Genomic DNA, 55,696 nt, shown 5'->3' with positions numbered 1-55,696 from the left:
ATCACCGGCGGGTCTTGGCGGTTCTGACCTATCTGAATTCCTAGCCTCCTGACAGGCTGGAACAGGGATGGGGGACGGGGAAGACCGGGGCGCGCGGGGATGGTTGAGGGTGCGAGAACGCCATGGGACGAGGCCACGTCCCATCATGTGATCACCTTCAGGTAGGTAACCCTTACCCACGTACCATGGCCGAGATGAGCCGCCTCGAAGGAGGACTGAGCAGTGACCACTGAGGTCGATGCCGACCAGGGAAGCCGGGACCACGGGGGCGCCAAGGATGTCAGGCGCCTGGACCGGGTGATCATCCGTTTCGCCGGGGACTCCGGTGACGGAATGCAGCTCACGGGTGACCGTTTCACGTCGGAGACGGCTTCCCTGGGGAATGACCTGTCCACGCTGCCGAACTTTCCTGCGGAAATCCGGGCTCCCGCCGGCACGCTTCCCGGTGTCTCCTCCTTCCAGCTCCACTTCGCGGATCACGACATCCTGACTCCGGGTGACGCCCCGAATGTCCTGGTGGCGATGAACCCGGCGGCGTTGAAGGCGAATCTTCCCGATCTGCCGCGCGGCGCGGAGCTGATCGTGAACACCGATGAGTTCGGTTCGCGGGCGCTGGCCAAGGTCGGTTACGAAAGCAATCCGCTGGAGGACGGCTCCCTGGAGGGGTACGCGCTGCACAAGGTGCCGCTGACGACGCTGACGGTGGAGGCGCTGAAGGGTTTCGACCTGACGCGCAAGGACGCGGGCCGGTCGAAGAACATGTTCGCGCTCGGTCTGCTGTCGTGGATGTACCACCGGCCGACGGAGGGCACCGAGGCGTTCCTGCGGTCGAAGTTCGCCAAGCGTCCGGAGATCGCCGAGGCGAACATCACGGCGTTCCGGGCGGGGTGGAACTTCGGTGAGACGACCGAGGAGTTCGCCGTCTCCTACGAGGTGGCGCCGGCGGCGTCGGCGTTCCCGGCCGGCACGTACCGGAACATCTCGGGGAACCTGGCGCTGGCCTACGGTCTGATCGCGGCGGCGCAGCGGGCCGATCTGCCGCTGTTCCTGGGCTCCTACCCGATCACCCCGGCCTCGGACATCCTGCACGAGCTGTCGCGGCACAAGAACTTCGGCGTGCGGACGTTCCAGGCCGAGGACGAGATCGCCGGTATCGGCGCGGCGCTGGGCGCGGCGTTCGGCGGGGCGCTGGGGGGGACCACCACCTCGGGGCCCGGTGTGGCGCTGAAGTCGGAGACGATCGGCCTGGCCGTGTCGCTGGAGCTGCCGCTGCTGATCGTGGACATCCAGCGCGGCGGCCCCTCGACCGGTCTGCCGACCAAGACCGAGCAGGCGGACCTGCTCCAGGCGATGTACGGCCGCAACGGCGAGGCGCCCGTGCCGATCATCGCCCCGGCCACGCCGGGCGACTGCTTCGCCGCCGCGGTGGACGCGGCCCGTATCGCGCTGACCTACCGCACCCCGGTGTTCCTGCTGTCCGACGGGTACCTGGCCAACGGCTCCGAGCCGTGGCGGGTGCCGGAGGCGGACCTGCTGCCGGACCTGCGGGTCCGGTTCGCCACGGGGCCCAACCACACGCTGGCGGACGGCACCGAGGTGTTCTGGCCGTACAAGCGGGACGAGACGACGCTGGCCCGGCCGTGGGCGGTGCCCGGCACCCCAGGGCTTGAGCACCGCATCGGCGGCATCGAGAAGCAGGACGGCACGGGCAACATCAGCTACGACCCGGCCAACCACGAGTTGATGGTCCGCACCCGCCAGGCCAAGACCGACGGCATCGAGGTGCCGGACGTCGTCGTGGACGACCCCGAGGGCCGGGCGCGGGTGCTGGTGCTGGGCTGGGGCTCGACGTTCGGGCCGATCACCGCCGCCGTCCGCCGCATCCGCCGGGCCGGCGGGCACATCGCCCAGACCCATCTGCGTCACCTCAACCCCTTCCCCGCGAACCTGGGGGAAGTGCTGCGGTCCTACGACCGGGTGGTGCTGCCGGAGATGAACCTCGGCCAGCTCGCCACCCTCCTGCGCGCCAGGTACCTGGTGGACGTCCGCTCCTTCACCCAGGTCAACGGCATGCCGTTCAAGGCCGAGCAGCTCGAAACCGCCTTCAAGGAGGCTGTCGACGATGTCCACTGACACGCCCGTCCCCCCCCGCCCCGCGCTCCCCCTCGTGCCCACCGCCGACACCCGCCAGAGCGCGAAGGACTTCAAGTCCGACCAGGAAGTCCGCTGGTGCCCCGGCTGCGGCGACTACGCCGTCCTGGCCGCCGTCCAGGGCTTCCTGCCCGAACTGGGCCTGGCCCGCGAGAACATCGTCTTCATCTCCGGCATCGGCTGCTCCTCCCGCTTCCCGTACTACATGAACACCTACGGGATGCACTCCATCCACGGCCGCGCCCCGGCCATCGCCACCGGCCTGGCCGCCGCCCGCCGCGACCTGTCGGTGTGGGTCGTCACCGGCGACGGCGACGCCCTGTCGATCGGCGGCAACCACCTCATCCACGCGCTGCGCCGCAACGTCAACCTCAAGATCCTGCTGTTCAACAACCGGATCTACGGCCTGACCAAGGGGCAGTACTCCCCGACCTCCGAGCCCGGCAAGATCACCAAGTCCACGCCCATGGGCTCCCTGGACACCCCGTTCAACCCGGTCTCGCTGGCCCTGGGCGCCGAGGCGTCGTTCGTGGCCCGCACCATCGACTCCGACCGCAAGCACCTGACCGGCGTGCTGCGCGCCGCCGCCGAGCACCACGGCTCGGCGCTGGTGGAGATCTACCAGAACTGCAACATCTTCAACGACGGCGCCTTCGAGTCCCTCAAGGACAAGGAACAGGCGCTGGAGGCCGTGATCCGCCTCGAACACGGCGCGCCGATCCGGTTCGGCGCCCCCGCCGCGGACGGGCTCGGCGGCAAGGGCGTGGTACGCGACCCGGCCACCGGCGAGCTGCGCGTGATCGAGGTGGCCACCGAGGGCACCGACGGCATCCTGGTCCACGACGCCCACGCCGACTCCCCGGTCACCGCGTTCGCGCTCTCCCGCCTCGCCGACCCCCACACCCTCCACCGCACCCCGGTCGGCGTGCTGCGCAGCGTCCAACGCCCGGTGTACGAGGACCTGATGGCCGACCAGGTGGAACGCGCCGTCGAACAGCACGGCAAGGGCGACCTCGCCGCGCTCCTGGCCGGCAACGACACCTGGACCGTCAAGGGCTGACCACCGGCCCGGCCACCGTCAGGACCGTCACCATGAAACGGGAATGACAACCCGCCCGCCCGGCGCTACCTTCGGGGAGGCGTCGGGCGACGGGAGACGGGCGTGAGGGCAGGCGGCGGCACGGCGAGCCGGGCGGGGCTGATCTACGGGTTCGCGGCGTTCGGGGCGTGGGGGCTGCTTCCGCTCTACTGGAACCTGCTGGCCGCCACACCGGCTCTGGAGGTGCTGGCCCACCGCGTGGTGTGGTCGCTGCCCACCGCGCTGCTGCTGCTGGTCGCGGTGCGGAACTGGGGATGGATCCGGCCGCTGCTGCGGCAGCCGAAGCGGCTGGGCATGCTGGCGCTCACCGCGACGCTCATCTCGGCGAACTGGTACATCTTCATCTGGGCCGTCGCCGAGGACCGGGTACTGGAAGCGTCCCTGGGCTACTTCGTCAATCCGCTGCTGACCATCGCGCTGGGCGTGGTGCTGCTCTCCGAGCGGCTGCGGCCCACGCAGTGGGTCGCCGTGGGCATCGGCGGCGCGGCGGTGATCGTGATGAGCGTCGCCTATGGCGAGGTGCCCTGGATCTCGCTGGTGCTCAGCGTCACCTTCGCCGCCTACGGGCTGGTCAAGAAGCGGACGGACCTGGGCGGCCTGGAGGGCTTCACCGCCGACTCCGCACTCCAGTTCCTGCCCGCGCTCGGATTCCTGGTGGTGAACGGGGCGCGCGGCGAGTCGACGTTCACCGGTGAGGGCGCCGGGCACACGCTGCTGCTGGTCGTCAGCGGGCTGGCCACCGCGCTGCCGCTGATCTTCTTCGGCGCCGCCGCCGTCCGGGTGCCGCTGTCCACGATCGGGCTGATGCAGTACATCGCGCCGATCACCATGTTCGTGCTGGGCGTGCTGGTCTTCCACGAGGAGATGCCGCCGGAGCGCTGGGCCGGGTTCCTGCTGGTGTGGGCGGCGCTGTGCCTGCTGACGTGGGACGCGCTCCGCCAGGCGCGGCGCAACCGCAGGACCGCCGCCGTCGCCCGCCACACTCCCGCCCCGGCCGGGCCGCGCCCGGCGGCGGTGACGGACTGAGGGCTGTTTCCCGTCCCGCGCCACCGGTTACCCGGGGGCGGACAGAACGGCTCTCTCCGACACCCGTGTGGAAGTGATGCACCATGACCATGGCCATCGACGACATGCTGCGCACCTACCCCGCCGACCTCGGCCAGGTGGACCGCGACCGGCTCAGGCGCTGCATCGAGGAGTGCGCGGCCTGTGCCCAGGCGTGCACCGCCTGCGCCGACTCCTGTCTGTCCGAGGACCGGGTAACCGACCTCGCGAAGTGCGTGCGCACCGATCTGGACTGCGCGGACATCTGCGAGGCGACGGCCCGCGTGCTGTCCCGGCACACCGGCTACGACGCCAATGTCACCCGCGCGCAGCTCATGGCGTGCGCGACGGTGTGCGCGGCGTGCGCCGAGGAGTGCGAGCGGCACGCCTCCACGCACGAGCACTGCCGCGTCTGCGCCGAGTCCTGCCGCCGCTGCGAGCGGGCGTGCCGGGAACTGCTGGACGCGCTCGGCTGACGGCCGGGCGGCTCAGCTCCCCTCCGGCTCCCCGGAGCGGCGGGCGCGCAGCGCCCTGACCTTGTGGCGGTTGCCGCAGTGCTCCATGGAGCACCAGCGGCGGCTGCCCGGGCGTGAGGTGTCCACATAGACCAGGTAGCAGTCGTCGCCCGCGCACTTCCGGATCCGGTCGCGGAAGCCGCCGGTCAGCAGCTCGACGGCGTCGTGCGCGACCGTGGCGAGCAGCCGCTCGCCGGTGACGGCACCCGCCCAGGTCCGCTCCCCGTCCGGACCGACCGCCGGGACCAGCGGGGGCCGCGCGGCGGCCCGGTTGACGACGGCGACATCGGCGGGGGCGCCGGGAGCGCCCTCGGCCCTGGCCAGGGCCAGCCGCCACAGGGCGTCCCGCAGCGCCTTGGCGGACGCCAGCTCGGCGTCGCTCACCTCGACCACGGGCGTCGGCGTGAGGCGGCAGCGCGCGGCCCAGACGGCCAGGTCGGCCGGGCCGTGCAGCACCTCGTACCGCGCGAACGCGCCGGGGCCGCCGGTCGGCAGCAGCTCCAGGCAGAGGGCGCCGGGATCGAAGCGGTACGGCGCTCCGGTGGCGGAGCGCAGAACGAGACCTGTTGCGGACGACGTCATGAAACCACTATAACTGGTTACATGACATTGGACTGGAAGCTGGTCATCGATACCCGGAACGCCCCCGCGCTCGCCGACTTCTGGGCCGCCGCCCTGGGATACGAGGTGGAGGACAACAGCCCCCTCATCGAACGCCTGCTGGCCGCCGGACAGGTCCGCGACGAGCAGATCGCCACGTGGGACGGCCGCAAGGGGTTCCGCGGCTTCGCGGCGATCCGCCATCCGGACGACCCCTACGACCCGGCGACCGGCATCGGCCAGGGCAGACGGCTGCTCTTCCAGGACGTGCCGGAGGCGAAATCGGTCAAGAACCGCCTGCACCTCGACCTCCGGGGCGAGCCCGGCGGGCTGGAGAAGCTGGTCGCCCGCCTTGAGTCGCTGGGCGCCACCCGTGTCGAGGAGCAGCAGCAGGGGCCGGTGGGCCACTGGTGGATCATGCGGGATCCCGAGGGCAACGAATTCTGCGCGGGCTGACCCCCACCTGTCTCTTATACACATCGCCGAGCCCACGAGACAGGCAGAAACCTCGTAAGCTCGGTCCGCCTTGAACCGGCCGCGTCGGATGTGTATAGGAGCCGGGCCCCCCCCCGGCCGCCCCGCCGCCCCCCGGCATCCCGACGTGTTCGTTCTTCGGGTGTACGTGGTGTGGGAGGTTCTCGCCGGGCCGCCGCTCCCACCCCTGATCGCGGCGGCCCGGCCAACGCCCTCCGGCGCCTGTGGGGCTACCTGGCGAGGGCGTCCGGGAGGAGGTCGGGGAGGATACCGGCGAACGGCTCCTCCGGGTCGACCTCCAGGACCTCCGCGTCACTCGGCGGGGGGAAGTCGAAGCCCCCGCCCGCCGGCTTCGCGTAGTCGATCTGCGAGAACGCCACGTCCAGCGACCTGTCGCCGTCGGCGTCCGCCGTCAGGGCCAGCGGCACCCCGGTCTCGGCGTCGATGGGGATCCGGACCGACTCGACGCCGCTCTCCGCCGCCGCGTCGCCCGTGGGCTCGTCCAGGAGCTGGTAGGCGCTGCGGCCCGCCACCCGGGCCGTGCCGTCCACCGAGATGTCCGCGTGCTCGCCCGCCGCCTCCAGGAACCGCTGGGCCGCCTCCTGCGGCGTGAGACCGCCCAGCCACTCCGCCGGGTCCTGCTCCTCCGCCGCCACGCCCTCCGGCACGTCGGCGCGCAGCACCGTGTTGCTGCTGGAGTCGTACGCCCACAGCTCGTCGCCGTTGTGAATCACGGCGAACTCCTCGGAGCCGTTGACCACGGCCAGCCGCTGGAGCTCCGGCCCGTCCACCGCGACCCGCAGCGTGCTCTCCCCGGCGGCCAGCTCCGCGAGCCGGCCCGCCGGGCCCTCTATGCCGCTGAGCACACCGCCCAGCATCCCGCCCAGGTCCGGTATGCCCAGGTCGGCGTCCACCTGCACGGTGCCCGAGAGCTGGGCCGTCTCCGACTCCGCCACCCGCGCCAGCAGCTCCTGCGCCGTGATGTCGGGCAGCTCGGGGCCGCCGCTGTCACTGGCGATCGCGGGCCAGAGCCCGGCCCCGACCGCCGCGATCCCGGCCACCACGGCGACCGGCACGGCCGCGCGCCGGACAGTACTGTTCAAAGCCATCAGATGCCCCTCCACTCGCCACTTGGCACTGGTAATTCCACCAGGCCAGGGCCGTTCCGGCATCCGCCAGGAGTTGGCCATCGGCGTACGACCAAGGGATGACCGCGCACCCGCGCGAGCGGCCCCGACCCGTAGGGGTCGCTGCCCACCGCGAGGTGATTCACACCAGGGAACGACAGGGCCGCAGTGGGTCGACGGACCTAGACCGTGCGGTCCGCCACCACGTCGCAGAGGTGGGCGAGGGCCTGCTTGGCCGGGGTGTCGGGCAGCGGGTCGAGGGCCTGCCGCGCCAGCCGCGCGAACGACCACGCGTCGCTCTTGGCGACGCCGAGCGCCGGATGCGCCCGCAGCCGGGCCAGCGCCTCCGCGTGACGCGCGTCATCGGTCAGGTCGCCGTCCAGCAGCGCGCACAGCTCCCGGTCCTCCGGCGAGCCGCCCTCCGCGGCCATCTCCCGCAGCCGCAGCACCGGCAGCGTCGCCACGCCCTCGCGCAGGTCGGTCCCCGGCGTCTTCCCCGACTCCTCGCCGTCGCTGGCGATGTCCAGCACGTCGTCGGCGAGCTGGAAAGCCGTCCCGATCCGCTCGCCGTACAGCGCCATCACGTTCATCACGGACTCGGGCGCGCCCGACATGAGCGCGCCCAGCCGCCCGGCCACGGAGATCAGCGACGCGGTCTTGCCCGCGATGACGTCCAGGTAGTGCGCTATCGGGTCCTCGCCCTCGCGCGGCCCCGCGGTCTCCTGGATCTGCCCGGTCACCAGGCGCTGGAACGCCTCCGCCTGGATGCGCACCGCCTCGTTCCCCAGATCGGCCGCTATCGCCGAGGCACGGGAGAAGAGGAAGTCGCCGGTGAGCACCGCCACCGAGTTGTTCCAGCGGGCGTTGGCGCTGGGCACGCCCCGCCGCATGTCGGCCTCGTCCATGATGTCGTCGTGGTACAGCGTGGCCAGGTGCGTCAGCTCCACCACCACGGCCGCCGGGACGACGCCCGGCGCGTGCGGATCGCCGACCCGCGCGGCCAGCAGCAGCAGCAGCGGCCGGAACCGCTTCCCCCCGGCGCGCACCAGATGCTGCGCCGTCTCCGTGATGAAGGGGACGTCGCTCTTGGTGGCCTCGTACAGCCTCGCCTCGACAGCCGCCAGACCCGCCTGAAGATCGGTGTTCAGAGCATCGTCCCGCACGCTCACCCCGAAAGGACCCACGACGATCACGAGCGCTCTCCCCTGTGTCCGGTGAGTTGTCTCCGGCAGCGTAACGGGTCGGCGGGGAAGCCTCCCAGGCGGCCACGCCTGGGGGAGATCGCGGCCACACGCGCCGATTCGCCCCGGTCTAGGGTGTGGCCATGCCTGCCCCCGCGCACACCGCCACGACGCGGCCCGGCCTGTTCGGTCCCGACAACCTTCCCTACGGCCTCTTCAGCACGGCCGACGAGCCCGGTGCGCGCCGGATCGGGGTCCGGTTCGGGGACGCGGTGCTCGACGCGGGCGCCGCCGCCCGCGCCTTCCGCTCCCCGCACGCCCGGCTGCTCACCGCCCCGGACCTGAACCCGCTGCTAGCCGCCGGACGCCCGGTCTGGCGGGCGGTCCGCGCCGCGCTGCGCGACTGGCTCGGCTCCCCCGGCCACCGCGCGACCGTCGCGCCGCTGCTGCTGCCCCTCGACACGGTCACGCTCCACCTCCCGTTCCGGGTCGCCGACTACGTCGACTTCTACGCCAGCGAGCACCACGCCACCAACGTCGGCCGCATCCTCCGCCCCGACGCGGCGGCCCTCACACCCAACTGGAAGCACCTGCCGATCGGTTACCACGGCCGCGCGGGCACCGTCGTGGTCTCCGGCACGCCGGTCGTCCGCCCGCGCGGCCAGGGCCGCCCCGGCACGGGCAGCGACCGGCCCGCCTTCGGCCCCACCCGGCGGCTGGACATCGAGGCGGAGGTCGGGTTCGTCGTCGGCACCCCCTCGGAGCCGGGCCGGCCCGTGCCGCAGACCGCCTTCCGCGACCATGTCTTCGGCGTCTGCCTCCTCAACGACTGGTCCGCCCGCGACATCCAGGCGTGGGAGTACGTGCCGCTCGGCCCGTTCCTCGGCAAGTCCTTCGCCACCTCCGTCTCCCCCTGGATCACCCCGCTCGACGCCCTCGACGCGGCCCGCGTAGCGCCACCCGAACGGGACCACCCGCTCCTGCCCTACCTGGACGACGAGGGCCTCGAACCGGGCGGCCTCGACCTGCGGCTCACGGTCCGGATCAACGGACACCCGGTCTCCGAGCCGCCGTTCGCCACCATGTACTGGACGGCCGCCCAGCAGCTCGCCCATCTCACCGTCAACGGCGCGCGGTTGCGCACCGGCGACCTGTTCGCCTCCGGCACGGTCAGCGGGCCCGAGCCGGGGCAGCGCGGCTCGCTGCTGGAGCTGACGTGGGGCGGCCGGGACCCGCTGACGCTGCCGGACGGCACGTCCCGCGCGTTCCTGGAGGACGGGGACGAGGTGACCATCTCCGCCTGGGCGCCCGGACCGTCGGCCGGATCGCGCATCGGTCTCGGTGAGGTAACGGGCCGGGTGGCGCCGGCCCACTGAACCGGCGGGCCCGACTCCGCGACGTGTCCGGACACTTACGGTGACCCTCCGCGCCCGGGTCACCACAGACATGCCAAGTCCGTTATGACAGCGGCATGTTGCGCGTCCGGAGGGCACATTTCATGTCATGTCCGGGACGCCGCCAAGCGCCGCACGGGCCATGGACCCGGCGAACCCCGCCATATGGGCGGATGCCGACGCGCGTATCAGCTCGGCGGCTTTTGCCATAGACATGTAACACTCTCATCTGCCCGGTCGGCGGCCGATGTAACCTGCCGTGACCACGTTCAAATCGAGGGGACATCCATGCGTAAGTCCATACGGCTCGCCCTGCCCGCCATCGCGGCGGCGTCGCTTCTGCTCACCGGCTGTGGTGACGACGACAGCGACGGCGGCTCGCCGCTCACGCCGGGCGGCGACGGCGGCCAGGAGCAGGAGCAGGGCGACACGGGGGGCGAGCAGACCCCGAGCGGGGACGGCGAGCAGTCCGGCGACACCGGGGGCGACAGCGGCGGTGACACGGGCGGCGGCTCCGCGCCGTCCGCCGACCAGCTCGAGGGCATGTGGCTGGAGGGCACCAACCCCGAGGACAGCTCCCTGCTGTTCTCCGCCGGCTCCGTCACCTACATCGAGGACGACCTCGAAGAGGGCGACGTCTGCTACGGCGAGCTGGGCGGCAGCGGCTTCACCGTCGAGTGCACCCAGATGGGCGCCAACCTCTTCCCGGACACCGAGGCCACGCTGAACCTGGACGGGGACACCCTCACCGTCGAGTGGGCCTCCGGCACCACCGAGACCTTCACCTCCTTCGGTGACCTCGGCGACATGGGCGACCTCGGTGGCCTTGAGGACCTGGAGGACCTGGAGCAGGAGCTGGAGGACCTCGGCTACTGAGCCGGGTCCCGGCCCGTTCGAGGAGGCACGACGGTGGCCCGGACCCCGCTCGGGGACCGGGCCGCGGTCATTCCCGCGGGCGGCGCCCCCGCCACAAAGGAGGAGGCGCTGTGCGGTCGGGGGGCACGGCTGTATCAGCTCGGCAGCGATTGGCATGGGGCTGTAACGCTCCGGTCAATTGGCGCGCCCGCCGCTATACCCTGCCGTGACCATGCTCAACGTACGGAAAACGAGGGGACATCCATGCGCAGGCCCATAGGTCTCGCCCTGCCCGCCATCGCGGCGGCGGCGACGTTTCTGCTCACCGGCTGCGGCGACGGCGACAGCTCCAACAACCCGTTCGCGCCGGGCGGCGACGCCGGCCAGGACGGCAACGTGCCCATCCCGGGCGCCGACGAAGGGCAGACGTCCGGCCAGGACGGCGGGGACGGCGGCGAGGACGGCGCGCTCCCCGGCGCGGTCGCCGGAGCGGACGGCGGCGACGACGGCGGGGCGGACGGCGGCGACGACAGCGGCCTGATCTCCGGCGCGGAGAGCGGCGGCATCTCCGGCGGCGACGGCGGCTCCCTGCCCACCGCCGGCGAGTACGACAACTACTGGTTCGAGAACGTCCCGACGGACGCCAGCAGCCTGTCCATCTCCAGCGGCACGGTCACCTACGTCGAGGACGCCGGATACGAGGGCGACGTCTGCTACGGCACGATCTCCGGCGACACCATCACCGTCGAGTGCAACCAGTACGGCGACCGGCTGTGGCCCGACACCCAGGCCACGCTGAGCCTGAGCGGCAGCACGCTCACAGTGGTCTGGGCCTCCGGCACCACCGAGACCTACGAGGCGTCCTACTGACGCGGCGGCGCGTCGCCCGGGCACGACGGTGGCCCGGACCCCGAGCGGGGTCCGGGCCACGGTCATGCCCGCGACGCGGCCGACGGCCGGACGCGACGGATCAGCGGACGAAGACGCCCGCGTCGTTCGCCAGATCCAGGAAGTACTGCGGCGCGACACCGAGCACCACCGTCACCGCCGCCGCCAGCCCGACCACCGACATCGTCAGCGGGCTGGGGATGACCACCGAGGGGCCGTCCGCCTTCGGCTCGCTGAAGAACATCAGCACGATCACCCGGATGTAGAAGAACGCGGCGATGGCCGAGGCCAGCACACCGACGATCACCAGACCCATGGCGCCCGCGTCGGCCGCCGCCCGGAACACCGCGAACTTCCCGGCGAACCCGGACGTCAGCGGGATCCCGGCGAACGCCAGCAGGAACAGCGCGAACACCGCCGCCAGCAGCGGCGAACGGCGCCCGAGCCCCGCCCACTTCGACAGGTGCGTGGCCTCGCCCCCGGCGTCCCTGACCAGCGTCACCACGGCGAACGCGCCCAGCGTCACGAACGAGTACGCCGCCAGGTAGAACAGCACCGACGACACCCCGTCCTCGCTCACCGCCAGCGCGCCGGACAGGATGAACCCGGCGTGCGCGATCGACGAGTACGCCAGCAGCCGCTTCACGTCGGTCTGCGTGATGGCGATGACCGCGCCCGCCACCATGGAGGCGATCGCCACGCCCCACAGCACCGGCTCCCAGTCCCACCGCATGCCCGGCAGCACCACGTACAGCAGCCGCAGCAGCGCGCCGAAGGCGGCGACCTTGGTGGCGGCGGCCATGAACCCGGTGACCGGCGTCGGCGCGCCCTGGTACACATCCGGGGTCCACATGTGGAACGGCACCGCGCCCACCTTGAACAGCAGCCCCATCGTCACCATCGCCCCGCCGATGAGGAGCAGCGCGTCGTTGCCCATCGTGGACGCGAGACCCGGCTCCATCACGGCCGGCCGGCCGGCGACGACATCCGCGATGCCCGCGTACGACAGGGTGCCCGCGTAGCCGTAGAGCATGGTGATGCCGAACAGCAGGAACGCCGAGGCGAACGCGCCCAGCAGGAAGTACTTCACGGCCGCCTCCTGCGACAGCAGCCGCCGGCGGCGGGCCAGCGCGCACAGCAGGTACAGCGGCAGCGACAGGACTTCCAGCGCGATGAACAGGACCAGCAGGTCGTTGGCCATCGGGAAGAGCAGCATCCCGCCGACCGCGAACAGCAGCAGCGGGAAGATCTCGGTCGTGGTGTGACCGGCCCGCACCGCCTCCCGCTCGGCCTGGCCGCCGGGGACCGCCGCCGGCTGGGCGGCGAACGAGTCCACCGGCCCGCCGTGCCCGGCCGGTTCGAGCCGGCGCTCGGCGAACAGGAACACCGAGACCAGGCCGACCAGCAGGATGATCCCCTGGAGGAACAGCGCCGGCCCGTCCACGGCCAGCGCGCCCATGCCCGCGATCTGCGCCTCGCTGCCGGCCCGGCCGTCGGCGGCGAGCCCCACGACGGCGGCGAACGCGCCCGCCAGCGCCAGGGCCGAGACGGCCACCTCGGCGGGATAACGGGCACGGCGCGGCGCGAACGCCTCGATCAGCACGCCGATGACGGCGGCGCCGAACACGATCAGGCTCGGCGAGAGCGCGACCCACTCGATGTCCGGAGCCTCAAGCTCCCCCGGGTTCATTCGGCGGCCTCCACTTCGGGAACGACGTGCGGTGCGGGATCGGTCTGGTCGACGTCGGACAGCGTGTGCTCGACCGCCGGGTTGACGATGTCGGTGAGCGGCTTGGGATAGACGCCGAGGAAGATCAGCAGGCCGATGAGCGGGGCGCCCCCCGCCAGCTCCCGCACCCGCAGGTCCGGCAGCTTCTCCAGGCCCGCCTTGACCGGCCCGGTCATGGTCCGCTGGTAGAGCACCAGCACGTACAGCGCCGCCAGCACTATCCCGGCGCAGGCGATGACGCCGACGGTCTCGTACCGGCTGAACGTGCCGACCAGGACCAGGAACTCACTGACGAACGGCCCGGTGCCCGGCAGCGACAGCGTGGCGAGCCCGCCGATGAGGAACGTCCCGGCCAGCACCGGCGCCGTCTTCTGGACCCCGCCGTAGTCGGCGATGAGCCGCGAGCCGCGCCGCGAGATCAGGAACCCGGCGACCAGCATCAGCGCGGCCGTGGCGATGCCGTGGTTGATCATGTACAGCGTGGCACCGCTCTGCCCCTGGCTGGTCATGGCGAAGACGCCCAGCACGATGAACCCGAAGTGGCTGACGGACGCGTACGCGATCAGCCGCTTCATGTCCCGCTGGCCCAGCGCCAGCAGCGCGCCGTAGATGATGCTGATCAGCGCGAGCACCAGCACCACCGGCGTGGCCCAGTCGCTGGCCTCGGGGAAGAGCCCGAGGCAGAAGCGGAGCATCGCGAAGGTGCCGACCTTGTCCACGACGGCGGTGATCAGGACGGCGACCGGCGCGGTCGCCTCGCCCATCGCGTTGGGCAGCCAGGTGTGCAGCGGCCACAGCGGCGCCTTGACGGCGAAGGCGAGGAAGAAGCCGAGGAACAGCCACCGTTCGGTGCCCGTCGCGAGATCCAGCTCGCCCGAGGCGCGCGCCTGGAGGATGGCCTGGAGGGAGAACGTCCCGGTGCCCAACTGGTCGGCCGTCGCCACGTACAGGCCGATCACCGCGGCCAGCATGATCAGGCCGCCGGCGAGGTTGTAGAGGAGGAACTTGACGGCCGCGTACGACCGCTGGCGCGACTGCCCCTCCTCGTCCAGCTCGCCCGCCCGGTCCCCGAAGCCCCCGACGAGGAAGTACATCGGGATGAGCATGGCCTCGAAGAAGATGTAGAAGAGGAAGATGTCGGTCGCGGCGAAGGACATGATGACCATCGCCTCGACCATCAGCATCAGCGCGAAGAAGCCCTGGGTGGGCCGCCACCGCCGGTTGGCGGCCTCGTGCTCCGCCTCGTCGGCGTCGTTCCAGCCGGCGCCGATGAGGAACGGGAGCAGCACCGCGGTCAGCGCGATCATCACCGCGCCGATACCGTCCACGCCCAGCTCGTAGCGGACCCCGAAGTCCTCGATCCAGGACCGGGACTCGGTGAGCTGGAAGCGGTCGGCGCCCGCGCCGGTGTCGAAGCGGAGCAGCACCGCGGCGGCGAACCCGACCGTCGCCAGCGAGAACAGCAGCGCGAGCCACTTGGCCGCGGTGCGCCGCGCGGCGGGCACCGCCGCAGTGGCGATCGCGCCGATGGCCGGGGTGAGGGCCGTGGCCGTCAGCAGGGGAAATGACATAGGAGACCTCTCAGACCGCCCTCATCAGCAGGGTCGCGGCGATCAGCAGGGCCGCTCCCCCGAACATGGAGACCGCGTACGACCGGGCGAATCCGTTCTGGACCCGCCGCAGCCGCCCGGACAGCCCGCCGAAGGAGGCGGCCGTGCCGTTGACCAGGCCGTCGACCAGCTTGTGGTCGAGGTAGACCAGGCCGCGGGTGAGGTAGTTCCCCGGGGTGACGAACGCGGCGTGGTTGAAGTCGTCCTGGAGCAGGTCGCGCCGCGCCGCGCGGGTGAGCAGCCGGCCCGTGGGCGCGACCGCCGGGACCGGCCGGCGGCCGTACTGGAACCAGGCGCCGGCCACGCCCACCACCATCACGGCGGTCGCGGCGAGGCCGACCGTGCCGTGGCCGACCGGCGAGTCGCCGTGCTCCAGGCCCGTGACCGGCTCCAGCCAGTGGACGAACGCCTCGCCCGAGTCGAACAGGAAGCCCGCGAAGACCGAGCCGAAGGCCAGCACGATCATCGGGATCGTCATGGTGAGCGGAGCCTCGTGCGGGTGCGGTTCGTGCCCGTGCGCGTCGGGCTGCCACCGCTTCTCGCCGAAGAACGTCATCAGCATGATCCGCGTCATGTAGTACGCGGTCAGCGCCGCGCCCAGCAGCATCACGCCGCCGAGGATCCAGCCCTCGGTGCCGCCCTTGGCGAACCCGGCGTAGATGATCTCGTCCTTGGAGAAGAAACCGGACAGGTACGGGAAGCCGATGATGGCCAGATAGGCGAGGCCGAACGTGACGAACGTGACCGGCATGTGCCGGCGCAGCCCGCCGTAGCGGCGCATGTCCACCTCGTCGTTCATGGCGTGCATGACCGATCCGGCGCCGAGGAAGAGTCCGGCCTTGAAGAAGCCGTGCGTGACCAGGTGCATGATCGCGAAGACGTAGCCGACCGGGCCGAGGCCGGCGGCCAGCATCATGTAGCCGATCTGCGACATCGTGGACCCGGCCAGGGCCTTCTTGATGTCGTCCTTGGCGCATCCGACGATCGCGCCGAACAGCAGCGTCACCGCGCCGACCACCACCACCACGGTCTGCGCGTCGGGCGCGGCGTCGAAGATCGCTCCGGAGCGGGTGATCAGGTACACGCCCGCGGTGACCATCGTGGCCGCGTGGATCAGGGCCGAGACCGGGGTCGGGCCCTCCATCGCGTCGCCGAGCCAGGACTGGAGCGGCACCTGCGCGGACTTGCCGCAGGCGGCCAGCAGCAGCATCAGCCCGATGCCGGTGAGGGTGGCCTCGCTCGCCCCGGTGGCGCCGTCGAGCACGGGCTCGAACGCGAACGTGCCGAACGTCGTGAACATCAGCAGGATCGCGATCGACAGGCCGATGTCACCGACCCGGTTGACGATGAATGCCTTCTTCGCCGCGGTCGCCGCGCTCGGCTTGTGCTGCCAGAAGCCGATCAGCAGGAACGAGGCCAGGCCCACGCCCTCCCAGCCGACGTACAGCAGCAGGTAGTTGTCGGCGAGGACCAGCAGCAGCATCGCGCCGAGGAAGAGGTTGAGGTAGGCGAAGAAGCGCCGCCGCCGCTCGTCGTGCGCCATGTAGCCGATCGAGTAGAGGTGGATCAGCGTGCCCACGCTCGTGATCAGCAGCACGAAGGTCATCGAGAGCTGGTCGAGCTGGAACGCGACGTCCGCCCGCAGGTCGGCGACCGGCACCCAGCTGAACAGGTGCTCGTGGAGCACCCGCTCCTCGCCCTCCCGGTCCAGCAGGTCGGAGAAGAGCACGGCGGCGAGGACGAACGACGTCGCGGCGAGCGCGGTGGCCAGCCAGTGGCCCACCCGGTCCAGGCGCCGCCCGCCGACCAGGAGCAGGGCGGCGCCCAGCAGTGGCGCGCCGACGAGCAGTCCGATCAATGACTCCACTGTTTCTGACCCCTTAGAGCTTCATCAGGCTGGCGTCGTCGACCGAGGCCGAGTGGCGGGAGCGGTAGACGGTGACGATGACGGCCAGCCCGACCACGACCTCGGCGGCGGCCACGACCATGACGAAGAAGGCCATGATCTGGCCGTCGAGGTTGCCGTGCATCCGGGAGAAGGTGACCAGCGCGAGGTTGGAGGCGTTGAGCATCAGCTCCACGCACATGAACACCACGATCGCGTTGCGCCGCAGCAGGACCCCGCTGGCGCCGAGCGTGAACAGCAGGGCGGCCAGGAAGAGGTAGTTCTCCGGGTTCACTGACGGGCCTCCTCGGCGTCCTCGGTGCCAGTCGTTCCGGTGCTGCCGGTGGTGCCGGTGGTGCCGGGACCGGCGTCGCGCGGGTCGGTCACGGCCCCGGACTCGTCCGGCCGGCCGGTGGTCTCCAGCGCGGTGACGCTCCGGGGCTTGGGCGCGGTCGCCATGTACGTCTGGCCGTGGTACCCGGCGGCGCGTGCCTCCAGCGCCGCCACGTCGGCGACGGACTGCCGGTGCACCTCGCGGATCTGGCCGCGCCCGCGGAGCGTCTCGATCATGGTCAGCTCGGCGGGGGTGCCGTCGGGCAGCAGGCCGGGCAGGTCGACCGCGTTGTGCCGGGCGTAGACGCCGGGCGCGGGCAGCGGCGGCACGTGGTCGCCGCGGACGCGCTCGGCGGCCTGCTCGCGCTGGGACTTGGTCCGCTCGATCCGCTCGCGGTGCGTCAGCAGGGTGGCGCCGACGGCGGCGATGGTCAGCAGCACACCGGTCACCTCGAACGCCACCACGTAACGGGTGAACAGCAGCGAGGCGAGGCCCTGCACGTTGCCGTCGGCGTTGGCCTGCGCGAGGCCGGTGAAGGACCCGACGGACGCCTGGCCGATGCCCGCGATCAGCAGGATGCCCAGGCCGAGGCCGCACCCGGCGGCCAGCCAGCGCTGCCCCTTGAGTGTCTCCTTGAGCGAGTCGGTGGCGCTGACGCCGACCAGCATCAGCACGAAGAGGAAGAGCATCATGACGGCGCCGGTGTAGACGACGATCTGCACCATGCCGAGGAAGTAGGCGCCGTTGGCGAGGTAGAACATCGCCAGGATCACCATCGTGCCGGCCAGGCAGAGCGCCGAGTGCACCGCGCGGCGCATCAGGACGGTGCCGAGACCGCCCGCCACGGCCAACGGGCCCAGCACCCAGAACTGCACGGCCTCGCCGGTCGAGGTGGAGGTCTCCGCCGCGAGGGCGGTGGCGAGCGCGCTCATACGTCCACCTCCGACGAACCGCGGTCGGACGCCGGGTCGTGCAGCCGGGTCGCGGCGGCCACGGCGTCGTCGTCGGCCAGTTGCTCCCCGGTGACGCGCTGCCGCACGGTGCCGGGGGCGGCGCCGCGCACCTCGCCCCGGTAGTACGCCTGCTCGTCGGTGCCGGGGTACATGGCGTGCGGCGGGGCGACCATGGTGTCGTCGAGGCCGGCCAGCAGCTCCTCCTTGGTGTAGATCAGGGAGGCGCGGGTCCGGTCGGCCAGCTCGTACTCGTTGGTCATGGTGAGCGCGCGGGTGGGGCACGCCTCCACGCACAGGCCGCACAGGATGCAGCGCAGGTAGTTGATCTGGTAGACGCGGCCGTAGCGCTCGCCCGGGGAGTAGCGCTCCTCCTCGGTGTTGTCCGCGCCCTCGACGTAGATGGCGTCCGCCGGACAGGCCCAGGCGCACAGCTCGCACCCGATGCACTTCTCCAGGCCGTCCGGGTGCCGGTTCAACTGGTGGCGGCCGTGGAAGCGGGGCGCGGTCGGCTTCTTCTCCTCCGGGTACTGCTCGGTGAGCCGCTTCTTGAACATGGCCTTGAAGGTCACGCCGAAGCCGCCCACGGGGTTGTGGATCTCAGGCATCGTCGCCCTCCCTTCCTGGTTCGGTGCTTGCCGAGGTGGATCCGGGGCTGTCGGCGGCGACGGCCGCCTTGTCCCTGCCGGCCCGCGAGGGACGGCGGGGCACGGGCGGCAGGGTCTGGCCCGGCAGCGGCGGCACGGGGTAGCCGCCGGCCATCGGGTCGAACGGCTCCTCCGGGCGCCCGGCCTCGGCCTCCTCGCGGCGCTGGTCGGCCCGGTCGCGGAAGAAGTCCACGACGAAGGAGAGCAGCAGGAGCAGCAGCACCCCGCCGGCCACCCACATCACGATGTCGCGGAACTCGTAGTTCTCGTTCTGCATCGCCCGCACGGTGGCGACCAGCATCAGCCAGACCAGCGCGATGGGGATGAGCACCTTCCAGCCCAGCACCATGAACTGGTCGTAGCGCACGCGGGGCAGCGCGCCGCGGATCCAGACGAAGAAGAAGATGACGCAGACGAGCTTCGCGGTGAACCACAGCAGCGGCCACCAGCCGGAGTGGGCGCCCTCCCAGAAGCTCAGCGGCGCGGGGGGCCGCCAGCCGCCGAGGAAGAGGGTGACCATCAGGGCGGAGACCGTGACGGTGTGGATGTACTCGGAGAGCATGAAGAAGGCGAACTTGATCGACGAGTACTCCGTGAGATACCCGCCGACGAGGTCGCCCTCGGACTCCGGCATGTCGAACGGCGGCCGGTGGGCCTCGCCGACCATCGCGATCATGTAGATGAGGAACGAGACCGGCAGCAGGATCACGAACCACCGGTCGTCCTGCGCGTCCACGATGGCCGAGGTGGACATCGAGCCGGAGTAGAGGAAGACGGCCGCGAAGGACAGGCCCATCGCGACCTCGTAGGAGATGATCTGGGCCGTGGCCCGCACGCCGCCGAGCAGCGGGTAGGTCGAGTTGGACGACCAGCCCGCCAGGACCGTGCCGTAGACCGCGATCGCGGCGGTGGCCAGGACGTACAGCAGCGCGACCGGGAGGTCGGTGAGCTGGAGCACGGTCCGGGTGCCGAAGACGCTGACCGGCGCGTCGGCGGGGCCGAAGGGGATCACGGCGATCGCCATGAACGCGGGCACGGCCGCGAGGATCGGCGCCAGGATGTACAGCGTCTTGTCGGCGCCCCTGACGGTGATGTCCTCCTTCAGCATGAGCTTCACCCCGTCGGCGAGGGACTGGAGCATGCCCCAGGGCCCGTGCCGGTTGGGGCCGATGCGCAACTGCATCCAGCCCAGCACCTTGCGTTCCATGACGATGCTGATGAGGACGCAGCCCATCAGGAACGCGAAGCAGAAGACGGCTTTGATCAGGACCAGCCAGAACGGGTCGTCGCCGAACATCGACAGGTCCGGCTCCTGCGCCAGCGGCATCACGCGGTCACCTCCTCGGTCGCGTCGGCGGCGACGCGGACGACGTGTCCGGGGGTGGTGCCCAGGTCCTGGAGGACGCCGCCGCCCGTCGAGTTGAGCGGCAGCCAGACCACGCGGTCCGGCATCTCCTCGGTCACCACCAGCGGCAGCGTGACCGACCCGGCGGGGCCGGTCACGGTCAGCGCGTCGCCGTTCCCCGCGCCGGCCGCGCGGGCGGGGGCCGGGGACAGGCGGGCGACGGCCGGGTGCCGGGTGCCGGCCAGGGCGTCGTCGCCGGTCTGGAGCACGCCCTGGTCCAGGAGCAGCCGGTGCCCGGCGAGCACCGCCTCGCCCGGACCGGGCGCGGGCAGGTCGGCGGGGGTCCCGGTCGGGCCGAGCGGCAGGGCGCCGCGCCAGTCGGCCAGCCCGTCCAGCTCCTGCCTGACGGGGTGCAGGGCCGGCAGGCCGAGGTGGACGTCCATGGCGTCGGCGAGCATGTGCAGCGCGCGGAGGTCGCTCTGGACGAGACGGCGCGTCATCTGGGCGGGCTGTATCGCCGGGGAGAACGGCCGGGCGCGGCCCTCCCAGTTGAGGAACGTGCCGCCCTTCTCGACCACGGCGGCCACCGGCAGCACCACGTGGGCCCGCGCGGTGACCTCGGTCGGCCGCAGTTCGAGGCTGACGAGGAAGCCGTCGGCGGCCACCGCGTCGAGCGCGGCGCGGGCGCCGTCCGGGTCGGGGAGGTCGGCCACCTCGACGCCGGCCACCACCAGGGCCCGGATGTCGCCCCCGGCGGCGGCCCGCAGGATCTGGCCGGTGTCGCGCCCCGGCCGGTCGGGCAGCGAGGCGACGCCCCAGGCGGCGGCCACCTCCCGGCGGGCGCGGGCGGAGGACTCCGGCCGGCCGCCGGGCAGCAGGCCGGGCAGCGCGCCGGCCTCGACGGCGCCGCGCTCACCGGCGCGGCGCGGGATCCACAGCAGTCGGGCGCCGGTCGCGGTGGCCGCGGCGACGGCCGCGGTGTACGCGCCGGGCACGGTGGCGAGCCGTTCGCCGACGATCAGGACCGCGCCGGGGGCGCGCAGCGCCTCGGCGGCCCGCCGCCCGCGCGGGTCCGGGCCGTCGCCGTCGGCGAGCGCGGTGAGCCAGGCGGTCTCGGTGCCGGGGGCGGCGGGCAGCAGCGTGCCGCCGGTCTTGGCCAGGCCGCGGGTGATGTGGGTGGCGATGGAGAAGATCCGCTGGCCGTGCTTGCGGTGGGCCTTGCGGAGCCGCAGGAAGACGCCGGGCGCCTCCTCCTCGGACTCGAACCCGGCCAGCACCACGGCCGGGGCCGCCTCCAGCGAGCGGTAGGTGACGCCGCCGCCCTCGAACGCGAGTCCGTGTCCGGCGACGCGGGAGGCGAGGAACGCGGCCTCCTCGGCGCTGTGCGGCCTGGCCCGGAAGTCGATGTCGTTGGTGCCCAGGGCGACCCGCGCGAACTTGGCGTACGCGTAGGAGTCCTCGACGGTGAGCCGGCCGCCGGTCAGCACGGCCGCGCCGCCCGCCCTGGCCCGGGTCAGGCCGGCGGCGGCGACGCGCAGCGCCTCCGGCCAGCTCGCGGGCGCCAGCTCACCGGTCGCGGCGTCCCGCACCAGCGGCGTGGTCAGCCGGTCGGGCTGCTGGGCGTAACGGAACGCGAAGCGGCCCTTGTCGCAGATCCACTCCTCGTTGACCTCGGGGTCCTCGGCCGCCAGCTTGCGCATCACCTTGCCGCGCCGGTGGTCGGTGCGGGTGGCGCAGCCGCCCGCGCAGTGCTCGCAGACGCTGGGCGAGGAGACCAGGTCGAAGGGGCGGGAGCGGAAGCGGTAGGCGGCGGAGGTCAGCGCGCCGACCGGACAGATCTGGATGGTGTTGCCGGAGAAGTACGACAGGAACGGGTCGCCCTCGCCGGTGCCGACCTGCTGGAGCGCGCCGCGGTCCAGCAGCTCGATCATCGGGTCGCCGGCGATCTGCTGGGAGAAGCGGGTGCAGCGCGCGCAGAGCACGCACCGCTCGCGGTCCAGCAGCACCTGCGTGGAGATCGGCACCGGCTTCTCGTACGTCCGCTTGACGCCGTCGAACCGGGTCTCCGGGTCGCCCGCGGTCATGGCCTGGTTCTGCAACGGGCACTCGCCGCCCTTGTCGCAGACCGGGCAGTCCAGCGGGTGGTTGATCAGCAGCAGCTCCATCACGCCGCGCTGCGACTTCTCGGCGACCGGCGAGGTGAGCTGCGTCTTGACGACCATGCCGTCGGTGCAGGTGATGGTGCAGGAGGCCATCGGCTTGCGCTGGCCCTCGACCTCGACGATGCACTGGCGGCAGGCGCCCGCCGGGTCCAGCAGCGGGTGGTCGCAGAAGCGGGGGATCTCGATGCCGAGACGCTCGGCGGCGCGGATCACCAGGGTGCCCTTGGGCACGGAGATCTCGATGCCGTCGATCGTCAGCGTGACGAGGTCTTCCTGCTTGGCGGCGGCCTCGGCGTCGGTGGTGACCGTCACGCGTTCACCTCCTGGTGTGCTTGCGGGCCCTGGTCCGCCCAGGCGGTGGACCGGGCCGGGTCGAAGGGACAGCCGCCCTCGGTGATGTGCCGCTCGTACTCGGCGCGGAAGTGCTTCAGCGAGGAGAAGATCGGCGCGGCGGCGCCGTCGCCGAGGGCGCAGAAGGACTTGCCGTTGATGTTGTCGGCGATGTCGGCGATCTTGTCGATGTCGCTGAGGAGTCCCTTGCCGGCCTCGATGTCGCGCAGCAACTGGACCAGCCAGTACGTGCCCTCGCGGCAGGGCGTGCACTTGCCGCAGGACTCGTGGGCGTAGAACTCGGTCCACCGGGTGACGGCCCGCACCACGCAGACCGTCTCGTCGAAGCACTGCAACGCCTTGGTGCCGAGCATGGAACCGGCGGCGCCGACGCCCTCGTAGTCCAGCGGGACGTCGAGGTGCTCCTCGGTGAACATCGGCGTCGAGGAGCCGCCGGGCGTCCAGAACTTCAGCTTGTGGCCGGGCCGCATGCCGCCGCTCATCTGGAGCAGCTCGCGGAGCGTGACGCCGAGCGGCGCCTCGTACTGCCCGGGGCGGGCCACGTGTCCGGAGAGCGAGTAGAGCGTGAACCCGGGGGACTTCTCGGTGCCCATGGAGCGGAACCACTCCTTGCCCCGGTCCATGATCGCGGGAACCGACGCGATGGACTCCACGTTGTTCACCACGGTGGGGCAGGCGTACAGGCCCGCGACCGCCGGGAAGGGCGGGCGGAGCCTGGGCTGACCCCGGCGTCCCTCCAGGGAGTCCAGCAGCGCCGTCTCCTCACCGCAGATGTAGGCCCCGGCGCCCGCGTGGACCGTGATGTCCAGATCACCGGCCGCGCCGAGCGCGCCCTCGCCGAGGTAGCCCGCCGCGTACGCCTCGGCCACGGCGGACTGGAGGCGCCGCAGCACGGGGACGACCTCGCCGCGGAGGTAGATGAACGCGTGGTTCGAGCGGATGGCGTGACAGGCGATCACGATGCCCTCGACGAGGGCGTGCGGGTTGGCGTAGAGCAGCGGGATGTCCTTGCAGGTGCCCGGCTCGGACTCGTCGGCGTTGACGACGAGGTAGTGCGGCTTGTCGTCGCCCTGCGGGATGAACTGCCACTTCATGCCGGTGGGGAAGCCCGCGCCGCCGCGTCCGCGCAGCCCGGCCTCCTTCACGTAGGCGATCACGTCGTCGGGCGGCATGGCCAGCGCCTTGGCCAGCCCTCGGTAGCCGCCGTGCGCCCGGTAGACGTCGAGGGTCCAGGACCCGGGCTCGTCCCAGAACGCCGACAGCACCGGCGCGAGGAGCTTCCCGGGGTCGATCGAGGTGGTCTCGGACATGGTCGTCACTCACCCTCCCCGGTCACCGGGCCCGCGGGGTGGTGCGGGTCGGAGGCCGAGCTCGGCTGCGGGGCGTCGTGGGAGCTGGGGTGCGTCGGGTGCTCCTCGCCGGTGGGCGGCTCGGGCCGGCGCGGGGCCGCCACGGTCGCGGGACCCCGTTCGCCCTTGGCGAGCCGGAGCCCGGCCAGCGAGGCGGGGCCCGCGCTGCCGCCGGCGGCGACCGCGCCGGGGCGCTCGTCGGGGAAGCCGGCCAGGATGCGGGCGGTCCGCCGGAAGTCGCACAGGGGCGCGCCGCGGGTGGGCGCGACCTCCCGGCCGGCGCGCAGGTCGTCGACGAGCCGCGTGGCGGACTCGACGGTCTGGTTGTCGAAGAACTCCCAGTTGACCATCACGACCGGCGCGAAGTCGCAGGCCGCGTTGCACTCGATGTGCTCCAGGGTGACCTTGCCGTCGTCGGTGGTCTCCCCGTTGCCGACGGCCAGGTGCTCGCGGAGCGCGGCGAAGATCGCGTCGCCGCCCATGACGGCGCACAGGGTGTTGGTGCAGACCCCGACCTGGTAGTCGCCCGACGGCTTGCGGCGGTACATCGAGTAGAACGTGGCGACCGCCGTCACCTCGGCGGTGGTCAGGTCCAGCACGTCGGCGCAGAACCGCATGCCGGTGCGGGAGACGTACCCCTCCTCGGACTGGACGAGGTGCAGCAGCGGCAGCAGCGCGGAGCGGCTGTCGGGGTAGCGGGCGATCACCTCCGCCGCGTCCGCCTCCAGCCGGGCGCGCACCTCGTCCGGGTAGGGCGGCGCGGGCAGTTCCGGCATTCCGAGTCGCACGTCCGTCATCGGTCGACGCCTCCCATCACGGGGTCGATGGACGCCACGGCGACGATGACGTCGGCGACCATGCCGCCCTCGCACATCGCGGCCATGGTCTGGAGGTTGGTGAAGGAGGGGTCGCGGAAGTGGACCCGGTAGGGGCGGGTGCCGCCGTCGCTGACCATGTGCACGCCCAGCTCGCCCTTGGGGGACTCGACGGCCGTGTAGACCTGGCCGGGCGGGACCCGGAAGCCCTCGGTGACCAGCTTGAAGTGGTGGATGAGGGCTTCCATGGAGGTGCCCATGATGTTCTTGATGTGGTCCAGCGAGTTGCCCAGGCCGTCGGGGCCGAGGGCGAGCTGCGCGGGCCAGGCGATCTTCCGGTCGGCGACCATCACCGGCCCCGGCTCCAGCCGTTCGAGGCACTGCTCGACGATCCGCAGCGACTGGTGCATCTCCTCCAGGCGCAGCAGGAAGCGGCCGAAGGAGTCGCAGGTGTCGGTGGTGGGGACCTCGAAGTCGTAGGTCTCGTAGCCGCAGTACGGGTCGGTCTTGCGCAGGTCGTGCGGGAGGCCGGCGGAGCGGAGGACCGGGCCGGTGGCGCCGAGCGCGAGGCAGCCGGCCAGGTCGAGGTGGCCGACGTCCTTCAGGCGGGCCTTGAAGACGGGGTTGGTGGTGCAGAGCTTGTCGTACTCCGGCAGGTTCTTCCGCATCTTCTTGATGTACTCGCGGATCGCGTCCACCGCGCCGGGCGGCAGGTCCTGGGCGAGGCCGCCGGGCCGGATGAACGCGTGGTTCATCCGCAGGCCGGTGATCAGCTCGAAGAGGTCCAGGGTGTGCTCGCGGTCGCGGAAGCCGTAGACCATGACGGTGCTGGCGCCCAGTTCCATGCCGCCGGTGGCGATGCACACCAGGTGGGAGGAGAGGCGGTTCAGCTCCATCAGCAGGACGCGGATGACGGTGGCGCGGTCGGGGACGTCGTCGGTGATGCCGAGCAGCTTCTCCACGCCCAGGCAGTACGCCGCCTCGTTGAAGAACGGGGTGAGGTAGTCCATGCGCGTGACGAAGGTGGTGCCCTGCGTCCAGGTCCGGTATTCGAGGTTCTTCTCGATGCCGGTGTGGAGGTAGCCGATGCCGGCCCTGGCCTCGGTGACCGTCTCGCCGTCGATCTCCAGGATGAGCCGGAGCACGCCGTGCGTGGACGGGTGCTGCGGGCCCATGTTGACGACGATCTTCTCGTCGTCGCCGCGGTCGGCGACGTCGCGGGCCACCTCGTCCCAGTCGCCGCCGCTGACGGTGTAGACGGTGCCTTCGGTGGTCTCCCTGGCCTCCGCGGGCCGGGTCGCGTGTGTGGTCATCAGGAGTACGACCTCCGCTGGTCGGGTGCCGGGATCTGGGCGCCCTTGTACTCGACGGGGATGCCGCCGAGCGGGTAGTCCTTGCGCTGCGGGTGGCCCTGCCAGTCGTCGGGCATCATGATCCGGGTCAGCGCGGGGTGGCCGTCGAAGACGATGCCGAAGAAGTCGTAGGTCTCGCGCTCGTGCCAGTCGTTGGTCGGGTAGACCGGGACGAGCGACGGGATGTGCGGGTCGTCGTCCGGCGCGCTGACCTCCAGGCGGATGAGCCGCCCGTGGGTGAGGGACCGCAGATGGTATACGGCGTGCAGCTCGCGCCCGGTGTCCGCCGGGTTGTGCACGCCGCTGACGCCCGTACACAGCTCGAAGCGGAGCGCCGGGTCGTCGCGGAGTGTGCGGGCCACCCGGGGCAGGTGTTCGCGGGCGATGTGGAACGTGATCTCGCCCCGGTCCACGACGGTCTTCTCGATCGCCCGCGCCGGGTCGGTGCCCTGCTCCTCCAGGGCGCCTTCCAGCTCGTCGGCGACCTCGTCGAAGTACCCGCCGTAGGGGCGCGAACTGGCGCCCGGCATGTGGACGGTGCGGACCAGGCCGCTGTAACCGGTGGTGTCGCCGCCGTTGTTGGCGCCGAACATGCCGCGCCGGTGCGCGATGGCCTCCCCCGCCTCGCCCCGGTGCGCGGGCAGCTCGTTGGTGTTCTCGCTCACCGGAGAAGCCCCTTCATCTCGATCGTCGGCAGCGCCTTGAGGGCCGCTTCCTCCGCCTCGCGGGCCGCCTGCTCGCGGTTGACGCCGAGCTTCTCCTCGCGGATCTTGGCGTGCAGCTTGAGGATGGCGTCGATCAGCATCTCCGGGCGCGGCGGGCAGCCGGGCAGGTAGATGTCGACGGGGACGACGTGGTCGACGCCTTGGACGATGGCGTAGTTGTTGAACATGCCGCCCGAGGAGGCGCACACGCCCATGGAGATGACCCACTTGGGGTTGGGCATCTGGTCGTAGATCTGCCGCAGGACCGGCGCCATCTTCTGGCTGACCCGGCCGGCCACGATCATCAGGTCGGCCTGCCGGGGCGAGCCCCGGAACACCTCCATGCCGAAGCGGGCCAGGTCGTAGCGGCCGGCCCCCGACGTCATCATCTCGATGGCGCAGCACGCCAGTCCGAAGGTGGCGGGGAAGACGGAGGACTTCCTGGCCAGTCCGGCCATGTTCTCCACGGTCGTGAGCAGGAAGCCGCTGGGCAGCTTCTCTTCTAGACCCATCAGGAGTGCCTCTCTCCTAGTCCCATTCGAGTCCTCCCCGGCGCCAGTCGTACGCGTAGGCGACACCGATGAGTCCTACGAAAACCAGCATCTGCGCGAGCCCGAACATCCCCAGGGAGTCGAAGTGCACGGCCCAGGGATAGAGAAAGACGATCTCGATGTCGAAGATGATGAAGAGCATCGCCGTCAGGTAGTACTTGACGGGGAATCTTCCGCCGCCGGCCGGCTGCGGGGTGGGCTCGACTCCGCACTCGTAGGCCGACAACTTCGCCCGGTTGTACCGCTTGGGGCCGATGACCGAGGCCAGGATCACCGAGAAGACGGCGAAGCCGGCCCCCAGGGCCCCCAGTACGAGGATGGGAACGTACGCGTTCACCGCACCTCGCTCCTTCCAGTCGACAGCGACTGCCAGCACGAAGATCACCGCTATGTGAGTCAGTTCACAAAGCTGGAGGCATCCTATGCCTCACCTCCTGTGACCTTCGACACGGGGTCGCCCAACAATCCTTGTGATCTCCCCCACCTCGCCGTTCGCGCGGCGGGAGCACCCGTTCAGCATGCTCCACGCAAGGTAGTTGGCCAACCACGCGCGGGGGAGATACCCGGGCAAGAGCGCCGGAACCGGCGTCCTCGCACTATCACCGGGGCTCGGCGGCGAGCAAATTCGCATGCGGAACCCGCCGGGTGATAGAGCGCCTTGCCGTTCAACTGGTGAAGAAACGCGGAGACGCCGCGTCGGCCGCGAGGATGTGACGTGCGCCACACGATTGCCCGGTAACGAGACGGCAACGTTGAACGAACCGGCCCGGCATGCTAGGTCTCCACCGACCGGCCGACAATCCGGACAACCCGCAGGACACGGCGGAAGGCGGACGCCCGCCATCCGCTTCCGCCCGAACCGGCATTCCGGGCAAAGCGCCCGGCGGGCCGGAGCGTACCCGGCCACTGTGGCGCATCACACGTGAATTGAGATCAACCGCCCGGTGCTGATAGCCGTTATCCCCATGTCCCCAATCCGTTACCAAGGCCGGCATCGAAAACCTCGCGTGTCGCGTGCCGGCAGCCTGATACGCGGCGGCGTCCTCACGGGCGTCGTCGGTTCGGTCGCCGTCACCGGCGCCACCACCCCCGCCTCCGCCGACGAGAAGCCGGCCGAGTCGACCGGGGAACTCCCCACCCTGGACACCGTCCTCGCGCACAGCGCCGCCCGGGCCGCCGAGGCCACCGAGGCGTACGTCAGCGAGACCCAGATCCAGGACGAATGGCAGCAAGCCCGCGACCGCGCGGCGACGCAGGCCCGTGAGGCCGCCGCCGAGCGCCGCGCGGAGCAGGAAGAGGCAGAGCGCCTGGCCAGGGAGCGCGAGGAGCGGGAAGCCGCCGCGCAGGCCCAGGAAGAGGTGACGGCGGTCTCGACGACCGCGACCCCGGCCGCCTCCCCCCTGACCGGCGGCGCCGGAGCCGCCGTCGTGAACTTCGTCCGGGCCCAGTTGGGCGACGCCTACTCGATGGGCGCAACGGGCGACAACGTCTGGGACTGTTCGAGCCTGGTGCAGGCCGCCTACGCCTCCGTGGGCGTCCCGCTGCCGCGCGTCGCCGCCTCGCAGTCCGTCGCGGGCACCCAGGTCTCCCTGGACGCCCTCCTGCCCGGCGACATCCTCTACTGGGGCGGCGCGGGCAGCGCGTACCACGTCGCGATCTACACCGGGAACGGCATGTTCATCGGCGCGCAGAACTCCTCGACGGGTGTCGTCGAGCGCGACATGGGCTGGGACAGCCCCTCCGGGGCCGTCCGCGTCCTGTGAGCAGCCCGAACCCCTGACCCCCCCGGTCACGCCCCGCTCGTTCAGGAGCGGGGCGTGACCTTCGTCAGTCCGTTGATCACCCGGTCCACGGCGTCCCCGCCGCGCGGGTCCGTCAGGTTCGCCAGCAGCTTCAGCAGGAACCGCATGGCGCCCGGGTGGTTCAGCCCCCGCTGGGTCGCCAGCCGCATGATCTTCGGCTGGCTGATCAGGTGCGCGAACGCCCGGCCCAGCGTGTAGTAGCCGCCGTAAGTCTCCTTCAGGACCCCCGGGTACCGTTGCAGGGCCTGCTCGCGCTGTCCGGGCGTCCGCCGGATCAGCGCGCCGCTGATCACCTCGGCCGCGATCCGGCCCGACTCCATGGCGTACGCGATGCCCTCGCCGTTGAACGGGTTCACCAGCCCGCCCGCGTCGCCCACCAGCAGCAGGCCGCTCGCGTAGTGCGGCCGGCGGTTGAACGCCATCGGCAGCGCGGCGCCGCGTATCGGCGCGGTCATGGTCTCGGGCGTGAAGCCGTACTCGGCGGGCATGCCGGCCGTCCAGGCGCGCAGCACCTCGCGCCAGTCGGGGTCCTTGCCGGAGGAGGCCGACTTGATGGAGCCGAGCCCGACGTTGGCCGTGCCGTCGCCCATCCCGAAGACCCAGCCGTAGCCCGGCAGCAGCCGGTCCTGGCCGTCGCGCCGGTCGTGCAGCTCGAACCAGCTCTCCAGGTAGTCGTCGTCGGAGCGGGCGCTGGTGAAGTACGTCCGCACGGCCACGGCCATGGGGCGGCGCGCGTCGCGGTGCAGGCCCATCGCCAGGGAGAGCCGCGACGAGTTCCCGTCGGCGGCCACGACGAGCGGCGCGCGGAACGTGACCCGCTGCTTGTCCTCGCCGAGGAGCGCCTCGACGCCGGTGATCCGTCCGGTCCGTTCGTCGCGGACCGGCCCGGACACGTTGCAGCGTTCGAAGAGCCGGGCGCCCGCCTTCTGCGCCGCGCGGGCGAGCTGCTCGTCGAAGTCGTCGCGGCGGCGGACCAGTCCGAAGTCCGGGTACGAGGCCAGGTCGGGCCAGTCGAGCAGCATCTGCCGGCCGCCGCTGATGACCCGCAGGCCGCGGTTGCGCAGCCAGCCGGCCTCCTCGGAGATGTCGATCCCCATGGCGACGAGTTCCTTGACCGCGCGCGGCGTCAGGCCGTCCCCGCAGACCTTCTCCCGGGGGAAGGCCGTCTTCTCCAGCAGGAGCACGTCGAGCCCGGTGCGGGCGAGGTGGTACGCGGTCGCCGAGCCGGCGGGCCCGGCCCCGACGACGATGACGTCGGCGGCGGTCTCATCGGCGGCAGTCTGGTCGACGGCGGTCTCGGCCACGGAGGGCTCTCCCATCGGTAGGGTCGGTAGGGTCCGCTCGGGACAAGGATCGGTCAGGAGTCTGTGGAGTCTATGGGCCGGGCCCGTTTGACGGCCCGGTGGAGGGCCACGATGCCGCCCGACAGGTTCCGCCAGGCGGGCCGGTGCCAGCCGGCGGCGGCGATCCTGCCGGCCAGCGCGGGCTGGTCCGGCCAGGCGCGGATCGACTCGGCGAGGTAGACGTACGCGTCCGGGTTGCTGGAGACCCGGGTGGCGACCGACGGCAGAGCCCGCATCAGGTACTCGGTGTAGGCGGTGCGGAACGGCGCCCAGACCGGGTGGCTGAACTCGCAGACCACCAGCCGCCCGCCGGGCGCCGTCACCCGCAGCATCTCGCGGAGCGCGCCGTCGGTGTCCTGGACGTTGCGCAGGCCGAAGGAGATGGTGACGGCGTCGAACACCCCGTCGGCGAACGGCAGCCGCGTGGCGTCCCCGGCCGTGAACGGCATCCACGGGGTCCGCCGCTTGCCCTCGCGGAGCATGCCGAGGCTGAAGTCGCACGGCACGGTGAACGCCCCGGCCGCGGCGAAGGGCTCGGCGGAGGGGCCGGTGCCCGCCGCGAGGTCGAGCACCCGCTCCCCCGGCCGGGCGCCGACCGCGCGGGCCACCTGCTTGCGCCATCGCCGGTTCTGGCCGAGGGCCAGCACGTCGTTGGTGAGGTCGTAGCGGGCCGCGACGGCGTCGAACATCGCGGCTACTTCACGGGGCTTCTTGTCCAGGGAGGCACGCGTCACGGGGCCATTCTCGCCGATGCCCCCGCGCCGGTGACGCGGTACTCCGTTCGTGGGACTTGCCCGACACGGAGGTGATCGGCGCGCGGGGTGGCCACTACGGTGCCTGCCATGACTCACCGATCCCAGTCCTCCCGCGCCCTGTGCCTCGCCGGCCTGACCACGGGGGCCCTGCTCGCCTCGGCGGGCGGCGCGTCGGCGGAGATCCTGCCGGACGACCTCGGCGGCACCCTGCCGGTGGTGGCCGGCACGGTGAACGGCGTGGTGGCGACGACGACCGGCTCGTTGCAGTCCGCCGTGGACCCGGCGCTCGATCTCCAGCTCGACCCCCTGGCGAACACCACGACCGACCCGCTGTCGAACTCGGCGGGCACCCAGGTGGCCGACTTCCCCGGCCTCAGCACCGCGATGGTGACCGGCCCGGTGACCGACGGCGCCTCGGCCCGGGAGCTGCCGGGCGAGGTGCTGACGCGGCTGCTCGGCGGCCTGCCGGTGGCGCTGCTGCCGCCCGTCAGCGGGTGACGGCGTCGTCCCAGCCGACGCCGTGCAGCCGGTTGACGTGGCTGCGGAACAGCAGCAGCACCGCCGCGGCCACCCTCGGGTCCCACCAGTCCGCGCACACCTCCAGGGCGTCGAAGCGCTGCTCGCTGCCCGGTGAGGTGAGGTAGTCCAGCACCACCTCGCCGTCGACGCGCAGCCGCGTCCGGCGCGGGGACATCACCCCCTCGAACTGGAGGAAGGTGAGGAAGACCAGCGCCGAGCTGAACGGCAGCAGGATCCACCCCACCACCCACCACCCCAGCCGCCCCTTGCGGCCCACGGCGGGCGCCGGGCGGCCGGTCTGCCACACGGACCAGCGCACCCGCCGTCCCCACCGGGCGGGCCTGCGGGTGACGACGGCCAACCGTTCGCCGGTCCCGCTCAGCACCTCGTAACGGGCCTGGCGGTGCCGGGCCGCGTCCGTGGTCACCACCCGGGCCAGCACCTCGCGCCGCCCGGCGTCCGCCCACAGCACGAACGACCGCACGCCGCGCTCGCGCGCCCGGAGGTAGTCCTCCAGCGTGCCGCCGCCCTCGGTCAGCTCCCGCTCGGGCCGGCCGACGACGCGCCACTCGCCCCGGCCGACCCGCCGCGCGGCGCGCGCCCTGACCTCGCGGTCCACGGCCCCGGGCAGCCCGAGGTCGGCATGAGGCCGCAGATCCGGCCCGCCGGGCTCGTGCAGCCAGAGAATGGTCCTCACGGTCCTCACAAGCTCCGGACCCTACCGAAAGGTCACTCCTCGCGTTCCGCCTCGCGCTCGGCGACCACGTTCTCGTAGGCGTCGACCTCCTCCAGCGTGGCCGCTTCCCAGATCTCCGTGACCAGTTCGCGCGCGGCGGCTTCGTCGATGCCGTCCGCCGCCCGTTCGACGAGCCGCTTGGTCCAGGTCTCGATGAGTTCACCCATAGCACCATTGGACCGCGACCCGGGCCGCCGAGCGACTTCGCGGCGCGGGCGGGGCGTGCGGCAGGATGCGGGGTATGGACGGCGGCGGCGGTGGGACGGGCGGGAACGGGATACGGCTTCGGCCGCTGGACGAGGCGGGGCTGCCGGCGCTGCTGGCGGCGGCCGTGGCGGACGCGGACCCGCTGGAGGTGATGCCGCCGGTGGACGGGCCGCCGGGCTGGTCGGCGGCGCGGCGGGACGCCTTTGTGGCGTTCCACCGGTCGAGGGCGCTGGCCGCCGAGCCGGTGGAGACGGTGTACGCGGTCGTCGTCGGCGGCCGGGTGGCGGGCGCGGCGCGGCTGTGCCCGCTGCCGGCGGACGCCCGTACGCCGCCCGGCACGGTCGAGGCGGGGCTGTGGCTGGGGCGATCCGTGCGCGGCACGGGCGTCGGCGGGGCGGTGCTGCGGGACCTGACGGCGCTCGCCCGCGCGTCGGGCGCGGCGTGCCTGTACGCGTCGACCACGACGGACAACGCGGCGATGCGGCGCATCCTGGACGCGCTCGGGGCCGAGACGGCGGTGGAAGAGGGCGAGGTCAGGGCCTGGGTGGCGCTGGGGCGGTCTTGATCGGGCCGTTCCTCCTTGGCTACCTTGACGCCTTCCGTCCCGACCCCGCCCGCGTGAAGCATGGGAGGACCCGCCTACGTGAAGCGCGCCATCGAGGAGGCTCGAAGACTCGCCCGGGACGGCAGTGACTTCGCGGATCTGATCGCGGCGTTGCGGGAGCTGGACGGTTTCCAGCTCACCCCGTTCAACCTGCTGGTGATCCTCCGGCAGGGGCTGGGCGTCACCTTCCTGGAGTCGCCGGAGCTGCTGCGCTTGTTCGACGTGGAACTCCGTCCCGTCGTGCCGGACGAGGAGATCAACCGGGCGGCCAACCCGTACCTCGCGCGGTACCGGGCGAAGGACTTCCTGATGGCAACCGAGGACCCGGGCATGCAGCGGTACTTCGGGGACATCGCCCGTTTCATGGTCGCGGAGTTCGGGATGACCTACGCGGAGGCCGTGGCGCGGGTCAACGAGGCGTTCAAGGATCAGGAGTTCGGCGCCTACCCGGACATCATGTGCCATGAGCTGCCCGAGTACTGGGCGTACGGCCTCTACTACGGCGCCGTGCGGTACTGGGACGAGTACGCCGACCGGTCGGCATGGACCGCGCGGCCGGCGCCGGACAAGGACTCGCTCTGCTGGACGCTGTGACCCTCCGCCCCGGGGCCGGGGGCACCCCGCCCGGCGCGTCAACGCGCCGCAGCGGGATTCACCCTCCCGTGGCAGGTGGGCGACCGGAACCGGACAGGTCCCGGGGCGGCGCCGGACCGCGCCGCCCGGCCGGACGCCGGGGGCGGGCCGGAGAACCGGACGGCGGAAGCGCGCGCCGCCTGCGGCCGTCCCACCCGAAACCCCCGCTCGGCAGATTGTCCGAGGATCATCCGAACCGCCTTCCCTGCGCCGTCCCGTCCGCGCTCTGATACTGGCCAGCGATGTGGAGGGCAGACGCCATGGAGCAGGCCGCACCGACCACCTACACCACCGTGCGGGACGGGATCTTCCATCCGCCGCCGCACATCAGGGAGTTGCGCGCCCACGCGCCGCTCGCCCGGATGACGTTCGCGGACGGCCACCTCGGCTGGCTCGCCACCGGCTACGCCGTCTCGCGGGCCGTGCTGGCCGACCCCCGGTTCAGCGCCCGGGGCGAGCTGAAGCACCCGCCCGTGCCGCGCGCCGGCGAGCCGGAGCAGCCGCCCAGCGCGCCGCCCGGCATCTTCATCCAGCACGACAACCCGGAGCACCAGCGCTACCGCCGCCTGCTGGTGGGACAGTTCACGGTCCGGCGGATGCGGCTGCTCACCGACTGGATCGAGAAGGTGACCGAGTCCCACCTCGACGAGATGGAACGGCTCGGCCCACCCGCCGACCTCTTCGAGCACTTCGCGCTGCCGCTGCCGTCCCTGGTGATCAGCGAGATGCTCGGCGTGCCCTACGCCGACCGCGAGCGCTTCCAGCACGACACGGCGGTGTGGAGCAGCTTCAACGCCGACCTGGACGAGCTGGCCCAGGCGTTCGGCGACCTGACCACGTACCTCCACGCCCTGGTGGGCCGCAAACGGTCCGCGCCCGAGGACGACATCCTCAGCGGCCTGATGGCGGCCGACCCCGAGCTGACCGACGAGGAACTGACCTCGATCGCCTACCTGCTGCTGGTCGCCGGCCACGAGACCACCGCCAACCAGCTCGCCCTGGGCGTCCTCGCCCTGCTGACCAACCCCGACCAGCTCGCCGCGCTGCGCGCCGACCCGTCCCTGACGGAGAACGCGGTCGAGGAGCTGCTGCGCTACCTCAGCATCGTCCACCACGGCCCGACCCGCGCCGCCCTGGAGGACGTCGAGATCGACGGGCAGGTGATCAGGAAGGGCGAGGTGGTGATGGTGTCGCTGACGGCGGCCAACCGGGACCCCGAGCGCTTCGAGAACCCCGAACTGCTGGACGTCACCCGCTCGGCCACCTCCCACCTCGGGTTCGGCCACGGCGCCCACCAGTGCCTGGGGCAGCAGCTCGCCCGGATCGAGCTGCGCGTCGGGCTGACCGCGCTGCTGCGGCGCTTCCCGGCACTGCGCCTGGCCGTGCCGCCCGGGGAGGTCAGGCTCCGGCACGACATGCAGGTGTACGGGGTCTACGAGCTGCCGGTCACCTGGTGACCGCGGTGAGGGTCGAGGTCGACACGTCCCGGTGCTGCGGGGCGGGCATGTGCGCGCTGACGGTCCCCGAGGTCTTCGACCAGAGCGAGGACGAGGGCACGGTCGTGCTGCTCGACCCGCGCCCGCCCGCCGGGCTGCGCCCCGCCGTCCGCGAGGCGGTGCGGCTCTGCCCGTGCGGGACGATCACCGTGCGCGAGACCGGCCCGGACGCCTGACGTTCAGCTCGCGCCGACGACCTTCAGCTCCGGGTGGGCCGTGCCGCCCTCGATCGCGGTCGAGGACAGGTGCGACACCACCCGGTCGTCCACCGGGTCGTTCGCCGGGTCGTCGTGGACCACCAGGTGCTCGTACGTGGTGGCGCGCTGCGCCGGGACCCGGCCGGCCGCCCGGATCAGGTGCAGCAGCTCCATCCGGTTCGACCGGTGCCTGGCGCCCGCCGAGGAGACCACGTTCTCCTCCAGCATCACCGAGCCCAGGTCGTCGGCGCCGTAGTGCAGCGAGAGCTGGCCGACCTCCTTGCCCGTGGTCAGCCAGGAGCCCTGGATGTGGGCGACGTTGTCGAGGAAGAGGCGGGCGATCGCGATCATCCGCAGATACTCGAAGAGCGTCGCCTGCGTCCGGCCCTTCAGGTGGTTGTTGTGCGGCTGGTAGGTGTAGGGGATGAACGCCCGGAAGCCGCCGGTGCGGTCCTGCGTGTCGCGGATCATCCGCAGGTGCTCGATCCGCTCCGCGTTGGTCTCGCCGGTGCCCATCAGCATCGTGGAGGTGGACTCCACGCCCAGCCGGTGCGCGGTCTCCATGATCTCCAGCCAGCGCTCGCCGGACTCCTTCAGCGGCGCGATGGCCCGCCGCGGCCGGGCGGGCAGCAGCTCGGCGCCGGCCCCGGCGAACGAGTCCAGCCCGGCGGCGTGGATGCGGCGGATCGCCTCCTCGGCGGAGACGCCGGAGATGCGGGCCATGTGCTCGACCTCGGACGCGCCGAGCGAGTGGATCACCAGCTCGGGGAACCGCTCCTTGATCGCGGCGAAGTGCCGCTCGTAGTACTCCACGCCGAAGTCCGGGTGGTGGCCGCCCTGGAACATGATCTGGGTGCCGCCCAGCGCCACGGTCTCCTCGCAGCGCCGCAGGATGTCGTCCAGGTCCCGCGTCCACACCTGCTCGCTCTTGGGCGCGGCGTAGAAGGCGCAGAACTTGCAGGCCGTCACGCAGGCGTTGGTGTAGTTGATGTTGCGCTCGATGATGTAGGTCGCGATGTGCTCGGTCCCCGCGTACCGGCGGCGGCGCACGGTGTCCGCGGCCTGCCCCAGCGCGTGCAGCGGCGCGGACCGGTACAGCGCGAGCGCCTCCTCGGGGCTGATCCGGCCGCCCCCGGCGGCACGGTCGAGCACGGTCCGCAGGTCAGCGCTCTCGCCCATCGGGCATCCCTTCGACGCGAATCGCAACGACCGTCCCAGCGTACGCCAGCGCCCCAGCGGCCCTCGGGCCGGTGGGGGGTCAGCGGCGGGACAGCTCGCCCTCCAGATTGCCGCCGGGCTGGACGCTCAGGTAGTGCATCGTGCCGGAGTCGTCCAGGCTCAGGGTGACCTGGAAGTCGCCCGCGACGCAGAAGTTGGCCGCCGAGGACGCCGCCTGGTCGACGCGGGCGTCGAAGGTGATCTCCTCCTCGCCGACCTCGGCGAGCGTCAGCCGGTCCACGCAGGTGGACAGGCCGAGCGCGTCGGAGGAGGTCACGGTGCCGATCCGGTCGCCGACCCGGCCGTTCTCCAGGACCAGGCTCAGCGGGCCGCCGGGCAGGCCGAGCACCGTCAGCTCGCCCTCCCACTCCCCCGCGTACGCGGACGGCAGCGCGTCGCCCGCGTCGTCGGCGGGCCGCGCGCCGCCGTCCGGGTCCCCGATGCCCCCCGCGTCCCCGGTGCCGCCGGAGTCCCCGGAGCCGTCCGAACCGTCGAGCAGGCCGGGCCCGAGCGTCCCGGCGAGCAGCAGCACGGCCCCGACCGCGACGGCCGCCACCACCATCCAGGTGCGCCGCCGGGGCGGGGGCACGTCGGCGGTGGTCAGGGGCCGGACGGCGGAGGCGGTGGGCACGGCCGGGTTCACCGTCGGCGGCCCGAACACCCCGGACGGCGCCGGGACGGCGGGCCAGGCGGGGGCCTCGTCCAGGTTCAGCAGCTCGACCGCGCGGCGGCTGACGTCCTCGACCACCGGCTGCGGCAGCCAGCCGGGCCCGACCAGTCCGGCCGCCCCGCCCTCGCCCGACCATGAGCGCAGCACGTCCCCGGGCGCGGGCCGGGCGGCCGGGTCCTTGGCCAGGCAGGCGGCGATCATGGCGCGCAGTTCCCCGGGCACCGCGCCGAGATCGGGCTCCTCGTGCACGACCTGGTACAGCAGGTGCGCCGCGCTCTCCCCGCCGAACGGCGCCCGGCCGCCCGCCGCGAACGCCAGCACCGCGCCGAGCGAGAACACGTCCGCCGCCGGGCCGATCGGGCGGCCCATGACCTGCTCGGGCGCCATGTAGCCGGGCGAGCCGACCGTCGCGCCGGTCGCCGTGAGCTGGGCGGTGGCGTCGGTGGCGCGGGCGATGCCGAAGTCGATCAGCCGGGGACCGTCCACGGCGAGGAGCACGTTGGAGGGCTTGACGTCCCGGTGCACCAGGCCGCGCTCGTGAACGGCGGCCAGCGCCTCGGTCAGGCCGGCGGCGAGCGCCAGGACCGTGCGCGGCGGCAGGGGGCCATGGGTGTCCACGGCCCGGTGCAGGTCCGGGCCGGCGACGTAGCCGGTGGCGACCCAGGGGATCTCGGCGGCCGGGTCGGCGTCGAGGACGGGCGCGGTCCAGGCGCCGCCGACGAGCCGGGCGGCGGCGACCTCCCGGGCGAAGCGGGCGCGGAACCGCTCATCGGTCGCGAAGTGCGGATGCACGGCCTTCACCGCGACGGTCCGGCCACCGGCGCTGCGGCCCAGGTAGACCCGGCCCATGCCGCCCTGGCCGAGCCGGCCCAGAATCCGGTAGGCGCCGATGGCGCGCGGATCGCCGGGCTGGAGCGGCTCCATCGTCACGCCTCCCGGGGGTCGAGCAGCTCCACCCGGGCGGAGCCCGTCTCCGGCAGGCCCGTGCGGCGGGCGAACTCGGTGATGCCGTCGAGCTGGCGGGGGCCGAGGCTGAAGTCGAGGGTGGTGAAGTACCGCTCCAGCACCTCGGCGTCGAACACCTCCCAGCGGGCGGCCTGTTCGGCGACCTTGTGCACCTCGGCCAGCGACAGGTCCCGGGAGGCGAGGAACGCGCGGTGCACCTCGCGCACCATCGCGGGCTCGCGGCGCAGGTAGTCGCGGCGGACGGCCCAGACCGCGAAGACGAACGGCAGCCCCGTCCACTCGTGCCACATCTGTCCCAGGTCGTGGACGTGCAGGCCCAGGCGCGGGGCGTCGTGCAGGGAGGCGCGCAGCGCGGCGTCACCGATCAGGACGGCCGCCTCCGCCTCGTGCATCATCAGGCCGAGGTCGGGCGGACAGGTGAAGTACGAGGGCCGGACGCCGTACCGCTCGTCCAGCAGCAGGCGGGCCAGCCGCACGGAGGTGCGGGAGGTGGACCCGAGCGCGACGCGCGCGCCGTCCAGGCGCTCCAGCGGCGTCTGCGACACGATCACGCACGACATGACGGGGCCGTCGCAGCCGACCGCGATGTCGGGGAGGGCGACGAGGTCATCGGTATGACGGAGGAATTCCACCAGGGGCACCGGACCCAAATCGAGCCCGCCGTTCACCAGGAGTTCGCCCAGCTTTTCCGGGCTGTCCTTGGTCAGCTCAAGATCCAGCAGGCTGCCCGTCCTGGCGAGGCCCCAGTAGAGCGGGAGGCAGTTGAGAAACTGGATGTGGCCGACACGGGGACGGATCCGGTGGTGTGTAGTCACCCTTGGGAGGGTACGCCTGTGGTCGTGCGCGCCAACGGTCAGGGACGGAACCATCCTCTGGATGATCTCTGCTCTTCCGGCCGGTGCGCGTCGCATGCTAGGCTCGAGGAGAGTTGCAGTTTGGTTTCCCTTGCAGTACGAGCCTGCGGAGCATGTAACCGCGGGCTTTCGTCATTTTCAGGCTTCAATGAAGGTTCTGGAGCAGGGCGACCCTTTTAGGCCCAGGGAGGGCTTATACATGGCTACCGGAACCGTCAAGTGGTTCAACGCCGAGAAGGGCTTTGGCTTCATCGCCCAGGATGGCGGCGGCCCTGACGTCTTCGTCCACTATTCCGCGATCAATGCCAACGGTTTCCGCTCTCTTGAGGAGAGCCAGACCGTGACGTTCGACGTCACCCAGGGCCCGAAGGGCCCGCAGGCCGAGAACGTCACCGTCGTCTGAGGCCAGGCCTTCGGGCCGCCGGTCTCGGCGTTGTACCACTGAGGAGCCCCCGCCCCGGCGGGGGCTCCTGCCTTTCTGTGCTTTTTCGCCGTCTCAGCGCTCCACGATGGCCTTGCGGTAGAGCTGGTTGACCTCGGTCGCGTAGTCCCGCAGCACGGCGGCCCGGCGCAGCTTCATCGACGGGGTGAGGTGGCCGGAGTCCATGGTGAAGTCCCGGGGCAGCACCTTGAAGCGGCGGATCGACTCGGGCGTGGAGACGAAGCTGTTGGCGTCGTCTATGGCCCGCTGGAGGTGCCGCAGCAGCTCGGGGTCGGTGATGAGCTTGCTCATCGGGACCCGCTTGCGGCCGGTGATCTGCTGCCAGTGGGCGAGCCCGTCGGGGTCCAGCGTGATCAGGGCGGTCAGGTAGGGGCGGTCGTCGCCGACCACCATGCACTGGCTGACCAGCGGGTGGGCGCGCAGGGCGTCCTCCAGCGGCGCGGGCGCGACGTTCTTGCCGTTGGAGGTGACGATCAGGTCCTTCTTGCGGCCGGTGATCGTCAGGTAGCCGTCCTGGTCCATGGAGCCGATGTCACCGGTGGCGAGCCAGCCGTCGGCGTCGGTGGCGGGCACCACCTCACGGCGCTGGGCGTCCCAGTACCCGCTGAAGACCTGCGGACCGCGCACCATCACCTCGCCGTCGGCGGCGATCCGCACGTCCGTGCCGGGCATGGGCCAGCCGACGGTGCCGATGCGGGGGGCGTGCGGCGGGGTGACGGGGCCCGCCGCGGAGGTCTCGGTCAGGCCGTAGCCCTCGTAGACGTGGACGCCGGCGCCCTCGAAGAACGTGCCGAGCTGCCGGCCCAGCGGCGAGCCGCCGCAGACGACGTGCCGGAGCTTGCCGCCGAGCGCGGCCCTGATCCGGCGGTAGACCAGGACGTCGTACAGGGCGCGGGCCAGGCGCAGGCCGATGCCGGGGCCCTTGACGGCGCTGAGCGGGGTCTCGGCGGTCATCCCGTTGCGGCGGGCCAGGCGCATGGCCATCGGGCTGAGGGCGGGCCCGTTGACGGTGCTGTGCTGGGCGGCCTCGGCGGCGACGCCGAAGCGGCGGGCGACGCGCGCGGCGCGGTCGAACGAGGCGGCCCGGCCCATGCTCTCGGCGGTGGCCCGGCCGGTGTTGTACACCTTCTCCAGCAGGTAGGGGATGGCGAAGAGGAACGTCGGCTGGAAGCCGGCGAAGTCGGCCAGGAGCTCGTCGGTCTGCACGCTGGGGGCGTGGCCGAGGCGGACCCTGGCCCGGATACAGCCGATGGCGAGGGTGCGGCCGAGCACGTGGGCCAGGGGCAGGAACAGCAAGGTGGACGCGGGCTCGTCCACGGCGAACTCGTACATCGGGTAGAGCAGCTCGATGCCGTTGTCCACCTCGGCGAACATGTTGCCGTGGGTGATCACGCAGCCCTTGGGCACGCCGGTGGTGCCCGAGGTGTAGATGATGGTGGCGGCCAGCCAGGGTGCGAGCAGGGCGCGGCGCTCCTCGACGGCGGAGTCCGGTATGTCGTGGCCCACGGCGGATATCTGGCCGATCGCGCTGGTCTCCGTGCCGGAGATGGCGGTGATCTGCCACAGGTGCTCCAGGTCGGGCAGCTCGGAGCGGAGCGCGGTGAGCATCCGCGCCTCCTCGACGCCCTCGACCGCGCAGGCCCGCACGCCCGCGTCCCGCAGGATGTAGCTCACCTGGTGGGGCGAGGAGGTCGGGTATATCGGCACCGAGATCAGGCCGGCGGCCCAGGCGGCGAAGTCCAGGAGGGTCCACTCGTACCGGGTGCGGGACATGATGGCGATCCGGTCGCCGGGGCGCAGCCCGTGGGCGATGAGGCCCTTGGCGACGTCCATCACCTCCGCCGCGAACTCGGCGCAGGTCACGTCGCGCCAGGTGCCGTCGCGGTACTTGCGGCTGAGCGCGACGTCGTGGGGCGCCTCCTGCGCGTTGACGAACGGGATGTCGGCGAGGCTGCCCTCCTCGACCGTGGGAGCGAGCGGGGGCATGGAGGCCCCGGTGACGACTCCCCTCTCGACGCGCAGGTCCGGATAGAGAAGGGAGGGAGTGCTCGGCGGACTCTTGACGTGCGTAGTGGACATGTAAACCGTCCTCCCCGGTGCGACCCTGGACTGGGTGGATCCCATGATTCTGCCCAGTTCAGAGCGGATTGACCGGTCCTTTCACCGGAACTACCACTCACGATCTTGTATCAAGCGCACGACGTCCCGAAAAGCACACGGACAACAACGGACTTATCACTTTCTGACACACCCCCGCCGGACAGTCGTCACCGCTGGGCGCCGGGCGTCCGCCATGCTCTCGTGCCATGACACGTCCCTCCCTCCGCGGCGCCGGCGCCCTCGCCGGCACGCTCTGCCTCGCCCTCACCCTCGGCTGGAGTCCCCCGGCCGGAGCCGACGAGACGGGCGCGGCGGCCGGGTTCGCCGCCGAACTCGACCGGCTGCTCGCCGACCCGCGCCTCGACGGCGGCCGGGCGAGCGTCGTCGTCCGTGACGCGGACAGCGGCGAGACCCTGTACGAGCACGGCGCGGACGACCGGCTGATGCCCGCCTCCACCACCAAACTGCTCACCTCGGCCGCCGCCATGGCCACACTCGGACCCGACTACCGCTTCCGCACCGAGCTGTTGTCGGACGGCCCGGTCACCGGCGGCACCCTCGACGGCGATCTGTACCTGCGCGGCTCGGGCGACCCCACCACGCTCGCCGCCGACTACGACGCCCTGGCCGCGGACCTGGCCGCGCTGGGCGTGGACACCGTCACCGGTGACCTGATCGCCGACGACACCCGCTTCGACGACGTACGCCTGGGCCGTTCCTGGTCCTGGGACTCGGAGTCGGACTACTACGCGGCACAGACCTCGGCCCTGACCCTCGCGCCCGACACGGACTACGACGCCGGCAGCGTCCGCGTCGCGGTCGCGCCCGGCGCGGCCGAGGGCGACCCGGCGGCGGTGACGCTCACCCCGGCCACCGACTACATGACCGTGGAGAACCGCGCCACCACCGTCGCCGAGGGCGAGCCCGCCACGGCGGCCGTCACCCGCGAGCACGGCACCAACACCCTTGTGATCACCGGCGCGATCCCGCGCGGCGGCGCCCCCGTCACCTCGTGGACGGCCGTGTGGGAGCCGACCGGCTACGCCACCGCCGTCTTCGCCGACGCCCTCGCCGCCCACGGCGTGCGGGTCGGCGGCGACACGGTCCTGGGCCGGGCCACCCCGGGCGGCGCCGACGTCCTGGCCGCGCACGAGTCGATGCCGCTGTCGGAGCTGCTGACGCCGTTCATGAAGCTGTCGAACAACACGCACGCCGAGGCCCTGGTCAAGGCGATGGGCCGGGAGACCCGCGGCGAGGGCACGTGGGAGGCCGGCCTCGCCGCCGTCATGTCCTACGCGGAGAGCGCGGGCGTGGACACCGGCACGTACCGGCAGGTGGACGGCTCGGGGCTGTCGCGGCTGAACTCCGTGCCGGCCGCCGAGATCACCGCGCTGCTCGTCGCCGTCCGCGCCGAGCCGTGGTTCGCGACCTGGTACGAGGCGCTGCCGGTCGCCTGCGGCCCCGACCGGGTCACCGGCGGCACGCTGCGCTCCCGGATGTGCGGCACCCCGGCGGCGGGCAACGTCCGCGCCAAGACGGGCTCGCTGACCGGCGCCACCGCCCTGTCCGGCTACGTCACCACCGCCGACGGCCACGAGCTGGCCTTCGGCGTGCTGCTGAACGACTTCCTCGGCGCGGCCCCCAAGGACCTGGAGGACGCGGTCGCCACGACGCTGGCCTCGTCCGGGACCCAGGAGGACGCCGGGGCCGGAGCGGCGGACGCGCCCGACGCCGCGGCCCCGGCGAGGGAACCGGACCCGGGACCGGGCCTGGAGCTGAGCCTGGAGCTGGGGCTGGAGTGCTCCTGGCTCAAACCCGCCGCCTGCTGACGGCCGTTTCCGGCCCGGTGGGCGCGTCAGGCGGCGGCCGTCACCCCGGCCGGCCGGGCCGGGGCGGCGTCGCCCTCCTCGGAGTCGTCGGCGTCGTGGATCTCGAAGCTCGTCGCGCGGTCGTACGCCTCCCGGTCGAGGATCTTCTCCCGGGCGGCGACGATCACCGGCACGACCGCCTGGCCGGCGACGTTGGTGGCCGTCCTGACCATGTCCAGGATCGGGTCGATCGCGAGCAGCAGGCCGACGCCCTCCAGGGGCAGCCCCAGCGTGGAGAGGGTCAGGGTCGTCATCACCGTGGCGCCGGTCAGGCCGGCGGTGGCGGCCGAGCCGATCACCGAGACGAACGCGATCAGCAGGTAGTCGCGGGGGCCCAGGCCGACGCCGAAGATCTCCGCGACGAAGATCGCGGCGAGCGCCGGGTAGATCGCCGCGCAGCCGTCCATCTTGGTCGTCGCGCCGAACGGCACCGCGAACGAGCCGTACTCCCGGGGCACGCCGAGCCGCTCGGTGACCTTCTGCGTCACCGGCAGGGTGCCCACGGAGGAGCGGGAGACGAACGCGAGCTGGAGCGCGGGCCAGGCGGCGCGGAAGAAACGCAGCGGGTCCACCCCGGCGGCGAAGCGCAGCAGCAGCGGGTAGACGCCGAAGAGGACCAGCGCGCAACCGATGTAGACGTCGGCGGTGAAGGTGGCGTAGTCGCCGAGCAGGTCCCAGCCGTACTCGTCGACCGAGTGGCCGATCAGGCCCAGGGTGCCCAGCGGCGCGAGCCGGATGACCCACCACAGGGCCTTCTGGAGCAGCGCGAGCGCGGTCCCGCCGAAGGTGATCAGCGGCGTGGCGCGGTCGCCGAGCCGCAGCGCGGCGACGCCGGTGACGGCGGCGAGGAACACGATCTGCAACACGTTGAGCTGGGTGAACGGCGTGACGACGTCGGTGGGGACGATCCCGGTGAGGAAGTCCAGCCAAGAGCCCTTGCCCTCGGGCGGCGCACCGTCGGCCGGGGTGAGGCCCGTGCCGGAGCCCGGGTCGGTGAGCAGCCCGATGGCCAGGCCGATGGCGACCGCGATCAGCGAGGTGGCCAGGAACCACAGCAGGGTGCGGCCGGCGAGCCGGGCGGCGTTGGAGACGTCGCGCAGATTGGTGATCGAGACGGCGATGGCGAAGAAGACGAGGGGGCCGACGGCGAGCTTGAGGAGCTGGACGAAGGTCTCGCCGATCTCCTGGAGCGTCCGGCCGAGCCAGTCGACGTTCCACTCGCGGGCTATCCAGCCGGACAGCGCGCCCAGCGCGAGGCCGAGCAGGATCTGGGCCCAGAACGGCGGCAGGGCGACGCGCCGCCGGGACGGCGGGGCGGGGGCGGGGGGGGCCGCCGTCTCTTATAAACATCTCCGGGCCCACGAGACAGGCAGAAAATTCGTATGCCGGCTTTTGTTTGACAGGGAGAAAAAAAAAAGAAAGAAGGAACAAGAGATGAGCAGAGGACAACAAGTGGTGAGTGTAAAAAACTAAGAGTGGAAATGCATATAGTAGCAACAGTGAGCTGCGTAATGACCGAGCTCTACACTATCCTCTTCGTCGGCAGCGCCAGAGGGGTATAAGAGACAGGGCACACTCCGGTCGGAAGTGAGGACAGCGCGAAAGGGGTGAAAGAAGCGCGAGGGGATCAAAAGGCGCGCACGCGGGCGCGCGGAAGGTCGCGGAACTCCGGGGGTGGTGGAGGTCAGCGACAGGCCGCGGTCAGGCAGCGGCAGAGATCGATGTGCAGGCGCGCCACGAGCAGGACGCTCGGGTCGGCGACGGGCGCGGCTGCGGTGTTCACGTCAGCACGGTAACACCGCGGCCGGGGTCGGCCACAGGACCGGGATCAGGCCCGTGGCGGCGCAACGGGCGCCGCCGGAGCGGGACTTCGGGACGGAACGGTCACCGGCCGGTGACGGACGTCACGCGCGGGCCGGACGGGTCACTCGGTGACCTCGTCCTCCATGCCGCGGTTCGCGTTGAGCCGCTGCCGGGCGCGGGCGATCTCCGGGGCGATCTCGCGCGACATCGCGTCGCGCCGGCCGCGCAGCGCGACCAGGCTGATCGGCGCGGAGACGACGATGGCGAGCAGCATCAGCCACAGCGGGTTGGCCGCGCCGATGGACTCGGGGATGACGCCGGCGTAGGCCAGCGCGGCGAGGACGACGAAGCAGCCGGCGAAGATGGCCAGCCGCAGGCCGGTGTACTGGAGCGTCGCGCGCTTGATGCCGTTGCTCACGGTGGGGTCCCTCCCTTTCGAGCCACTCCAGTGAAACACAGGGCCCGGGAAGCCCCGGGCCCCGCCCTCACACCCGCATGGGCTGCGGTGCCTCGCGCCGGTCCGGGTCGGGGCCGTCGTACTCGCGGACCACCTCGTAGCGGGTGTTCCGCTCGACCGGGCGGAACCCGGCGTCGCGGATCAGCTCCAGCAGGTCGTCGCGGGTGAGCTTGTCGGGGGTGCCGAAGTTGTCCGCGTCGTGGGTGATCTTGTACTCCACGACCGAGCCGTCCATGTCGTCCGCGCCGTGCTGGAGGGCGAGCTGCGCGGTCTGGACGCCGTGCATCACCCAGAAGACCTTGACGTGCGGCACGTTGTCGAAGAGGAGACGGGAGACGGCGAACGTCTTCAGCGCCTCGGCGCCCGTCGCCATCGTGGTCCGCTCCTGGAGACGGTTGCGGATCTTGCCGTCCTTCAGGTCCACGAAGTCGTGCTGGTAGCGCAGCGGGATGAAGACCTGGAAGCCGCCGGTCTCGTCCTGGAGCTCCCGCAGCCGCAGCACGTGGTCCACGCGGTGCCGCGGCTCCTCGATGTGCCCGTACAGCATGGTGGAGGGCGTCTTGAGGCCCTTGGAGTGCGCGAGCCGGTGGATGCGCGACCAGTCCTCCCAGTGGGTCCTGTGGTCGACGATGTGCTGCCTGACCTCCCAGTCGAAGATCTCGGCGCCACCGCCCGTCAGCGACTCCAGCCCGGCGTCGATCAGCTCGTCGAGGATCTCGGACGCGGGCAGGCCGGAGATGCTCTCGAAGTGGTGGATCTCGGTCGCGGTGAACGCCTTCAGCGACACCGACTCCGGCAGCGCCTCCTTCAGCGCCCGCAGCGACCGCGGGTAGTACCGCCAGGGAAGCGTGGGGTGCAGGCCGTTGACGATGTGCAGCTCGGTGAGCTGGTCGCCCTCCATGGCCCTCGCCAGCCGCACCGCCTCCTCGATGCGCATGGTGTACGCGTCCTTCTCGCCCGGCTTCCGCTGGAACGAGCAGTAGGCGCACGAGGCGGTGCACACGTTCGTCATGTTGAGGTGGCGGTTGACGTTGAAGTAGACGACGTCGCCGTTCTTGCGGGTGCGCACCTCGTGGGCGAGGGCGCCGAGCCAGGCCAGATCGTCCGACGCGTACAGGGCGATCCCGTCCTCGCGGGTCAGGCGCTCCCCGGCGCGGACCTTCTCCTCCAGCTCCCGCTTGAGCCCAGCGTCCATGCCGCCTCCTCGTGCTCGTCGCGGACCGTGGCCCACGGCCCGCCGTCTACCGCCCCACCGAGCCTACGCCCGCTCCCGGTCGGGCAGGTCCCCGACCCTGTTCTCCCACTTGGTCGACAGCACGATGGTGGTCCTGGTGCGCGAGACGCCCCTGGTGCCCGACAGGCGGCGGATCGTGCGCTCCAGACCGTCCACATCGCTCGCCCTGACCTTCAGCATGTACGAGTCGTCCCCGGCGATGAACCAGCAGTCCTCGATCTCCGGCAGGTCGCGCAGCCGCCCGGCGACCTCCTCGTGGTCCACGGCGTCGGAGAGCTGGATGCCGATCAGCGCGGTCACCCCGAGCCCGAGGGAACGGGAGTCCACCGTCGCCCGGTACCCCGTGATCACCCCGGCCGCCTCCAGCCGGTTGATGCGGTCGGTGACGCTGGGCCCCGACAGACCGACGAGGCGGCCCAACTCGGCGTACGAAGCCCGGCCGTTCTCGCGCAGCGCCTGGATGAGCTGCCTGTCCACCGCGTCCATCGTCGCAGCGCCTTCCCGGTACTCGTGCCCTGGTCGATCGATTGCACAGATGAATCTAAGGCATTCGACCCCGGCGGCCTACGAGAGCCCGGGCGAACGGCCGGTGACGCCCAGTTCCCCCCGCCAGCGGCGGTAGAGCGTGTGCGGCACGCCGACCGCGTCCAGGGCGCGGCCGGCCACGAAGTCGACCAGATCCTGGATGTGCGTCGCCCCGGCGTAGAACGCGGGCGACGCGGGCAGCGCGACCGCGCCCGCGTCGTCGAGGGTGACCAGATGCCGCAGCGTCTGCCCGTTCAGCGGCGTCTCCCGGACGGCGACGACCAGCGGCCTGCGCTCCTTGAGCGTCACGCTCGCCGCCCGCTGGAGCAGGTCCTTCGACAGGCCGAGCGCGACCCCGGCGACGGCCGCCGTGGAGGCGGGCACGATGAGCATGCCCCGGGCGGGATACGAGCCGGACGACGGGCCGGCCGCCAGATCGCCCGCCGCCCAGTACCGCACGGCGCCCGCGATCCGCTCCGGATCGACGGAGAACGTGTCCGGCTTGCCGTCGGCGCCGCCCGCCAGCCACCGCCCCAGATCCTCGGCCCAGTGCGCGTCGCGGAACGAGATCCCCGTCTCGTCCAGCAGCGTCAGCCGCGCGGCGCGGCTGACGATCAGGTCCACCGCCTCACCGGCCGCGAGCAGCGCCCGGAGCACGGCCGCCGCGTACGGCGTGCCCGACGCCCCCGACACCCCGACGATCCACGGCCGGCGCCCCTGTCTGACGTACATACCGGTCAGGCTAACGGGCCACCCGTTGCTAACGGACCGCTTACCGGACGGTGACGCATCGGCCACATCGGACGCCCCCGGGCGAGTGCCGGGAACGCGCCCGTGGACACTTGACCTTGAGGCACCCCGTGCCCCGCCACCGTCCACGGACAGGAGAACGACATCGGTACCCGCCCGACGCGCCGCCCCGCCGGCCGCGTGTTCCTGACCCGGCTCGCCGCACTCGGCGGCGCCGCGCTCCTCGTCGCCGCGACGGGAGCCTGCCAGGTGGTGCAGAACGCGCGGACCGGGCTCCAGGTCTCGGACGCGGTCGACGAGCTGCTGTCGTGGGAGGCGCTGACGACCGTCGCGACGCTGGACGCCACCCCGGGCGAGGTGTACGACTACCTCCAGCGGGCGGGCGCCGCGAGCGGGCGGGAGCCGTCGACGGACGCGGCACGGCTGCTGGCCGACCTGGAGCTGACCGTCTCGGTGGGCGACCCCGAGGGCGAGACCCGGATGAAGGACCTGGAGCCCGACGACCCGCTGAACGCCGCGATGACCGTCAACTTCGGAGGCCGTGACGTCGCCGGCGTGAAGCTGCTCGACGGCCGCTCCTACGCCCGGGTCGGCGGCCGGGCCATCGTGGAGGACGTGTACGGCGGTGACGAGGCGGCCGTCGCCCGCGCCGAGCGCCCCCAGCAGGACGCCGCCGCGCTCCCGCCGTCCCTGGACACCGCCGCCCTGGCGCTGGGCGGCGAGTGGGTCGAGGTCGAGCCGTTCGCGTACGACGCGTACGCCGGGGCGCTCGTCGAGCACGGCGGTGTGGACCCGGAGGTCGCCGAGGCGCTGGCCGGGGTCCTGACCGACGGCGGCGCGATGCTGGACCCGGCGGCGCAGCGGGACTTCGCGGGCGGCCTGGAGAGCACGCTGCGGTCCGGCGGCTCACTGCGCGGCACCGGCGAGGGGCGCGGCGCGGACACGGTCGAGATCCGCCTCCCGGCCGGTGACGCGTACCGGGCGCTGGGGCCGGTGCTGACGCTGCTGACGGAGCAGTGCGAGCGGTTCGGTGTGGCGCCGCTGGTCTCCGAGCCGGCCGACCCGTCGGCGGAGGTGACGGCCGAGCTGGCGATCCGCAACGGCGTGCTGACCAACGCCACGTTCGACCTCGGCCAGTTCGGGCCGGAGGGCGCCGGCCCGCTGCCGCTGAACCTGTTCCTGGCGGGCGGCGCCGCGCTCAACCTCGACCCGCCGACGACCCCGGCGGCCCCGCTGACGCCGGAGGACCTGACGGTCGCCCTGCTGTACCTGGCGGAGCGGAACGAGGACCGCGCGGCGGACGAGTCGCGCGCCGACGTCCCCGGCCCGATCCAGCCCTGACCCCCGGCCCCCGCCGGCCGGACCTACGCTCGTCCCATGGACATCGTCAATCCGGCTCTGAACGACTACCTGCTGGCCCACTGCACCCCCGCCGACGACGTGCTGCGCGACCTCGCGGCCGAGACGCGGGGGGCGCTGCCCGGGCAGGCCGGCATGCAGATCACCCAGGACGAGGGCATGTTCCTCACCCTCCTGGTCCGCCTGACCGGCGCCCGCCTGGCCGTCGAGGTCGGCACGTTCACCGGCTACTCATCGATCTGTATCGCGCGCGGCCTGTCGGCCGGCGGGCGGCTGCTGGCCTGCGACGTCAGCGACGAGTGGACGTCCGTCGCCCGCCGCCACTGGGAGCGCGCCGGGGTCGCCGACCGCATCGACCTGCGGATCGCGCCCGCCGCCGAGACCCTGCGGGGGCTGCCGCGCGAGGAGACGATCGACTTCGCGTTCATCGACGCGGACAAGACCGGCTACCCCGTCTACTACGAGGAGCTGGTCACCCGTCTGCGCCCCGGCGGGGTGATCGTGCTGGACAACACGCTGCGCTCCGGCCGCGTCGTGGACCCGGCCGCGCAGGACCCGGCGGACGTCGCGATCCGCGCGATCAACGACACCGTCGCCGCCGACGAGCGCGTGGAATCCGTGCTGCTGCCGCTGCGCGACGGCGTCACGGTCGTCCGGAAACGCTGAGCCGGGCCTACGCTGGACCGTATGCCCGAACTGCCCGAGGTCGAGGCATTGCGCGAGTTCCTCACCGGCCACCTCGTCGGCCGGGAGGTGGCCCGCGCGCTGCCGGTCGCGTTCCACGTCATGAAGACCTACGACCCGCCGCTGACCGCCCTGGAGGGCAGGACGGTCACGGCGGTGGACCGGCACGGCAAGTTCCTCGACATCGGTCTCGGGGAGCTGCGTCTGGTCGTCCACCTCGCCCGGGCCGGGTGGCTGCGGTGGCAGGACAGCCTGCCCGCCGCTCCCCCGCGCCCCGGCAAGGGTCCGCTCGCGCTGCGCGTCGCCCTCACCGACGGGGCGGGCTTCGACCTCACCGAGGCCGGGACGCAGAAGGGGCTGGCCGTCTACTGCGTGCGCGACCCCGCCGAGGTGCCGGGCGTCGCCCGGCTCGGCCCCGACCCGCTCGGGCCCGGCTGCACGGCGGACGCGTTCACCGCCCTGCTGCGCGGCGAGAACCGGCAGCTCAAGGGCGTGCTGCGGGACCAGACCCTGCTGGCCGGCATCGGCAACGCCTACTCGGACGAGATCCTGCACGCCGCCCGCATGTCGCCGTACCGGATCGCGGCCCGGCTGACGGACGAGGAGGCCGCCGCCCTGTACACGGCGATGACACGGACGCTGCGCGAGGCCGTGGAGCGGTCGCGCGGCATCGCCGCCGGGCGGCTGAAGGCGGAGAAGAAGAGCGGACTGCGCGTGCACGGCCGGGCGGGCGAGCCGTGCCCGGTCTGCGGGGACACGATCCGCGAGGTGTCGTTCCGCGACTCGGCGCTCCAGTACTGCCCGACGTGCCAGACCGGCGGCAAGCCGCTGGCCGACCGCCGCCTGTCGCGCCTGCTGAAGTGACGGGCCGGGGGCCGGTCCGCGCCCTCGGTCCGTGCCCTCAGTCCGCGTCGGACTCCACGGTGACGCCGTGCGCCCGCACGATCTCCGCGAGCCCGCCCGGGTACGGGCGGCTGACCGCCGAGAACCACCAGCCGTCGTCCTCCCGCGCCAGCTCCCCGATGGTCAGCCCGGTCGCCCGCGCCGGGCCGCTGGGGAAGCCGTAGCAGAGCAGCTCCATGTCGTTGCCCGGGTCGATCAGCCGCGCGTGCAGCAGGCTCAGGCCGGACAGGTTCTGCCCGCGCGCCTCGGCGTCGTGGATGGACAGCGCGAAGACGACCCGCTCGGCGCGCGGCCCGAGCCGGGGCAGCTCCACGCGGAACAGCGCCTCCGGGTCGTCGCCCCCCAGCCGCACGCCGATGCCGCGCGGCGCGGGGTTGTTGTAGAAGACGAAGTGGTCGTCGGAGAGCACCTGGCCGGCGCGGTCGACGATCAGGGCGCTGGCGTCGGCGTCCATGCCGTCCGGCGCCCGCCAGTCCAGGCCGATGGTGAACGACGCCGCGCCCGGCAGCACGTCCGCCAGCCGCATCCGCTGCCCGGTGGCCAGCGGCAGCCGTCCGCCGCCCGGCCGAGGGCAGCTCGCCAGCAGCACGGCGCGCGGGTCGCGCCGGGAGTCCACACGGGTCGGCTGGTACGACGACGTCACCGCCGCGACGACCGGCGCCGGCGGGGCGTGCGCGGCGAGCACCGACAGATCGCGCAACCGCTCGGCGACCTCGGCGGCGCTGCCGGGCCGGTCCTCCGGCCGCTTGGACAGCATCGACATGATCAGCTCGTCCCAGCCCGGCGGCAGCCCCGGGCGCAGCGCGCCGGGCGCGGGCGGCGCGCTCTCCATCTGCTGCCGCAGAAGCTGGTACAGGGAGGTGCCGTGGAACGGCGGCCGGCCCGCGACCAGCGTGTACAGGACGCAGCCGGTGGAGTACAGGTCGCTGCGGGGGCCGACCGGACGGCCCTCGATCTGCTCCGGCGACATGTACGCCGGGGTCCCGACGACGACGCCGGTCGAGGTGAGCCGGGCGTGGTCGCTGGACTCGGCGAGGACGGCGGCGATGCCGAAGTCCAGCACACGGGCCAGCCCGTCCGGGCCGACCATCACATTGGCCGGTTTGAGGTCGCGGTGGACGACCCCGGAGTCGTGCGCCACGGCCAGCGCGCGGCACATGTGCTCCCCCCACCGCGCGACCTCGCCGAGCGCGGGCAGCTCCTCGGTGAGGAGCTGGTCGAGGGAGCGCCCGCGCAGCCGTTCCATCACCAGATACAGAACGGAGTGCGCGTCGCCTTCGAACCGGGCCTCGCCGACATCGTGCACGGTCACGATGAACGGGCTGGAGAGCCCGGCCAGCAGCTTCGCCTCGCGCTCGAACCGCTCCCTGGCCCGGGGGTCGCGGCCCACCGTGACGGTGTTGACGATCTTGACCGCGACCTGTCGTTCGAGCCGCGTGTCCAGCGCCTCCCAGACGGTGCCGCTGCCACCGGCGCCCAACTGCCGGCCGAGCCGGTACCGGCCGTCGAGAATCCGGTCCTGCATTCCCACGCACCCCCCTGACGTCACCGCGGTACCGATACTTTAAGCGGCCCGGATGTCCCCCGGAGGGGGTGCGCCGGGGTCCGCCGGCCGGCCGCGCCGACACGGCCCCGGGCCGGGTCGCGCCGGACGCCGCTCGATTGTCAGTGCCCCTGGCTACGCTGAGCCCCACTTGGACCAGACCCACGCACCACCGCCCGCAGAAGCCGCCAGAGCCTTCGGCCAGGACCAGCCCAGGAGCCCCGCGATGAGCACCTCCGCCTCCACCACCAGCGCCTCACCCGCCACCGCACCGCCCGTCACGGAGCTCCAGCTCGAACAGCACCGCAAGGAGCTCACGGGCTACTGCTACCGGATGCTCGGCTCCGCGTTCGAGGCGGAGGACGCCGTCCAGGAGACGATGGTCCGCGCCTGGCGCGGCATCGACCGTTTCGAGGGCCGCTCCTCGCTGCGCTCCTGGCTGTACCGGATCGCGACGAACGTCTGTCTGACCATGCTCAGCGGCAGCAGCCGCCGCGCCCGCCCGATGGACCTCTCCTCGCCCACCCCGACCGCGTCGGCCGTGCTCGGCCCGCCCCTGCCGGGGACGGCGTGGAGCGAGCCGATGCCCGACAGCCGTACCCTGCCGGACCCGGCGGACACCGCGGAGCAGCGCGACTCGGTCCGCCTGGCGCTGGTCGCCGCCCTCCAGCACCTGGCGCCCCGGCAGCGGGCCGTGCTGATCCTGCGCGAGGTCCTGAGCTGGAAGGCGAGCGAGGTCGCCGAGCTGCTGGACACGACCGTCGCCTCGGTGAACAGCGCGTTGCAGCGCGCCCGCGCCACCCTCGCCGCCACCGGCCTCACCGAGGCCGACCCGGCCGAGCCGCTGTCCGACGAGCACAAGGCGCTCCTCAGCCGCTATCTCGACGCCTTCGAGCGGTATGACATGGACGCCCTCACCGCCCTGCTGGCCGAGGACGCCACGCTGTCGATGCCGCCCTACGACCTGTGGATGCGCGGCCCCTCCGACATCCGGGCCTGGATGCTGGGTCAGGGCATAGGGTGCGCCGGTTCCCGCCTGATCCCGACCTGGGCGAACGGCATGCCCGCCTTCGGCCAGTACCGGGCGGACCCCGACGGCGGTCACACCCCGTGGGCCCTCCAGGTGATAGAGGTCTCAGACGGCCGCGTCCCCGGGATCAACGCGTTCCTGGACACGGCCCGCCTGTTCCCGCTCTTCGGGCTGCCCACCCATCTCCCCCAGTCCCAGCCAGCCGAGGAGACCCTGTAACCCGCTGCCCACATTGAGGAACCGGACAGGACGGCCGAGCCGCTTGGCGGTCAGCTTCATCCGGGCCAGGGCCTCGACCACGACCGCGTTGGACGCCGCCCCGCCCGGGGGCGCCACCAGCGCCGCCACGTCCACGGTCAGCACCGCCGCGCCGCCGCGCCGGGCGTGCGCGGTCAGCCGCTCGCACAGACCCGGCACGTCCTCGCGGGTCACGGGTCCGCGCACCACGAACACCTCGCCATCGGTCACCACCGACTCCTTCCCCTCGGCCCCCTGGGCCTTCTCGTCCCGCTGTGGAAGGAGACCGCCGCGCGGGGAGGAACTCATCGGGCCAGCGGCTTGACCCAGCGCGCCCACTCCGCCTGCCGTACGTAGCCGGCCGCCGCCCAGGTCCGGTGCGCCCGCTCGTTGTGCTCCAGCACCATGGCGTCCGCGCGCCGCCCGCCCAGCCCGGCGAACCGCCGCTCGGCCGCCCCGACCAGCGCGGTCGCCACACCCCGGCGCCGCCACGCGGGCGCGACCGCCAGCCGGTAGAGGTGACAGCGCCACCCGTCGAACCCGGCGATCACCGTCCCGGCGAGTTCCCCCCGCCGCTCGGCCAGCAGCAGCGCCCCGGGGTCCCGTTCGATCAGGCGGGTCACGCCGTCGGGGTCGTCGCTGACGCTGGTCCCCTCGGCGGCCTCCTGCCAGAAGGCGAGCACCCGTTCCACGTCGGCGGCCGTCGCGGGCCGCACCCGTATCTCTCCCATGCGCCCACCCCACCACGGCCGCGCCGGGCGCCACCAGGCACTTTCCCCGTTCGCGGCTCCGGTGCCGGCGTCAGTCCCAGCCGTCCAGCGTGAACCAGACGATCTTGCCCCCGCGGGGGACATGACGGCAGACCCCCCAGTCGGTGGCGTAGAGCGACAGCAGCAACAGCCCCCGCCCGTGCTCCGCTTCCACGTCCGGCACCCCGCGCGGCGGTCTCGGCTCGCCGGGGGCGTCGTCGTGCACCAGCACCCGGATAGCGCCGTTCGACGTCCACTCCGCGTGCAGCTCCACGGGCGACACGGACACACAGGCCAGCGCCGCCGACACCGCGTTGGTCACCAGCTCCGACGTCAGCAGCGCCGCGGTCTCCAGGACCCCGGACCCGGCCGGGACCAGCGGCGCCAGCGCCGTGCGCACCGCGTCCCGCGCGCCGCGCACCCACCGCGGCTCGGGCGGGAAGGTCAGCGTGAAGTCGGTGACGGGCTTACCGGGCGATACGGCGGCGGGCAGCGTACACATGCGGACCTTCCTCCAACGACCGGAACAGCCCCCCGAAGGTAGAGCGCGCGGTCACACCGGTACAACCCTCCGCGATCCATCCGTTTCCTTGCGTGACAAACCCCCATACCCTCTGCCCGTACCGTCGAGTATGTGAAGGAATCCGACGTGTGGGACGGCGAAGGCGCGGCGACGTCCCGGCCCCGGCAGGCCGGCCGCGCGCATCCGGGTTTCCGAGGGACGTGGCACGGCTCGCGTGACCCGGCGTCAGCGTCTGTCTCTTCTCCACATCTGCCGCTGCCGCCGCCGCGGCTAGGGGTGATTTTGCGGGGTGACGTTTAACACACACAAAACACGCGTGTCCTACTCCGGTGGATGTAGACACTACCGTCCACAGACAAACCAACAGATCATTACCA

The 55,696-nt window shown here is 72.3% G+C and carries 55 protein-coding genes (1 of these 55 cut by a window edge); 21 read left to right on the top strand and 34 right to left on the bottom strand.

Annotated features, from left to right (window positions below; genetic code table 11):
- The 5 genes from BN2279_RS22810 to BN2279_RS22790 form a co-directional block, all read left to right on the top strand.
- Window positions 1-44 carry the 3' end of a response regulator transcription factor gene (locus BN2279_RS22810; protein ID WP_059013608.1) on the top strand. The gene continues 616 nt to the left of window position 1, outside the view, so 44 of the gene's 660 nt are visible here — the last part of the coding sequence; its start codon lies off the left edge, out of view; its stop codon occupies window positions 42-44.
- 178 nt (window positions 45-222) lie between these two features.
- Entirely contained in the window at window positions 223-2,133 is a 1,911-nt protein-coding gene (locus BN2279_RS22805; RefSeq protein WP_059012785.1) for a 2-oxoacid:acceptor oxidoreductase subunit alpha, read from the top strand.
- On the top strand, window positions 2,123-3,211 hold the full coding sequence (locus BN2279_RS22800) for a 2-oxoacid:ferredoxin oxidoreductase subunit beta (protein ID WP_059012783.1): 1,089 nt from the start codon (window positions 2,123-2,125) through the stop codon (window positions 3,209-3,211). Before BN2279_RS22805 ends, BN2279_RS22800 begins: the two co-directional genes overlap by 11 nt.
- Before the next feature lie 102 nt (window positions 3,212-3,313).
- Window positions 3,314-4,276, top strand: a complete 963-nt coding sequence (gene rarD, locus BN2279_RS22795; protein WP_059012781.1) for an EamA family transporter RarD — start codon at window positions 3,314-3,316, stop codon at window positions 4,274-4,276.
- Window positions 4,277-4,359: 83 nt separating this feature from the next.
- Entirely contained in the window at window positions 4,360-4,770 is a 411-nt protein-coding gene (locus BN2279_RS22790; protein ID WP_059012778.1) for a four-helix bundle copper-binding protein, read from the top strand.
- Window positions 4,771-4,782: 12 nt separating this feature from the next.
- Here the strand turns inward: BN2279_RS22790 and BN2279_RS22785 are convergent, their stop codons facing one another.
- Complete coding sequence (locus tag BN2279_RS22785) at window positions 4,783-5,391, bottom strand: CGNR zinc finger domain-containing protein (RefSeq protein ID WP_059012776.1); 609 nt, start codon at window positions 5,389-5,391, stop codon at window positions 4,783-4,785.
- A gap of 21 nt (window positions 5,392-5,412) precedes the next feature.
- On the opposite strand from BN2279_RS22785, the gene BN2279_RS22780 reads away from it, so the two are divergent.
- The gene (locus tag BN2279_RS22780) at window positions 5,413-5,865 is read left to right on the top strand and encodes a VOC family protein (RefSeq protein ID WP_059012774.1); all 453 of its coding nucleotides are present in this window, start codon (window positions 5,413-5,415) and stop codon (window positions 5,863-5,865) included.
- Between the two features lie 248 nt (window positions 5,866-6,113).
- On the opposite strand, the gene BN2279_RS22775 is transcribed toward BN2279_RS22780, so the two are convergent.
- Both BN2279_RS22775 and BN2279_RS22770 read right to left on the bottom strand, forming a co-directional pair.
- Window positions 6,114-6,992 (bottom strand): LolA family protein, encoded by an 879-nt coding sequence (locus BN2279_RS22775; protein WP_159037318.1) that lies wholly within the window; start codon window positions 6,990-6,992, stop codon window positions 6,114-6,116.
- 200 nt (window positions 6,993-7,192) lie between these two features.
- Complete coding sequence (locus tag BN2279_RS22770; protein WP_059012769.1) at window positions 7,193-8,203, bottom strand: polyprenyl synthetase family protein; 1,011 nt, start codon at window positions 8,201-8,203, stop codon at window positions 7,193-7,195.
- Between the two features lie 131 nt (window positions 8,204-8,334).
- On the opposite strand from BN2279_RS22770, the gene fahA reads away from it, so the two are divergent.
- The 3 genes from fahA (at window position 8,335) to BN2279_RS28095 (ending at window position 11,310) form a co-directional block, all read left to right on the top strand.
- On the top strand, window positions 8,335-9,567 hold the full coding sequence (gene fahA, locus BN2279_RS22765; RefSeq protein ID WP_059012767.1) for a fumarylacetoacetase: 1,233 nt from the start codon (window positions 8,335-8,337) through the stop codon (window positions 9,565-9,567).
- Window positions 9,568-9,873: 306 nt separating this feature from the next.
- A complete protein-coding gene (locus tag BN2279_RS22760; protein ID WP_059012765.1) occupies window positions 9,874-10,461 on the top strand; it encodes a hypothetical protein in 588 nt (195 codons plus the stop codon).
- A 243-nt stretch (window positions 10,462-10,704) separates the two neighbouring features.
- Entirely contained in the window at window positions 10,705-11,310 is a 606-nt protein-coding gene (locus BN2279_RS28095; RefSeq protein ID WP_079032430.1) for a hypothetical protein, read from the top strand.
- 100 nt (window positions 11,311-11,410) lie between these two features.
- Here the strand turns inward: BN2279_RS28095 and nuoN are convergent, their stop codons facing one another.
- From nuoN to BN2279_RS22685, 14 genes are read right to left on the bottom strand one after another with little or no spacing between them, the layout of a single operon-like run.
- Window positions 11,411-13,018 (bottom strand): NADH-quinone oxidoreductase subunit NuoN, encoded by a 1,608-nt coding sequence (gene nuoN, locus BN2279_RS22750; protein ID WP_059012763.1) that lies wholly within the window; start codon window positions 13,016-13,018, stop codon window positions 11,411-11,413.
- Entirely contained in the window at window positions 13,015-14,628 is a 1,614-nt protein-coding gene (locus BN2279_RS22745) for an NADH-quinone oxidoreductase subunit M (protein WP_059012761.1), read from the bottom strand. Before BN2279_RS22745 ends, nuoN begins: the two co-directional genes overlap by 4 nt.
- A gap of 10 nt (window positions 14,629-14,638) precedes the next feature.
- A complete protein-coding gene (nuoL, locus tag BN2279_RS22740; RefSeq protein ID WP_059012759.1) occupies window positions 14,639-16,534 on the bottom strand; it encodes an NADH-quinone oxidoreductase subunit L in 1,896 nt (631 codons plus the stop codon).
- Between the two features lie 13 nt (window positions 16,535-16,547).
- Window positions 16,548-16,847, bottom strand: a complete 300-nt coding sequence (gene nuoK, locus BN2279_RS22735; protein WP_059012757.1) for an NADH-quinone oxidoreductase subunit NuoK — start codon at window positions 16,845-16,847, stop codon at window positions 16,548-16,550.
- Entirely contained in the window at window positions 16,844-17,818 is a 975-nt protein-coding gene (locus BN2279_RS22730; protein ID WP_079032429.1) for an NADH-quinone oxidoreductase subunit J, read from the bottom strand. Before BN2279_RS22730 ends, nuoK begins: the two co-directional genes overlap by 4 nt.
- Window positions 17,815-18,444 (bottom strand): NADH-quinone oxidoreductase subunit NuoI, encoded by a 630-nt coding sequence (gene nuoI / locus BN2279_RS22725; RefSeq protein WP_059012755.1) that lies wholly within the window; start codon window positions 18,442-18,444, stop codon window positions 17,815-17,817. The genes BN2279_RS22730 and nuoI overlap by 4 nt, the downstream gene beginning before the upstream one ends.
- Window positions 18,437-19,810 carry an NADH-quinone oxidoreductase subunit NuoH gene (gene nuoH, locus BN2279_RS22720; protein WP_059012752.1) on the bottom strand — a complete coding sequence of 458 codons (1,374 nt, stop codon included), beginning with the start codon at window positions 19,808-19,810 and terminating at the stop codon, window positions 18,437-18,439. The genes nuoI and nuoH overlap by 8 nt, the downstream gene beginning before the upstream one ends.
- A complete protein-coding gene (locus tag BN2279_RS22715; RefSeq protein ID WP_059012750.1) occupies window positions 19,810-22,302 on the bottom strand; it encodes an NADH-quinone oxidoreductase subunit G in 2,493 nt (830 codons plus the stop codon). Before BN2279_RS22715 ends, nuoH begins: the two co-directional genes overlap by 1 nt.
- Window positions 22,299-23,651, bottom strand: coding sequence for an NADH-quinone oxidoreductase subunit NuoF (nuoF, locus tag BN2279_RS22710; protein ID WP_059013607.1), 1,353 nt, complete (start codon window positions 23,649-23,651; stop codon window positions 22,299-22,301). The genes BN2279_RS22715 and nuoF overlap by 4 nt, the downstream gene beginning before the upstream one ends.
- A 5-nt stretch (window positions 23,652-23,656) precedes the next feature.
- Window positions 23,657-24,487: an NADH-quinone oxidoreductase subunit NuoE gene (gene nuoE, locus BN2279_RS22705; protein ID WP_059012748.1), complete on the bottom strand. Its 831-nt coding sequence runs from the start codon at window positions 24,485-24,487 to the stop codon at window positions 23,657-23,659.
- On the bottom strand, window positions 24,484-25,821 hold the full coding sequence (locus BN2279_RS22700; RefSeq protein WP_059013606.1) for an NADH-quinone oxidoreductase subunit D: 1,338 nt from the start codon (window positions 25,819-25,821) through the stop codon (window positions 24,484-24,486). The genes nuoE and BN2279_RS22700 overlap by 4 nt, the downstream gene beginning before the upstream one ends.
- Window positions 25,818-26,522 carry an NADH-quinone oxidoreductase subunit C gene (locus BN2279_RS22695; RefSeq protein ID WP_059012746.1) on the bottom strand — a complete coding sequence of 235 codons (705 nt, stop codon included), beginning with the start codon at window positions 26,520-26,522 and terminating at the stop codon, window positions 25,818-25,820. Before BN2279_RS22695 ends, BN2279_RS22700 begins: the two co-directional genes overlap by 4 nt.
- Window positions 26,519-27,073 (bottom strand): NuoB/complex I 20 kDa subunit family protein, encoded by a 555-nt coding sequence (locus BN2279_RS22690; RefSeq protein ID WP_059012744.1) that lies wholly within the window; start codon window positions 27,071-27,073, stop codon window positions 26,519-26,521. The genes BN2279_RS22695 and BN2279_RS22690 overlap by 4 nt, the downstream gene beginning before the upstream one ends.
- A 16-nt stretch (window positions 27,074-27,089) precedes the next feature.
- A complete protein-coding gene (locus tag BN2279_RS22685) occupies window positions 27,090-27,449 on the bottom strand; it encodes an NADH-quinone oxidoreductase subunit A (RefSeq protein ID WP_059012742.1) in 360 nt (119 codons plus the stop codon).
- 670 nt (window positions 27,450-28,119) lie between these two features.
- Here BN2279_RS22685 and BN2279_RS22680 point away from each other — a divergent pair.
- The gene (locus BN2279_RS22680; RefSeq protein ID WP_234348061.1) at window positions 28,120-28,875 is read left to right on the top strand and encodes a C40 family peptidase; all 756 of its coding nucleotides are present in this window, start codon (window positions 28,120-28,122) and stop codon (window positions 28,873-28,875) included.
- Between the two features lie 41 nt (window positions 28,876-28,916).
- Here the strand turns inward: BN2279_RS22680 and BN2279_RS22675 are convergent, their stop codons facing one another.
- Window positions 28,917-30,233 (bottom strand): geranylgeranyl reductase family protein, encoded by a 1,317-nt coding sequence (locus BN2279_RS22675; protein ID WP_059012740.1) that lies wholly within the window; start codon window positions 30,231-30,233, stop codon window positions 28,917-28,919.
- Between the two features lie 38 nt (window positions 30,234-30,271).
- Window positions 30,272-30,991 (bottom strand): demethylmenaquinone methyltransferase, encoded by a 720-nt coding sequence (locus BN2279_RS22670; RefSeq protein ID WP_059012738.1) that lies wholly within the window; start codon window positions 30,989-30,991, stop codon window positions 30,272-30,274.
- A 108-nt stretch (window positions 30,992-31,099) separates the two neighbouring features.
- On the opposite strand from BN2279_RS22670, the gene BN2279_RS22665 reads away from it, so the two are divergent.
- A complete protein-coding gene (locus tag BN2279_RS22665; RefSeq protein ID WP_059012736.1) occupies window positions 31,100-31,510 on the top strand; it encodes a hypothetical protein in 411 nt (136 codons plus the stop codon).
- Here BN2279_RS22665 and BN2279_RS22660 read toward each other — a convergent pair.
- Window positions 31,500-32,228, bottom strand: coding sequence for a hypothetical protein (locus BN2279_RS22660; protein ID WP_159037317.1), 729 nt, complete (start codon window positions 32,226-32,228; stop codon window positions 31,500-31,502). The two genes, BN2279_RS22665 and BN2279_RS22660, sit on opposite strands and share 11 nt — an antisense overlap.
- Before the next feature lie 32 nt (window positions 32,229-32,260).
- Window positions 32,261-32,434: a hypothetical protein gene (locus BN2279_RS29595; RefSeq protein ID WP_159037316.1), complete on the bottom strand. Its 174-nt coding sequence runs from the start codon at window positions 32,432-32,434 to the stop codon at window positions 32,261-32,263.
- Window positions 32,435-32,508: 74 nt separating this feature from the next.
- On the opposite strand from BN2279_RS29595, the gene BN2279_RS22655 reads away from it, so the two are divergent.
- The 4 genes from BN2279_RS22655 (at window position 32,509) to BN2279_RS22640 (ending at window position 35,383) form a co-directional block, all read left to right on the top strand.
- Window positions 32,509-33,039: a GNAT family N-acetyltransferase gene (locus BN2279_RS22655; RefSeq protein ID WP_234348060.1), complete on the top strand. Its 531-nt coding sequence runs from the start codon at window positions 32,509-32,511 to the stop codon at window positions 33,037-33,039.
- Between the two features lie 78 nt (window positions 33,040-33,117).
- Entirely contained in the window at window positions 33,118-33,672 is a 555-nt protein-coding gene (locus BN2279_RS28760; RefSeq protein ID WP_104531100.1) for a hypothetical protein, read from the top strand.
- A 299-nt stretch (window positions 33,673-33,971) separates the two neighbouring features.
- Window positions 33,972-35,168, top strand: a complete 1,197-nt coding sequence (locus BN2279_RS22645) for a cytochrome P450 (protein WP_059012731.1) — start codon at window positions 33,972-33,974, stop codon at window positions 35,166-35,168.
- On the top strand, window positions 35,165-35,383 hold the full coding sequence (locus tag BN2279_RS22640) for a ferredoxin (protein ID WP_407702296.1): 219 nt from the start codon (window positions 35,165-35,167) through the stop codon (window positions 35,381-35,383). The genes BN2279_RS22645 and BN2279_RS22640 overlap by 4 nt, the downstream gene beginning before the upstream one ends.
- Before the next feature lie 3 nt (window positions 35,384-35,386).
- Here BN2279_RS22640 and mqnC read toward each other — a convergent pair whose 3' ends face one another.
- The 3 genes from mqnC to BN2279_RS22625 form a co-directional block, all read right to left on the bottom strand.
- Window positions 35,387-36,583, bottom strand: coding sequence for a cyclic dehypoxanthinyl futalosine synthase (mqnC, locus tag BN2279_RS22635; RefSeq protein ID WP_059012729.1), 1,197 nt, complete (start codon window positions 36,581-36,583; stop codon window positions 35,387-35,389).
- 79 nt (window positions 36,584-36,662) lie between these two features.
- Entirely contained in the window at window positions 36,663-38,216 is a 1,554-nt protein-coding gene (locus BN2279_RS22630; RefSeq protein ID WP_059012727.1) for a serine/threonine-protein kinase, read from the bottom strand.
- Between the two features lie 2 nt (window positions 38,217-38,218).
- The gene (locus BN2279_RS22625; protein ID WP_234348059.1) at window positions 38,219-39,073 is read right to left on the bottom strand and encodes a menaquinone biosynthetic enzyme MqnA/MqnD family protein; all 855 of its coding nucleotides are present in this window, start codon (window positions 39,071-39,073) and stop codon (window positions 38,219-38,221) included.
- Between the two features lie 238 nt (window positions 39,074-39,311).
- On the opposite strand from BN2279_RS22625, the gene BN2279_RS22620 reads away from it, so the two are divergent.
- On the top strand, window positions 39,312-39,515 hold the full coding sequence (locus BN2279_RS22620) for a cold-shock protein (RefSeq protein WP_059013601.1): 204 nt from the start codon (window positions 39,312-39,314) through the stop codon (window positions 39,513-39,515).
- 93 nt (window positions 39,516-39,608) lie between these two features.
- Here the strand turns inward: BN2279_RS22620 and BN2279_RS22615 are convergent, their stop codons facing one another.
- Window positions 39,609-41,633: an AMP-dependent synthetase/ligase gene (locus BN2279_RS22615; protein WP_059012725.1), complete on the bottom strand. Its 2,025-nt coding sequence runs from the start codon at window positions 41,631-41,633 to the stop codon at window positions 39,609-39,611.
- 227 nt (window positions 41,634-41,860) lie between these two features.
- Between BN2279_RS22615 and dacB the strand changes: the two genes are divergently transcribed.
- Window positions 41,861-43,483: a D-alanyl-D-alanine carboxypeptidase/D-alanyl-D-alanine endopeptidase gene (dacB, locus tag BN2279_RS22610; protein ID WP_059012723.1), complete on the top strand. Its 1,623-nt coding sequence runs from the start codon at window positions 41,861-41,863 to the stop codon at window positions 43,481-43,483.
- A gap of 26 nt (window positions 43,484-43,509) precedes the next feature.
- Here dacB and BN2279_RS22605 read toward each other — a convergent pair whose 3' ends face one another.
- The 5 genes from BN2279_RS22605 to BN2279_RS22585 all read right to left on the bottom strand — a co-directional run bounded on the left by BN2279_RS22605 (window position 43,510) and on the right by BN2279_RS22585 (window position 48,273).
- A complete protein-coding gene (locus BN2279_RS22605) occupies window positions 43,510-44,811 on the bottom strand; it encodes a dicarboxylate/amino acid:cation symporter (protein WP_059012721.1) in 1,302 nt (433 codons plus the stop codon).
- Between the two features lie 635 nt (window positions 44,812-45,446).
- Window positions 45,447-45,743, bottom strand: coding sequence for a DUF4229 domain-containing protein (locus BN2279_RS22600; RefSeq protein ID WP_059012719.1), 297 nt, complete (start codon window positions 45,741-45,743; stop codon window positions 45,447-45,449).
- A 67-nt stretch (window positions 45,744-45,810) separates the two neighbouring features.
- The gene (gene mqnE / locus BN2279_RS22595; protein ID WP_059012717.1) at window positions 45,811-46,977 is read right to left on the bottom strand and encodes an aminofutalosine synthase MqnE; all 1,167 of its coding nucleotides are present in this window, start codon (window positions 46,975-46,977) and stop codon (window positions 45,811-45,813) included.
- Between the two features lie 63 nt (window positions 46,978-47,040).
- Window positions 47,041-47,502, bottom strand: coding sequence for an Lrp/AsnC family transcriptional regulator (locus tag BN2279_RS22590; RefSeq protein ID WP_059012715.1), 462 nt, complete (start codon window positions 47,500-47,502; stop codon window positions 47,041-47,043).
- A 78-nt stretch (window positions 47,503-47,580) separates the two neighbouring features.
- Entirely contained in the window at window positions 47,581-48,273 is a 693-nt protein-coding gene (locus tag BN2279_RS22585; protein WP_059012714.1) for a UbiX family flavin prenyltransferase, read from the bottom strand.
- A gap of 198 nt (window positions 48,274-48,471) precedes the next feature.
- Between BN2279_RS22585 and BN2279_RS22580 the strand changes: the two genes are divergently transcribed.
- Genes BN2279_RS22580 through BN2279_RS22570 form a run of 3 tightly spaced genes read left to right on the top strand, consistent with a single transcriptional unit; the run spans window position 48,472 to window position 51,198 of the window.
- Window positions 48,472-49,632 carry a hypothetical protein gene (locus BN2279_RS22580; RefSeq protein ID WP_059012712.1) on the top strand — a complete coding sequence of 387 codons (1,161 nt, stop codon included), beginning with the start codon at window positions 48,472-48,474 and terminating at the stop codon, window positions 49,630-49,632.
- Between the two features lie 36 nt (window positions 49,633-49,668).
- On the top strand, window positions 49,669-50,316 hold the full coding sequence (locus BN2279_RS22575) for an O-methyltransferase (protein WP_059012710.1): 648 nt from the start codon (window positions 49,669-49,671) through the stop codon (window positions 50,314-50,316).
- A gap of 21 nt (window positions 50,317-50,337) precedes the next feature.
- Window positions 50,338-51,198: an Fpg/Nei family DNA glycosylase gene (locus tag BN2279_RS22570; protein ID WP_059012708.1), complete on the top strand. Its 861-nt coding sequence runs from the start codon at window positions 50,338-50,340 to the stop codon at window positions 51,196-51,198.
- 37 nt (window positions 51,199-51,235) lie between these two features.
- Here BN2279_RS22570 and BN2279_RS22565 read toward each other — a convergent pair whose 3' ends face one another.
- Window positions 51,236-52,762: a protein kinase domain-containing protein gene (locus BN2279_RS22565; protein WP_059012706.1), complete on the bottom strand. Its 1,527-nt coding sequence runs from the start codon at window positions 52,760-52,762 to the stop codon at window positions 51,236-51,238.
- A gap of 244 nt (window positions 52,763-53,006) precedes the next feature.
- On the opposite strand from BN2279_RS22565, the gene BN2279_RS22560 reads away from it, so the two are divergent.
- Window positions 53,007-54,029, top strand: coding sequence for a sigma-70 family RNA polymerase sigma factor (locus BN2279_RS22560; RefSeq protein ID WP_059012704.1), 1,023 nt, complete (start codon window positions 53,007-53,009; stop codon window positions 54,027-54,029).
- On the opposite strand, the gene BN2279_RS29590 is transcribed toward BN2279_RS22560, so the two are convergent.
- The 3 genes from BN2279_RS29590 to BN2279_RS22550 all read right to left on the bottom strand — a co-directional run bounded on the left by BN2279_RS29590 (window position 53,916) and on the right by BN2279_RS22550 (window position 55,298).
- Window positions 53,916-54,356, bottom strand: a complete 441-nt coding sequence (locus BN2279_RS29590) for a hypothetical protein (protein ID WP_159037315.1) — start codon at window positions 54,354-54,356, stop codon at window positions 53,916-53,918. The two genes, BN2279_RS22560 and BN2279_RS29590, sit on opposite strands and share 114 nt — an antisense overlap.
- Window positions 54,353-54,778 carry a GNAT family N-acetyltransferase gene (locus BN2279_RS22555; protein WP_059012702.1) on the bottom strand — a complete coding sequence of 142 codons (426 nt, stop codon included), beginning with the start codon at window positions 54,776-54,778 and terminating at the stop codon, window positions 54,353-54,355. Before BN2279_RS22555 ends, BN2279_RS29590 begins: the two co-directional genes overlap by 4 nt.
- A 70-nt stretch (window positions 54,779-54,848) precedes the next feature.
- Window positions 54,849-55,298: an ATP-binding protein gene (locus BN2279_RS22550; RefSeq protein ID WP_059012700.1), complete on the bottom strand. Its 450-nt coding sequence runs from the start codon at window positions 55,296-55,298 to the stop codon at window positions 54,849-54,851.
- Window positions 55,299-55,696: the final 398 nt, after the last annotated feature.

Source organism: Streptomyces specialis, from assembly GCF_001493375.1.
Classification (GTDB): Bacteria; Actinomycetota; Actinomycetes; order Streptomycetales; family Streptomycetaceae; genus Streptomyces; species Streptomyces specialis.
The sequence above is the reverse complement of the archived record's forward strand: the minus strand, read 5'-3'. Positions and strand labels throughout refer to the sequence as shown.

Excerpts from the sequence above, each read along its gene's own strand:
- BN2279_RS22800 (WP_059012783.1), top strand. The coding sequence starts at position 2,123 with ATGTCCACTGACACGCCCGTCCCCCCCCGCCCCGCGCTCCCCCTCGTG.
- BN2279_RS22790 (WP_059012778.1), top strand. The coding sequence starts at position 4,360 with ATGACCATGGCCATCGACGACATGCTGCGCACCTACCCCGCCGACCTC.
- BN2279_RS22785 (WP_059012776.1), bottom strand. The coding sequence starts at position 5,391 with ATGACGTCGTCCGCAACAGGTCTCGTTCTGCGCTCCGCCACCGGAGCG.
- BN2279_RS22780 (WP_059012774.1), top strand. The coding sequence starts at position 5,413 with ATGACATTGGACTGGAAGCTGGTCATCGATACCCGGAACGCCCCCGCG.
- BN2279_RS22775 (WP_159037318.1), bottom strand. The coding sequence starts at position 6,992 with ATGGCTTTGAACAGTACTGTCCGGCGCGCGGCCGTGCCGGTCGCCGTG.
- fahA (WP_059012767.1), top strand. The coding sequence starts at position 8,335 with ATGCCTGCCCCCGCGCACACCGCCACGACGCGGCCCGGCCTGTTCGGT.
- BN2279_RS22760 (WP_059012765.1), top strand. The coding sequence starts at position 9,874 with ATGCGTAAGTCCATACGGCTCGCCCTGCCCGCCATCGCGGCGGCGTCG.
- BN2279_RS28095 (WP_079032430.1), top strand. The coding sequence starts at position 10,705 with ATGCGCAGGCCCATAGGTCTCGCCCTGCCCGCCATCGCGGCGGCGGCG.
- nuoN (WP_059012763.1), bottom strand. The coding sequence starts at position 13,018 with ATGAACCCGGGGGAGCTTGAGGCTCCGGACATCGAGTGGGTCGCGCTC.
- BN2279_RS22745 (WP_059012761.1), bottom strand. The coding sequence starts at position 14,628 with ATGTCATTTCCCCTGCTGACGGCCACGGCCCTCACCCCGGCCATCGGC.
- BN2279_RS22730 (WP_079032429.1), bottom strand. The coding sequence starts at position 17,818 with ATGAGCGCGCTCGCCACCGCCCTCGCGGCGGAGACCTCCACCTCGACC.
- nuoI (WP_059012755.1), bottom strand. The coding sequence starts at position 18,444 with ATGCCTGAGATCCACAACCCCGTGGGCGGCTTCGGCGTGACCTTCAAG.
- nuoH (WP_059012752.1), bottom strand. The coding sequence starts at position 19,810 with ATGCCGCTGGCGCAGGAGCCGGACCTGTCGATGTTCGGCGACGACCCG.
- nuoF (WP_059013607.1), bottom strand. The coding sequence starts at position 23,651 with ATGTCCGAGACCACCTCGATCGACCCCGGGAAGCTCCTCGCGCCGGTG.
- nuoE (WP_059012748.1), bottom strand. The coding sequence starts at position 24,487 with ATGACGGACGTGCGACTCGGAATGCCGGAACTGCCCGCGCCGCCCTAC.
- BN2279_RS22690 (WP_059012744.1), bottom strand. The coding sequence starts at position 27,073 with ATGGGTCTAGAAGAGAAGCTGCCCAGCGGCTTCCTGCTCACGACCGTG.
- BN2279_RS22675 (WP_059012740.1), bottom strand. The coding sequence starts at position 30,233 with ATGGGAGAGCCCTCCGTGGCCGAGACCGCCGTCGACCAGACTGCCGCC.
- BN2279_RS22665 (WP_059012736.1), top strand. The coding sequence starts at position 31,100 with ATGACTCACCGATCCCAGTCCTCCCGCGCCCTGTGCCTCGCCGGCCTG.
- BN2279_RS29595 (WP_159037316.1), bottom strand. The coding sequence starts at position 32,434 with ATGGGTGAACTCATCGAGACCTGGACCAAGCGGCTCGTCGAACGGGCG.
- BN2279_RS22655 (WP_234348060.1), top strand. The coding sequence starts at position 32,509 with ATGGACGGCGGCGGCGGTGGGACGGGCGGGAACGGGATACGGCTTCGG.
- BN2279_RS22645 (WP_059012731.1), top strand. The coding sequence starts at position 33,972 with ATGGAGCAGGCCGCACCGACCACCTACACCACCGTGCGGGACGGGATC.
- mqnC (WP_059012729.1), bottom strand. The coding sequence starts at position 36,583 with ATGGGCGAGAGCGCTGACCTGCGGACCGTGCTCGACCGTGCCGCCGGG.
- BN2279_RS22630 (WP_059012727.1), bottom strand. The coding sequence starts at position 38,216 with ATGGAGCCGCTCCAGCCCGGCGATCCGCGCGCCATCGGCGCCTACCGG.
- BN2279_RS22620 (WP_059013601.1), top strand. The coding sequence starts at position 39,312 with ATGGCTACCGGAACCGTCAAGTGGTTCAACGCCGAGAAGGGCTTTGGC.
- BN2279_RS22615 (WP_059012725.1), bottom strand. The coding sequence starts at position 41,633 with ATGTCCACTACGCACGTCAAGAGTCCGCCGAGCACTCCCTCCCTTCTC.
- dacB (WP_059012723.1), top strand. The coding sequence starts at position 41,861 with ATGACACGTCCCTCCCTCCGCGGCGCCGGCGCCCTCGCCGGCACGCTC.
- mqnE (WP_059012717.1), bottom strand. The coding sequence starts at position 46,977 with ATGGACGCTGGGCTCAAGCGGGAGCTGGAGGAGAAGGTCCGCGCCGGG.
- BN2279_RS22590 (WP_059012715.1), bottom strand. The coding sequence starts at position 47,502 with ATGGACGCGGTGGACAGGCAGCTCATCCAGGCGCTGCGCGAGAACGGC.
- BN2279_RS22585 (WP_059012714.1), bottom strand. The coding sequence starts at position 48,273 with ATGTACGTCAGACAGGGGCGCCGGCCGTGGATCGTCGGGGTGTCGGGG.
- BN2279_RS22575 (WP_059012710.1), top strand. The coding sequence starts at position 49,669 with ATGGACATCGTCAATCCGGCTCTGAACGACTACCTGCTGGCCCACTGC.
- BN2279_RS22570 (WP_059012708.1), top strand. The coding sequence starts at position 50,338 with ATGCCCGAACTGCCCGAGGTCGAGGCATTGCGCGAGTTCCTCACCGGC.
- BN2279_RS22565 (WP_059012706.1), bottom strand. The coding sequence starts at position 52,762 with ATGCAGGACCGGATTCTCGACGGCCGGTACCGGCTCGGCCGGCAGTTG.
- BN2279_RS22560 (WP_059012704.1), top strand. The coding sequence starts at position 53,007 with ATGAGCACCTCCGCCTCCACCACCAGCGCCTCACCCGCCACCGCACCG.
- BN2279_RS29590 (WP_159037315.1), bottom strand. The coding sequence starts at position 54,356 with ATGAGTTCCTCCCCGCGCGGCGGTCTCCTTCCACAGCGGGACGAGAAG.
- BN2279_RS22555 (WP_059012702.1), bottom strand. The coding sequence starts at position 54,778 with ATGGGAGAGATACGGGTGCGGCCCGCGACGGCCGCCGACGTGGAACGG.
- BN2279_RS22550 (WP_059012700.1), bottom strand. The coding sequence starts at position 55,298 with ATGTGTACGCTGCCCGCCGCCGTATCGCCCGGTAAGCCCGTCACCGAC.